Origin of the sequence: Phreatobacter sp., from assembly GCF_052440005.1 — a bacterium.
Taxonomy (GTDB): domain Bacteria; phylum Pseudomonadota; class Alphaproteobacteria; order Rhizobiales; family Phreatobacteraceae; genus Phreatobacter.
On sequence record NZ_JBQVQL010000026.1, the window covers coordinates 1 to 47,823 of the forward strand.

Here is a 47,823-nt window from a genome sequence, read left to right on the forward strand (position 1 = left end):
GCCGAACGATCTCCGGGGCTTCGGCGAAGGTGCCGTGGCGGATGAGGTCGGTCCACCCGGTGGCGCTCATCGTGAAGACGCGCACGCCCAGCCCCGAGATGATGCGGCGATGTTCGGCATTGCGCACGTCGAGCGCGCCGACGCGCTGGCGGTCCCAGGCGACGGTGGAGGAGACCGCCAGGGCCCGGTCGTCGGACTGCACGAAGAGCGAGATGCGCGAGGGACGCGAGATGCGCGCCATCTGCTGGCGGAACACCTCGACGTCGAGGTCGGGCGCCGCCAGGATCACCTCGCCGAGGCGGCCGCCCAGCTCGCCGTTGCCGGCGATGGACACCTGCCGCAGCGCCTCCATGGTGAGGAAGCCCCCCATGGAATGGGCGAGGATGTGGATCCGGCCGACGCCCGGCGTGCGGCCGAGATCGGTGAGCAGCCTGTCGAGTGCGTCGCGCGAAGCGGTGGCGACCTCGCGGTCGCCGCCATAGGCGAGGACCCGCCGGTAGCTCGGCCAGGTGAAGAGCACGTGGGTGCCGCGGAAGCCGCCGTCGGCGGCAACCTGCACGACGCGGAAGGCCGCCTCGTCGTAATCGGTGTTGAAGCCGTGGACATAGACCAGCACGTCGCGCCCGTCATAGGGCTTGGCGTTCACCGCTGCCGCCACCTGCTGGCGGAAGGCGTCCGGGGTCAGAGCCGCCCGGTCGGACAGCATGGCATGGCGGCTGGGGCTCTCGGGCGTGATCTGTGGACGGGGAATGGTCCCTGTGGCGCGGCCCGGCGGCATGGTGACCACCTGCCGGTAGAAGCGCGCCCGCTCGGCCGAAGGCGCGCCGAGCCGGTCGCCGGCGAAGGCGGGGCGGGTGGAGGCGACGAAGACCGGCGTTGCCGTGGGCGCCGCCGCGGGGGCGGTGAGCGCGCCGATCGACCCGGTGACGGTCGAAAGCCCCGTGCCGAAACAGCCGCCGAGCGTCAACGCCGCGAGCGTCACGGCGGCGAGGCGAAAGGCGGAGGCGGGGACGGCGACGGGGGTGGTCGACGGCTCGGGCATGCGGTTCGGGGCTCGGAAATGGTCGGAATGGCGGGGCACGGCGCCTCGTGTCCCTGCCGCCTAGCGGGCGGGCATGGCCGCAATGGGGCGGGAGGAAGGCGTCGCCATCGCCCCGAATCGCTCGCCTCCGGGGCGTGGCTTTGATACCACGCCGCCATGCGTGCCCTTCCCGATCCCGCCGAGCTTGCCGAGGCCGTCCGCGCCGGTGACCGCGCCGTGCTCGCCCGCGCCATCACCCTGGTGGAGTCGACGAGGCCCGAGCACCAGGCTGTGGCGCGCCGGCTCGTGCAGATCCTGCTGCCCCACACGGGCGGGTCCATCCGCATCGGCATCACCGGCGTGCCCGGCGCCGGCAAGTCCACCACCATCGATACGTTCGGCGCCAACCTGACCGCGGCCGGGCACCGGGTGGCCGTGCTCGCGGTCGACCCCTCGTCCTCGCGCACCGGCGGGTCGATCCTTGGCGACAAGACCCGCATGGCCCGCCTCGTCAACGACGCGAACGCCTATGTGAGGCCCTCGCCCTCGTCGGGAACGCTGGGCGGCGTCGCCGCCAAGACCCGCGAGACCATGCTGCTCTGCGAGGCCGCCGGCTTCGACGTGATCCTCGTCGAGACGGTCGGCGTCGGCCAGTCGGAGACGGCGGTGGCCGACATGACCGACCTCTTCCTCGTGCTGATGCTGCCCGGCGCCGGCGACGAGCTGCAGGGCATCAAGAAGGGCATCCTCGAACTCGCCGACATAATCGCCGTCAACAAGGCCGACGGTGACGGGGCGCTGCGCGCCAAGGCGGCGGCGGCGGAATACCGGGCGGCGCTGCACATCATGGCGCCGAAATCGCGCGTCTGGTCGCCGCCCGTGCTGATGATCTCCGGCCTCGCCAACCAGGGGCTCGACGCACTGTGGGAGCAGATCGGCGCCTTCCGTGCGAAGACCGAGGCCTCCGGCGACTTCGCCGCCAAGCGCCGCGCCCAGGGCGTCAAGTGGATGTGGACCATGCTGCACGAGCGCCTCGCCGAGCGGCTGAAGCGCGATCCCGTCCTGAAGGCGCGCCTGCCGGCGCTGGAGGCCGACGTGGCGAGCGGCCGCCTCGCCCCGATGGTGGCAGTGGAGGAGATCGCCGCGGTGCTGGGGATCTGAGCGCATAGCGGTCCAGGGACCCTCTGTTCGCCACCTCCGGCGAGGCCGAAGGCCGAAGGAAGGGGTTCCAGGGGCTAGGTCTGCGCATGACGCACGCCCATTGACGGCACTTCCCCTGCCGGAAAACCTTGCGCACCATCCCGGCCTCATCACGAGGGGGACGGCACAGTGGCGAAGGCACCGATCTGGCAATGGGGAGCGGTCGAGACCGCGCGGGCGATCAAGTCTGGCAAGGTCTCGTCGGAGGAGGTGGTGAAGGCGACCATCGATCGCATGAAGGCGGTGAACCCCAAGCTCAATGCCGTCGTCGTCGACCTGTCGAAGGATGCGCTGAAGGCCGCGAAGGCCGCCGACAAGGCGCTGGCCAAGGGCGAGGCGGTCGGCCCGCTGCACGGCGTGCCCGTCACCATCAAGATCAACCTCGACGTCAAGGGCCAGGCCAATTCCAACGGCGTCGTCGCCTTCAAGGACAACATCGCCCCCGACGATTCCGCCGTCACCGCCAACCTTCGCAAGGCCGGCGCGATCATCGTCGGCCTCACCAACACCCCCGAATTCTCCATGCGCGGCTTCACCGAGAACCCGCTGCACGGCCTCACCCTCAACCCCTGGGACCCCGCCATCACCTGCGGCGGCTCGTCGGGCGGCGCGGGCTCGGCGGTCGCCGCCGGCATCGGCGCCATCGCCCACGGCAACGACATCGGCGGCTCGCTGCGCTGGCCGGCCTTCTGCAACGGCGTCGCCACCATCAAGCCGACCCAGGGGCGCATCCCCGCCTTCAACCCCACCCAGATGAAGGGCGACGAGCGCCCGCTCATGGCCCAGTTCATGTCGGCGCAGGGGCCGATCGCCCGCTCCGTCGCCGACGTGCGCCTCGGCCTCGAGGTGATGGCGATGCGCGACCCGCGCGATCCCTGGTGGGTGCCGGCGCCGCTCAAGGGCCCGAAGCTGAAGGGGCCGATCAAGGTCGCCTTCGCCAGGATCCCGCGCGACATGAAGACCGACACGAAAGTGATCTCGCTCGTCCGCAAGGCGGCCGATCACCTCGCCGATTCCGGCTACGACGTGAACGAGGTCGAGCTGCCCGATCTCGACGGCACCTGGAAGCTCTGGTCGGACCTGATCTTCACCGAACTGACGGTGCTGCAGGAGGCGACCATGCGCCAGCACGGCAGCCCCGACTTCATCACCGCCATCGAGGCGATGAAGGGCACCAGCACCGTGCTCGACCGCGAGGGCTACATGAAGGCCATCGCCCGCCGCTCACGCGTGCTGCGCGACTGGCTCATGTTCCTCGAGGACTATCCGGTGATCCTGTCGCCGCTCTCGGTGCAGCAGACGCCGTCCTACAACGCCGACCTCGAAAGCCCCGAGCGCGGCCGCGAACTGTTCTGGAACGACCTTCGCTTCATGTCGGCGGTCAACGTGCTCGGCCTGCCGGCAGCCGTCGTGCCGGTCGGCCTCGTCGACGGCAAGCCGATCGGCGTGCAGCTCATCACGTCGCGCTACCGCGAGGACGTCTGCCTCGACGCGGCCGCCGCCATCGAGAAGAAGGCGGGGACCTTCGTGCGGGAGCTCTGGGCGCGCGGCTGAGTCGCGCCCGGCCGGCGGGCGCCGCGGCTGCGGCGCCTCATTCGGCCGGGCCGGGAACCGGCGGGCGCACGTCCTTGCCCGTATAGTCGACCCAGGCGAGCGTGGCGCCGAAGCCGCAGAACACGACCAGCACGAGCGCGAGGAACAGCGTTTCCGTCATGGTGACCTCCTCCGGAATGTCGGCGGGAGATTGCGCGCACCGGGCCCGCCCCGACCTTGATCCACGTCAAGATGCCCCAGGGTGAGCGCGGCCCTTCATCGCGCTTGGCGATCGGCCGGCGGCGTTGCTAGAACGGACGGACCACAGCGCTGCAGCTTCAGGATCAGATCATGGCCGACGACGCCCTCCTCCTCGGCAAGAGCACCAAGCAGGAATGGCTTGCGCTGAGGTTCGGCAACCGCCACGGGCTGATCACCGGCGCGACCGGCACCGGCAAGACCGTGTCGCTCCAGGTCCTCGCCGAGGGGTTCTCCGCCGCCGGCGTCCCGGTCTTCGCTGCCGACATCAAGGGTGACCTCTCCGGCGTCGCGGCCATGGGCGAGGAGAAACCCTTCATCCTCGAGCGTGCCAAGACGGTCGGCCTCGACTGGCACCCCGACCAGTTCCCGGTGGTCTTCTGGGACCTCTTCGGCGAGCAGGGCCATCCGATCCGCGCCACCGTGGCCGAGATGGGGCCGCTGCTGCTCTCCCGCCTGATGGACCTCAACGAGACCCAGGAAGGCGTCGTCAACATCCTCTTCCACTATGCCGACCAGCACGGCCTGGCGCTCCTCGACCTGAAGGACCTGCGCGCCATGCTGCAGGAGCTTGGGTCCAACAAGGAGCTGCAGAACGAACTGCGCGCCGCCTACGGCAACGTTTCCCCGGCCTCCGTCGGCGCCATTCAGCGCCAGCTCCTGACGCTGGAGAATCAGGGCGGCTCGAAGTTCTTCGGCGAGCCGGCCCTGGCGCTGAAGGACCTGATGCGCACCGACAGGGAAGGGCGCGGCCACATCAACCTGCTCGCCGCCGACAAGCTGATGGCGAGCCCGCAGCTCTATGCCACCTTCCTTCTCTGGCTGCTGTCCGAGCTCTTCGAGGAGCTGCCCGAGGTCGGCGACGTCGACAAGCCGAAGCTCGTGTTCTTCTTCGACGAGGCCCACCTCCTGTTCAAGGATGCGCCGAAGGCCCTGGTGGAGAAGATCGAGCAGGTGGTCCGCCTCATCCGCTCCAAGGGTGTCGGCGTCTATTTCGTCACCCAGAACCCGCTCGACGTGCCGGAGACCGTCCTCGCCCAGCTCGGCAACCGCGTGCAGCATGCGCTGCGCGCCTTCACGCCGCGCGACCAGCGTGCGGTCAAGGCGGCAGCCACCACCTTCCGGCAGAACCCGAAGCTCAACACGGAAGAGGTCATCACCCAGCTCGGCAAGGGCGAGGCGCTGGTCTCCACCCTCGAAGGCAATGGCGTGCCCTCCATCGTCGAGCGCACCCTCGTCTCGCCGCCGCTGGCCCGCATCGGCCCGGTCTCCGAGCAGGAGCGCCGGCAGATCATCGCGAAGAGCCCCTTCCGCGGGAAGTACGACGAGACCATCGACTCCGAGTCCGCCTACGAGATCCTGCAAAAGCGCGCCCGGCAGAAGATCGAGGAGGCCGAGCGGGCCGAACAGGCCCAGCAGGCCGACAGTGGCGGCCTCGGCGGCCTTCTCGGCTCCATCCTCGGCGGTGGCTCCGCGCCGGCCGGCAAGGGCCGTGGCCGGGCGCCGATGTCGACGACCGAGATCATCATCAAGAACGCTTCCGGTTCGCTCGCCCGCACCGTCGGCACGCAGATCGGCCGGGCCATCATGCGCGGCGTCCTCGGCGGCCTCGGCCGCCGCTGACCGGTTTGCTCGCCGATCCCGTCAATTGCAGCGAAATTCGTAGATAGTCCTCAAGACGGTATCATTATCCCATCGCCCGGGAGCCGAAGACCGAGCCCGGACGGTCGTCGCCACGTTGTTTCAACAGGCTGCGAAGTCCTGCCGGTCCCGGCTGGTGTCGGGAATGATGCGAATGGCAGGAACGAAACAGATTCACGGCGCGCGGGTCGTCGTGCTGCGCCTCGACGGGGTCGATCCCTCCGCCGCGGCAGAGGGTCTCAGAAGCCTGGGCATGGTGCATGCCGTGGGGCTGTCGGACCCCGGCGAACTGTCCTTTCACGTCGAGGCCGGCCGGGTCGATGTGGTCGTCGTCTCCGCTCCGCGCCCTGTGCCGGATCCGGTCGTTCCGGCCGGCGCCTTGCCGCGGCCGCCGGATGCGGCGGTGCGCAGCGGCATCCCCTGCCTCCTGCTCGTTCCCGCCTTCTCCCGCGCCGTCGCCCGGGCGGCCATGGCTCTCGGCTATGCCGCCGCCATGTCGGCGGACGCCGCGCCCCGCCTCGTCTACCGCCGGGTCGGCGCACTGATGCAGCGCGTCCGTCGCTCCGGCCGCGCCCGCGGCCTGGTGGACGAGATCGTCTGACGCGTTGCGGGGGCGGGGGGCAGTTCCGCTTCCCGCCGCGTTTGCAATCGCCGGCGGGGTTGCTAGCGTCCGCGCCTCGCTTTCACATCGGACGCATCCGCCATGACATCCCGACCCGTCGACAAGGTCCTCGCCGCCGTCGATTCCGGCCTCGACCAGAGCCTCGAGCGCCTCTTCGCCCTCCTGCGCATCCCCTCCGTCTCCACCGACAGCGCCTATGCGGCCCATTGCGCCGCCGCCGCCGACTGGCTGGTGCAGGACCTCGCCTCCATCGGCTTCGCCGCCGAGGCACGGGCGACCGGAGGGCACCCCGCGGTCGTGGCGAAGAGCCCGGGCGGTTCTGGACCGCATGCGCTCTTCTATGGGCACTACGATGTGCAGCCCGTCGATCCGCTGGACATGTGGGAGACGCCGCCCTTCGAGCCGCGGATCGCCACGGCGCCCGACGGCACGAAGCAGATCCTCGCCCGCGGCGCCTCCGACGACAAGGGCCAGGTCATGACCTTCGTCGAGGCCTGCCGCGCCTGGAAGGCGGTGACCGGCTCGCTGCCCGTCGGCGTCACGCTGCTGATCGAGGGCGAGGAGGAGAGCGGGTCGAAGCATCTCTTCGACTTCGTCCGCGCCAACAAGGCCGATCTCGCTGCCGACGTCGCCCTCGTCTGCGACACCGGCATGTGGGACCGCGCGACACCGGCCATCACCACCTCGCTGCGTGGCATCGTGGCCGAGGAGTTCAAGGTGGTCGCGGCAAACCGCGACCTGCATTCGGGCGTCTATGGCGGCGCCGCCGCCAACCCGATCCACATGCTCTCGAAGGTCATCGCCTCGATCCATGGGCCGGACGGCCGTATCGCCGTTCCCGGCTTCTACGAGGGGGTCGAGGACCTGCCGGCAGACATTCTCGCGGACTGGAAGGGTCTCTGCCTGACGGCGGAGGAGTTCCTCGGTGCCGTCGGCCTGAAGCACCCGATCGGCGAGAAGGACCGCCTGCTCGTCGAGATGATCTCCTCGCGGCCGACCTGCGACATCAACGGCATCTGGGGCGGTTATACCGGGGAGGGGTCGAAGACCGTCATTCCGTCGGAGGCCTGGGCCAAGGTGACCATGCGCCTCGTCGGCAAGCAGGACCCGGTGAAGGTGCGCGACGCCTTCCGCGCCCATGTCCAGGCCCAGCTGCCGGCCGATTGCCGCGCCGAGTTCTTCGGCTCGCGCGGCAGTGAGGCTCTGGCGCTGCCCTGGGACATGCCGGTGCTCGCCAAGGCCCGCGCGGCGCTGACGGACGAATGGGGCCGCAAGGCCGTGACCATCGGCTCGGGCGGCTCCATTCCGATCGTCGGCGCCTTCAAGGCCGATCTCGGCCTCGATTCGCTCCTCGTCGGCTTCGCGCTCGAGGACGACCGGGTGCATTCGCCCAACGAGAAATACGACCTCATGAGCTTCCACAAGGGCATCCGCTCCTGGGTGCGCATCCTCGACGCCCTCGCCGCCTGACGCCTCAGCCGGGCGCCCGCCAGGTGCGGATGCCCGGCGCGCGGGCAGGCCCCCTCGCCGTATCCGCGAGCCCATAGGCACGGGCGAGCGACGCGAGGGCGAGTTTCAGCACGATCTTGCCGGCGCGCAGCGGCCAGCCGCGCGCCCTTTCCGCGTCCTCCAGGCCCTTGAGGAACCCGCAGACGTCGAGGAGCAGGGAGGCGAAGTCAGGGCCAACCGCGTCCATGGCCCGGTCGAGCCGCTGCTTCGCCGCGATGATGACGTCGGCATAGTCCGGCCCCGCGCCCGCCGCCCGCCCGCCCGAGACGGGGGCCGCCCAGGCCGCGCCGAGCCTCGGCGACAGGCCGGCGAGGGTGAAGTCGCGGCGAAACCGTTCGCCCGCCTCGACTTCGGTCGCCGACAGGAACGGCCGGCCAGCCGCGTCCCTGCGGCTGGCGAGCCAGCGCAGGGGGCTCTCGGTAAGGTCGATCTCCACCGGCCCCTCCGGCGTCTCGAGGATGCCCCGCTCCTGGTGGGCCCTGCGGAAGCGGTCGTCGTCACGCGCAGTCTTCGACGCCCTGGTCATCGCGGCTGCCCTCCAGCCGCGTCCCGCTCTCCCCTCAACGGCAGCAGGATGGCCTCCAGTCCGGTCAGCTGGCGGTCGAAGGCGGGGTCGTCGCGCTCGTCCTCGATTCTGCGCAGGGCATGGCGCAGTGTCGCGCGGTCACGGCCGAAGGCGGCGGCGAGGCGCGTCAGGTCGTGCCCCAGCACGACGTGGGCGAGATAGATCGCGAGCTGCCGCGCCGCTGCCACCTGGGCGCCGCCACGGCTCTGGCCGAACAATGCATGGCGTTCGACCCCGGCAACCCAGGCGGCGAGAGCGGCTGCAACGGTGATCCCGGCCTCTGAGGGCCGCGCCGGCCCGGAAGGCGGCGGAAGGTGAGGGGACATCAGCATGGCGGCCTCCGTATGAAGGACTTCAATCCTTATGAGCGGCGCCGGCAAGAGTAATAAGTTTTTATTCCTTCTCATGTCAGCAGGCTGACGGCGCCGCCAGAAAGGCTGCACCGTCAGGCACTTGGCCGCCTGCTGCAACCGCGCGTCGGCACATTGCGCGGAAAAGTTGTCCCCATCATTCTCCCGGTCGCCATCGTCTGAAGCGGGCGAGGAGAACCGCGATGGCGAAGATGGGACGACAGCGCTGCCGAATCCGGAGCTGGCGCGCCGCGGGCGTCGGCGCTCATGCCGAAACGGTCTGTCGCCCGGGGGGGATGGACGGCCTGTTCGGCCGGCCCGAGAGCGGCGGCGATATGCTCCGCCGGCTTGAGCGCCAGCTCAGGCGCGAGCGGGCGCGCTGCCGGTCGGCCGGATCAGGATACGATCTCGCGCGGCATGCGGCACTGGCGCGGGCCGTCGCGCGGCTGAAGATGGGCGATGAAACGACGACGGCGCCGCCCGGATGTCCGGACGGCGCCGTCGCAAAGGCGTCGGTTGGGCTCAGCGGCCCTTGCGGCGGCGCTGCTGCCCGAGACCCATCTGCTTGGCGAGCTGCGAGCGGGCAGCGGCATAGTTCGGGGCCACCATCGGATAGTCGGCCGGCAGGCCCCACTTCTCGCGGTAATCCTCGGGAGAGAGATTGTACTGGGTGCGCAGGTGGCGCTTCAGCGACTTGAACTTCTTGCCGTCCTCGAGGCAGACGATGTAGTCCGGCGTGATCGACTTCTTGATCGGGATCACCGGCTTCAGCGGCTCGGCGGGCACCTCCACCTTGCCGGCCGTGACGTTGACCAGGGCATTGTGAACGTTGTTGATGAGGCTCGGAAGGTCGGCGGCGGAAACGGAATTGTTGCTCACGTAGGCCGACACGATATCGGCGGCGAGCTCGATATAGTTGTTGGCAGTCGACGAGTCGGCCATGGTCACGGAATCCTCTGACAGGCGACGCTGAAGAACACCGTCGCGGCCTGGAGCGTTGCGCTCGTTTGCTTGCAGGGCGTCGTCCGGTTCAGCATCCGTGTCCGGGACAGCGTCCACAATGGGCAGATACTGCCGCTGAGCTTGCGTGGCAAGGCCTGAATCGCCGCATTCAAGTAAAAATGTGAATGTTAGGGGCGTTGGCTTTCAGCAAAATCAACACCGGTGACGATATACGGTCTCAAAACGAGTAGTCTCCTTCACCATGCAACCGGCCGAAGGGGCCGAATCGCGGCCCTTCGCGCACGCTGTGTCGCGCCCCGATACATGATGTTACCCGCGCCACAGGTCTGCCATACCAATGAACCACGCGTTAATACTGCCGTGCCGCAGAGTGATTCCGCGGTGCCTCCCGCTCCCACCTGAATGGATGACACCATGACGCTCGACGCCAAGGCCGCCGCCGCCCCGGAGGCCGACCGCCAGCGCACCCTGCGAACGGTCCACGGAACGGAACTCGTCGACGACTACGCCTGGCTGCGCGCCGCCAACTGGCAGGACGCCCTGCGCGATCCCTCGGTGCTGCCGGCGCCGATCCGCGACCATCTGGTGGCCGAGAACACCTATGCCGAGACGGTGCTGGCGCCGGTGAAACCGTTGATCGAGGCCATGGTCAGGGAGATGCGGGGACGGATCAAGGAGGACGATTCCGGCGTGCCCTCGCCGGACGGCCCCTTCGACTACTACGACCGCTACCGCGAGGGCGGCCAGCATCCCATCGTCTGCCGCCGGCCGCGTGGCAGCGTGGCGGATGAGCAGATCATGCTCGACGGCGACGCGCTCGCCGCGGGCCGCGCCTTCTTCGACCTCGGCGGCGCCACCCACAGCCCCGACCACCGGCTGCTCGCCTGGAGCTACGACGACAAGGGCTCGGAGTTCTTCACGCTCCGGGTGCGCGACCTCGCGACGGGTGAGGATCACGCCGACCTCATCGAGGAGACCGGCGGCGACGCCGTCTGGTGTCAGGACGGCTCGGCGCTCTACTACATCCGCCTCGACGACAACCACCGCCCGCTGAGGATCTTCCGCCACGTGCTCGGCGAGGATCAGGCGGCCGATCGCCTCGTCTTCGAGGAGCAGGACACCACGGTGTTCGTCGGCATGGGCGAGGCGACGGCGGGGGGCCTCGCGCTCATCGCCTGCTCGCAGAGCGATTCGACCGAGACCTATGCCCTCGACCTCACCCGCACCGACGCCGCGCCCCGGCTCGTCCTGCCGCGGCGGGAGGAGGTGAAGGCCTATCCGGACTACCACCCGGACTGGCTGGGTCAGAAGACGCTGTTCATCCGCACCAACGACGAGGCCGAGGACTACCGGATCGTCGCCGCGCCCCTCGCCACGCCCGAGCGCGAGCACTGGACCGAGATCGTGCCCCATCGGCCGGGCGTGCTCATCCTCTCGGCCCATGTGCTGAAGGACTGGCTCATCCGCCTCGAGCGCGAGAACGCCCTGCCGCGCATCGTCATCCGCAACCTGACGACATCAGAGGAACACGCCATCGCCTTCGACGAGGAGGCCTATTCCCTGGGCGTGCTGCCCGGCTACGAGTTCGACACCGACACCCTGCGCTTCGTCTATTCGTCGATGACGACGCCGAACGAGACCTGGGACTACGACATGCGCACCCGCAGTCGGGTGCTGCGCAAGCGCCAGGAGGTGCCATGCGGCCATGACGCCGCGGATTACGTCACCCGCCGCCTGCTGGCGCCTGCCGCCGACGGCGAGACCGTCCCGGTGTCGCTGGTCTACCGGAAGGACACGCCGCTCGACGGCACCGCCCCGGTCCTGCTCTACGGCTACGGCTCCTACGGCGCCTCGATGCCCGCCTCCTTCTCCACCGCGCGGCTGTCGCTGGTCGACCGCGGCTTCGTCTACGCCATCGCCCATGTGCGCGGCGGCATGGAGAAGGGCTACCGCTGGTACCGGACGGGAAAGCGCGAGTTCAAGACCAACACCTTCACCGACTTCATCGCCTGCGCCGAGCACCTGATCGCCGAAGGCTTCACCGCCAAGGGCCGCATCGTCGCCCAGGGCGGCTCGGCCGGCGGCATGCTGATGGGGGCGGTCGCCAACATGCGCCCGGACCTCTTCGCCGGCATCCTGGCCGAGGTGCCCTTCGTCGACGTGGTCGCCACCATGCTCGACGACACCCTGCCGCTCACCCCGCCGGAATGGCGCGAATGGGGCAATCCCCTGGCCGACCCGGAAGCCTTCCGGCGAATGCTGGCCTACTCGCCCTATGACAACGTCACGGCGCAGGCCTATCCGCCGATCCTGGCGCTGGCCGGTGTTTCCGACCCCCGCGTCACCTACTGGGAGCCGGCGAAATGGGTGGCGCGGCTGCGCGCCACCAAGACCGACGCCAATCCCGTGCTCCTCGTCACCAACATGGATGCGGGCCATGGCGGCGCCGCCGGCCGCTTCGACCGGCTTGCGGAGGTGGCACGCTCCTATGCCTTCGCCGTGGCGGTGACCGGCGCGCCGGAGGCGCCGGCTCAGTAGTCCCGCCGGCCGCCGAGCTTCAGGGACAGGGCGAGATGGGCGAGGCCGACGAGGCCGAGCCCGACCGCCGCGACGCCGAGGCCGGGCGTCCCGCCGAGGCTCTTGGCGACGCCGGCGAGGCTCGAGCCCAGCGCCGCGCCGCCATAGATGCAGGCCGCGTTGAGCGACAGCAGCACCTGCATGCGCGCCGGGTCGAGGGCCACCAGCCGCGCCTGTTGCGACACGCCGATGGTCCAGCCCAGCATGCCCCACAGAAAGAGGATGACGCCGCCGAGCCAGGGACCCCAGGCGACGAAGGTCACCGCCGCCATCAGCGGGAGAGGCCCCGAGGCGGCGATCAGCAGCGTCCGGTTGGCGCCGATCCGGTCCACCAGGAACCCGCCCAGCGCGTTGCCGGCGACCGAGCCACAGCCGTAGACGACCAGCAGAATGGCGACGAGGCCCGGGCCGCCGCCGGTCTTCTCCTCGATGATCGGCGACAGGAAGGTGTAGGGGATCCAGGCAGCGCCCATCACGGTCACCGTCACCAGCACGGCGAGCGCGAGGCGCGGATCGGTCATCGCCCGGGCGAGGTCGCCGAGGGTCGCCGGCGCGATGGAAATCCTGGCCGGCACCCGCATCCACAGCGCTGCCGCCATCAGCACGGCGACCGCCGCGATGGCGATGAAGAGCCAGGGCCAGCCGATGGTGAAGCCGATATAGCCCGCGGCGGGAATGCCGATCACCTGCGACACGGTCAGGCCCGAATAGACGGTGGCGAGCGCCCGGCCGCGCTGTGCGGTCGGCACGGCCATCATGGCGACGCCGGCCGCGGCGGGCGAATAGAGCCCGGCCCCCACCGCCAGCACGATGCGGCCGGCATAGAGGACCGGCGGATGGGCGGCGACCGCGGTGACGAGCGCCCCGGCGGCGATCAGCCCCATGCCGATGACGAGGACGGCGCGCCGGTCGAGGCGGCCGGTGATGGAGGCGCCGAGCGGCGAGCCGATCGCATAGGCCACCGCATAGGCGCTGACGATCCAGCCGGCGCCGACCGGCGTCAGCGCCAGGTCGCGGCTGATCGGCGTGATGACGCCGATCACCCCGAAGGCGCCGAAGCCGACGATGAGCATGCCGACGGACAGGAGGACGAGAAGGGCCAATCGGGTCTCGGGGCTGGGGAGGGCAGGGGCCCTCGCGGGACGCGCACCCTATACGAAGCGGCCTCCGGTCACGATGATGTGGATGGTCATGGCGGCTGCCGCGCTGGAACATGGCAGCATGGCCCGAGCAGAGGGAAGGACCCATGGCGATGTGGCGGTGGAACACGATGTCCCGGCGCACGGCGCTGGGTCTCGCGGCGGCAGCCGCCGCGCCCCGGATGGCCTCGGCCCAGCGCCCGATTCCGGTAGACGTCGTCCTCGCGCTCGCCGCCGACGGCTCCGGCTCCATCGACGACGACGAACTCAGGCTGCAGCGCGACGGCTACGGCAAGGCCCTGTCCTCGCCGGAGGTGCTTTCGGTCATCGGCAAGGGCATCCACGGCGCCATCGCCGTGATCTACACCGAATGGGGCGGCCCCACCTCGCAGCACGTGATCGTCGACTGGACGCTGATCCGCGACGCGGCGAGCGCGCAGGGCTTCGCCGCCGAGCTCCTGGCGAGACCGCGGGCGGCGCGCGGCTACAACTCCATCTCCGCCGCCATCGACTTCTGCGTCCGCCACATCGAGACAGGGCCCTATCGCGGCCTCAGGCGCGTCATCGACGTCTCCGGCGACGGGCCGAACATCGGCGGCCGCGCCGTCGAGGCGGCCCGCGACGACGCGGTGGCCAAGGGCATCACGGTCAATGCGCTGGCGATCCTCAGGCCGGGCGGATCGGTGCCGGCACGCATCGGCCAGCCGCTGCCGGACTATTATCGCGAGGCGGTGATCGGGGGCCCCGGCGCCTTTGTCGAGGTGGCGGACGCGGACCGCTCGTTTGCGGATGCGGTCAGGCGGAAGATCGTCACCGAGATCGCCTGAGGCGATGGACCGGGAGCGGGTGGTGGCCCCGCCAACGACGACCGACGTTCCCTGCTGCACCGTGCCGCCCGTCACCCCCGGCGAGGCCGAAGGCGTGCTGCCGCGACGGTACAGCCGTCACCGCCGCTGCGGGCGGGCGTTGGGCTCAGTCTGGATCGAGGTCAGATAGGCGACGATGGCCGCGGCACGCTCGGCCGAGAAGGTGAATTCCGGCATGGCCGGATGGCCCGAGGTGAAGCCCTCGGCGAGCGCCTCCTCCAGCACGTCGACGGGATAGCGCTTCGACAGCTCGCGGAACAGCGGCGCATTGGGATAGGGGCTGGCATCGGTCCGCCCCACCGCATGGCAGAGGGCACAGTGCTGGCGCACCAGCGTCTCGCCGCGCTGGATGAGCACACGCTGGCTCTGGGCGAGGACGTCGCCGGCACCCCCCGCCATGAGGGCGAGGGCGAGGAGAGCGGGCAGCAGGTGGCGGGACGACATGAGGCCTCCGGGCATTCCATGAGGCATGGTCCCATGCCCGCACCCCCCGGACCTTGCGGTCGATCAACCTGCCAGCGCAACCAGTTCCCGCGTCAGGGCCGAAGAGGGATCGGCAAAGGGGCCAATGACGGTGAAATGGTTGGCGCCGGGCACGACGATCTCCCGCGTGACGGCGCCGAGCGCGCGCCAGCATTCGCAGAGCGTGCGGGTCTGGCGGTGATATTCGGCGGATTCCTCGCCCCCCACCACGGCTGTCACCCTCAACCCCTTCGGCGGCGTCCACACCAGCGGCGAGAGCGATGCCGCCTCTCCCGCATCCATGCCCATGGCGCGGTTCACGAAGGTTGGCACGAGCGGCGCGAGGTGAAACAGCCCGGAGATGGGCATGGCTGCGGCGAGGATGTCGGCCGGTTCGCCGATCTGCGGCCAGCTGGCCGCGGCCATGCAGGCGGTGAGGTGACCGCCGGCGGAATGGCCGAAAGGCAGGAGACGGCGGCCGGTGCGCTCACGCAGCGCGCGCATGCAGGCGATGACATCGTCGACGATCTTCGCGAGCTTCACCTGCGGACAGAGGTCGTAGCTCATCACCACGACGTCCAGCCCATGGGCGTTGGCGCCCGCCGCCATGTGACTGAACGAGGTCTTGTCGAGCGCCTGCCAGTAGCCGCCATGGATGAAGAGAGCGAGCGGCGCATCGGTCCGCGGCGCTGCGGCGGGGAAGAGGTCGTAGCGGTGGCGCTCGCCAGTTCCGTAGGCCTGGTCGAGGGCGGCGTCCGGCCGCGCGGACCGGAAGGCGGCGGCATCGCGCGCCCAGCCGGACATGATCGCAGGATGGTCCGGGACCATGGCGCGGTTGTTGTACTGGGCGTCGAGGTCGATGGGCGTCATGGCATGTCCGCGAACGAGGATCGGCGGCAGCGGAGCCCGGAGCCGCGCGAGCGTCAAGCCCGCCGGCACCGGGCAGCCCGGCGCGGGGCGGGCGGTGGGCACCCCGCGGTTGACCGGCGGCGGGCCAGGGACTAGGCCTCGCGCTCGCAAGACGAGGGTCCGGCCATGGTCTCCATCAAGCAAAAGGCTGCGCTGGCCTCGATCCTGGTCACAGTGCTCCTCACGGCGGCCAAGGCCGCAGTCGGCCTCGCCAGCGGCTCCATCGCCATCCTCGCCGAGGCAGCCCACGGCCTCGTCGACACCGCCGCCACCGTGCTGACCTTCTACGCCGTGCGCCTCGCCGACAAGCCGCCGGACGAGGATCACCAGTACGGCCATGGCAAGGTCGAATCGATCGCCGCCCTCGCCGAGACGGCCTTCCTCTTCCTCGTTTCCGGCATCGTCGTCACCGAGGCGGTGCGGCGGCTGACGGGCGGCGGCCATTCCGTCGAGGTGACGCCGATCATGGCGGGCCTGATGGTCGGCGTCATCGCCGTGGACTACTGGCGCGTGCGCATCATGCGCCGCGTCGCGAAGGAGACGGGCAGCCACGCCCTCGAATCCGGTGCGCTGCACTTCGCCGCCGACATGGCGAGCTCAGCGGTGGTGCTGGCCGGCCTGTTCTTCGTCTGGATAGGCTATCCCATTGCCGATGCGGTCGCCGCCATCGCGGTGGCGATCATCATCTGCGTGATGAGCTGGAACCTCGGCCGCCGCACCATCGACACGCTGATGGACCGTGCTCCGAAGGGGGCGACAGAGGCGGTCATGGAGGCGGTCGGCGCCGTGCCGGGGGTCGTCGGGGTGGACAGCGTCCGCCTGCGCGAGGTCGGCACCGATACGCTGGCCGAGATCACCGTGAAGGTGAACCGCACCCTGCCGCTGGAGCGGGTCGCCGAGATCAAGGCCGCCATCGGGGCGGCGGCCGCCGGCGCCCATGCCGGCACCCTGCCGACGGTGACGACAGAGCCCGTGGCCCTCGACGACGAGACGGTGATGGAGCGCGTCCACCTGACCGCGCGGCGCCATGCGCTCGCCGTCCACCACGTCACGGTGCAGCATCTCGGCGAACGGCTCTGCATCGGCCTCGACCTGGAGGTGGACGGGGCTCTGACGCTCGGCGAGGCGCACGACATCGCCAGCCGGCTGGAAGCGGCGATCGGCGGCGAACTCGGCACAGACGTGGAGGTCGAGACCCATATCGAGCCTCTGCAGGTCGAGATGCTGATCGGCAGCGACGCGCCGCCCGATCAGATCGCGAGGATCGGTGCAGCTCTCGCCGAGCTTGCCGCCGCCACCGGGCACATCACCGACGTCCACAGCGTCCGCGTCCGCGATACCACGCAGGGCCTGGTCGTGACCTACCATTGCCGCGCCGACCCCGCCCTGACCGTCGAGGCGGTGCATGAGGCGGTGGACGCCATCGAGCGCGGCTTCCGCCGCAGCCAGCCGCGGGTCATCCGCGTGGTCGGCCATACCGAGCCGGTCCGCGCCCTTCCATCCCCTGCCCCGTGACCTTAAAGGTCGCGAGGGACCAGCAGACGGCATCGAGGATCAGGTCATGCGCAGCGAACAGGCGAAGCCCGTGAAGCTCTCCGACTACAGGGTTGCCGACCCTGTGGTGAAGACCGTCCACCTCGACATCGTGCTGCACCCGACGGCGACCCGCGTCATCGCGGCCCTCGACGTGGCGCCGCATCCGCAGGGCCTTCCCGGTGCGCCGCTGGTCTTCGACGGCGACGGGCTGACCCTGGCCGCCATCGCCATCGACGGGCGCACACCCGCGCCGGAGGCATTCGAGGCGACGGCCGACCGGCTCGTCATCCACAATCCGCCTGCCGGCCCCTTCCGCCTCACCCTGGAGACGGTGGTCGATCCGCAGGCCAACACGCAGCTCATGGGCCTCTACCGCTCGTCCGGCACCTGGTGCACCCAGTGCGAGGCGGAGGGCTTCCGCCGCATCACCTACTTCCCCGACCGTCCGGACGTGCTCGCCGTCTACACGACGCGGATCGAGGCGGAGAAGAAGGCCGCGCCCGTCCTCCTCGGCAACGGCAACCTCGTCGAGGCCGGGGACCTGCCGGGCGGACGGCACTATGCCGTCTGGCACGACCCGCATCCGAAGCCGAGCTACCTCTTCGCGTTGGTCGGCGGCGACCTCGCGGAGGTCTCCGACACCTTCACCACGCGCTCCGGGCGAGTGGTGAAGCTCGGCATCTTCGTCGAGCACGGCAAGGAGGACCGCTGCGCCTATGCCATGGATGCGCTGAAGCGCTCCATGCGCTGGGACGAGGAGGCCTTCGGCTGCGAGTACGACCTCGACGTCTTCAACATCGTCGCCGTGTCGGACTTCAACATGGGGGCGATGGAGAACAAGGGCCTCAACATCTTCAACGACAAATACGTGCTCGCCCTGCCCGACACCGCGACCGACCAGGACTACGCGGCGATCGAGGCGATCATCGCCCACGAGTATTTCCACAACTGGACGGGCAACCGCATCACCTGCCGCGACTGGTTCCAGCTCTGCCTGAAGGAGGGCCTCACCGTCTTCCGCGACCAGGAATTCTCCGGCGACATGCGCTCGCGGGCGGTGAAGCGCATCGCCGACGTGCGTCTCCTGAAGAGCCACCAGTTCGCAGAGGACGCGGGACCTTTGTCGCATCCCGTCCGGCCGGAAACCTATCACGAGATCAACAACTTCTACACGGCGACAGTCTACGAGAAAGGGGCGGAGATCATCCGCGCCCTGAAAGTGCTGATCGGCCCCGAGGCCTTCCGGCGCGGCATGGACCTCTATCTCGCGCGCCACGACGGCGACGCGGCGACCGTGGAGGATTTCATCGCCTGCTTCGCCGAGGCGAGCGGGCGTGACCTCACCCAGTTCTTCCTCTGGTACCGGCAGTCCGGGACGCCGCAGGTCGCGGTTGCCACCCGCCATGATCCCGTCGCCGGCACCTTCACCGTCGACCTGAAGCAGACCCATCTGCCAACGCCTGGCCAGGATGTGAAGCAGCCGATGGTCATCCCGCTGGCCTTCGGGCTGATCGGGCCGGACGGCGCCGAGCGCTCCCTGTTCACCGAGGACGGCAAGGCGGTGCCCGGAGTCATCGCCCTCGACGCGGCACAGAAGAGCGTCACCTTCTCGGGTCACCCGACGCGGCCGGTTCTCTCCATCAACCGCGGCTTCTCGGCACCGGTCGTGCTGAAGACCGACCTGACCGCCGCCGATCTCGGCTTCCTCGCACGCCACGACGGCGACGCCTACAACCGCTGGCAGGCGATCCAGACACTGGCGACCAACCATCTCGTCACAGCGAGCCGCAAGGACGGCACCCATGCGGATGGTGGTGCGGAGATCCTGGGCGAAGCCCTCGCCGCGGTCCTCGCCGACGCCGACCGCGACCCGGCCTTCGCGGCGCAGGCTCTCACGCTCCCCTCCGAATCCGACATCGCCCGCGAGCTCGGCGCCGACGTCGACCCCGACGCCGTCCTCGCCGCCCGCCGGGCCCTCAGGCTCGCCGTCCGCTCCCGCCTCGACACGGCGCTGTCCGACGCGCTGACGCGCTTCGCAACGCCCGGCCCCTACGCCCCCGACGCCGCCTCTGCCGGGCGCCGGGCGCTGTGCAACGTCGCGCTCGACCTGTGGGCCTCGGGCGGCGAGGCGGAGCGCCTCGCAACCGTCGCCGCCCGCCACCGCGACGCCGACAACATGACCGACCGCTTTGCCGCGCTGGCGGTGCTGGCCCAGCACCCCGGCGCCGACCGCGAGGCGGCGCTCGCCGCCTTCCGCGAGCACTACCGGGCCGATGCCCTGATCCTCGACAAGTGGCTCGCCCTCCAGGCGGCGATCCCAGAGGCGGGCACGCTCGACCGCGTGAAGGCGCTGCTTGCCGACCCCGCCTTCGCCATGACCAATCCGAACCGCCTGCGCGCGCTCGTCGGCAGCTTCGCCAGCGGCAACCAGACCCAGTTCAACCGGGCGGACGGGGCCGGCTACGGCTTCCTCGCCGAGGTGGTCGTGGCCACCGATCCGCGGAACCCGCAGGTGGCGGCCCGCCTGCTCTCGGCCTTCCGCAGCTGGCGGGCCCTCGAGCCGGGACGGCGCGCCCGCGCCCGCGAGGCGCTGGAGCGCGTCGCCGCGACCGCGACGCTGTCGGCCGACGTGCGCGACATCGTCGCCCGGTCGCTGGGGTGAGCCCAAGCAAATCTTCCTAGCGCGTTAACCAAAAATTTCCGGACGTGTGATTCGGCGACTCTAGACAGCCCTCCGCCAAATCGATTCTTATGGCCGCGATTCGGAGGGGCTGGGGCTCGATCTCCGAACGCCAATTCAGAGATTCGACGGGGGTACCGGCGATGGAGCGCAGTTCTGCGCCCAGCGCGGACGCGCTGATTCATGCCTTGAGACTGAACGGGTTCGCCCGCTCGGTCGATGCCTCCTTCGAGTCCTGGCTGGCCCCTTACGAGCCCGCCCTGCGCCGCCTCGTGCCCACGCTGATCGTCGCCTTCCTCGTGGTGATGGGGGCCGGTGCGCTCCAGCAGATTCTCAACAGCCGCACCGAGGCCCTCGCCGCCGTCAAGGCCGACCTCGACACTGCCGCGGCCGCGGTCGAGATCGACCTCAACCAGCGCATCGCCACAACGGCCGGCAACGCCGCCGCCGCCGTGCAGGCCGCGTTCGACTACACCGCGCCGCGGATCGGCGCCCAGTCGGGCCGGATCATGCTGGCGACGGATCCGGCCGGTACCATCGTCGCCGCCGCGCCGGCCGGTGCCCGCGCCCGCTGGCTCGGCCGCCCCCTGCGCGAGGTCTTCGGCGCCGTCCCGCCGACGACCAGCGGCCTTTCCCCCGTCCGCCTGTCCACAGCCGAGGACGCGGTCGTCATCGTCCGCCCGCTGGCGGCGCCCCTCGCGCAGTTCCTCGTCCTGCGCGACACCGACGAGGCGCTCGGCATGTGGGCGCGCAACTCTCTGCTCACCGGCACGCTCTTCGCCACCACCGGCCTGCTGCTGCTCGTCATCGGCCTCGCCTTCCACATCCAGACGATGCGGGCGGCCACCGCCGACATGATCAACCACAATGCCCGCGCCACCATCGACGCGGCGCTGGAGAGCGGCGGCTGCGGCCTGTGGGACTGGGAGATCGGCACGAGCCAGATGTACTGGTCCGCCTCGATGTTCGAGATCCTTGGCATCAAGGGCCGCGAGGGCCTGGTCACCTTCGACGAGCTGTTCCCCATCCTCCATCCGGAGGACGGCTATCTCGGCGGCATCGCCGAGCTCACCGACCTCGATCCCCGCAACGCCGTCGACTTCCAGTTCCGCATGCGCCATGCCGACGGCCGCTGGATCTGGCTGCGGGCTCGCGGCCGCGGACTGACGCTCGCCGGCGTCGCCCATCCCCGCTTCGTCGGCATCGTCGTCGACATCACCGAACAGCTCGAACTCGCCGCCCGCAACGCCGCCGCCGACCATCGCATCCGCGAGGCGATCGAGACGATCTCGGAGGCCTTCGTCGTCTGCGACGACCAGAACCGCATCGTCGTCTGCAACTCGAAGTTCCGCGAGCTCAACGGCCTCGCCGACGACGAGGCCCGGCCGGGCGCCAGCTACAGCGACGTGCTCGCCGCCGCCGGCGGCGGCGCCAAGATCAAGCAGGGCCATATCCTGCCCACCCACGACCCCGACGGCTCGCGCAACTTCGAGGTCGAACTCGCCGACGGGCGGTGGCTGCAGATCAGCGAGCGGCGCACCCATTGCGGCGGCTTCGTCTCGGTCGGCACCGACATCACCGCGCTGAAGCGCCACGAGTCCCACGTCACCGCCAGCGAGCAGCGGCTGAGGGCGAGCGTCACAGACCTGCAGAAGAGCCAGTACGCGCTGGAAATGCAGACCCAGCAGCTGGCGGAACTCGCCGAGAAATATTCCGAGCAGAAGACCCAGGCCGAGGAGGCGAGCCGCGCCAAGTCGGAATTCCTCGCCCACATGAGCCACGAACTGCGCACGCCGCTCAATGCCATCATCGGCTTCTCGGAGGTGATGCGCGACGGCCATTTCGGCCCGCTGGGCGCCAAGAAGTACCTCGAATACGTCCGCGACATCCACGCCAGCGGCCACTTTCTCCTCTCGGTCATCGACGACATCCTCGACATGGCGCGCATCGAGGCCGGAAGGCTGTCGCTGGAGCTCGCACAGACCTGTCTCGAGGAGACTCTGGAGGACACCATGCGCGTCGTCTCCAAGATGGCGGCGGACAAGGAGATCCTGATGGAGGCGGAGGTGCCGGTCGGCATGGACCTCGTGGCCGACCGCCGCGCCATCAAGCAGATCATGCTGAACCTCCTGTCCAACGCGGTGAAGTTCACCCCGCGCGGCGGCATGATCTCGGTGCGCGCCCGCAAGGCCCGCGGCATCATCGCCATCGCCATCGAGGACACCGGCATCGGCATTCCGCGCCACGCCATCAACAAGCTCGGCAAGCCCTTCGAGCAGGTCGAGAGCCAGTTCTCGCGCAACCACCAGGGCTCTGGCCTCGGCCTCGCCATCGCCAAGTCCCTGGCCGAGATGCACGGCGGGTCGCTGCGCATCCGCTCCACCGTCGGTCGCGGCACGACGGTGGTGGTGCGCCTGCCGGTCGTCGGCCCGCGGGCCGAAGCCGCCGCCTGAGGCGGGGGCGGTCTGCACGGCGCAAGTGCGTCCTTCGAGGCTCACCCCCGTGCGACGCTGACGCATCGCCGCTGGGCTCGCACCTCAGGATGAGGGAGGTCTTGCGCTGCATCGGCGGGACGATGGCCGCCCCGCTCCTGTTCCTGATGCAGAACGCAACGCCCCTCATCCTGAGGTGCGAGCCCAAGGCGAGATGCGGATGCTGGCGTCCGCTCGCTGCCAGGGCGAGCCTCGAAGGACGCACTTGGCTGATGCAGGGCGCCTGAAAACCTCTCAAAGCGGCCCGACGACGGCGACGAAGGCCTTGCGCACCTGGCGCTGCACCTCCGCCAGATGGGCATCCACCGTCGCGAAGTCCGGCAGTTCCCCGGCGCGCGCCAGCAGACGCTTCAGGCCGGGCGCGGCGGTCTGGGGGTCAAAGCCCTCGACGAGGCAGAGCCGCAGGATTTGGGTCAGCCGCTGGTAGAAGCGGCAGGCCGAGCGCAGGACGTCGCCCTCGGTCGGCTTGAGAAGGCCAGCCGCGGCCGCCTTGTCGAGCACGCGCACGGTATTGGTGTCCAGGATCTCCGGATGGCGATGGCCGTGGACGAGTTGAAGCGCCTGGGCGATGAACTCGATGTCGATGAGGCCGCCGCGGGCATATTTCAGGTCCCAGCGGTTGTCGTCGCCCTTGTCCTCGGCGATCGCGCTGCGCATGTCGACGATGTCGGCGAGCGTCGCCTTCGCCGGCCTCCTGGTGGTGAGGACGCGGCGGATGGCCTCGGTCACTTCGGTCTCGAAGCCGGGAGTCGCCGCAATGACGCGGGCGCGGGTCAGCGCCATGTGCTCCCAGGTCCAGGCCTCCTTCACCTGGTAGCTGCGGAAACCGTCGATGTGGGTCGCCACCGGCCCCGAGCGACCGGAGGGGCGGAGCCTGAGGTCGACGTCGAAGAGGACGCCCTCGCTGGTCGGCGCCGAGAGCGCGCTGATAAGCCGCTGGGTCAGCCGCGCGAAATAGTGCCCGCCGCTGAGCGGCCGGGGCCCGTCGGAGGCGCTCTCCTTCGGGTCGTGGTCGTAGAGGAGGATGAGGTCGAGGTCGGAGCCTGCGGTCATCTCGCGGCCGCCGAGCTTGCCCATGGCGACCACGGCCGTGCGCATCCCCCGGATGGCGCCGTGCGAGGCGACGATCCAGTCGGTGACCGCCTTGTGCAGCGCCTTGATGAGCTGTTCGGCGAGGCGCGCGAAGGCCTGGCCGGCCGCCTCGGCGGAGACGGTGCCGGCGAGCACCCTGACGCCGGTGAGGAACAGCTGCTCCTGTCCGAAGATGCGGGCGCGGTCGAGCACGTCCTCGGCGTCGCGCGCCATCGCGAGGGTGGCGGCGAGGCGCTCGGCGAGGTCGGCGTCGGAGGGCAGTTCGCCGAAGAAGGCCGGCTCCAGCAGCGCGTCGAGCACATGGGCGCGGCGGCCGAGGAGATCGGCGAGGCGCGGCGCCGAACCCAGGATCTGCGAGATGAGCTCCAGCAGGTCCGGATGGCTGCGCAGGATGGCGAGAAGCTCGATCGGCTGGGAATGGCGGGTGAGCAGCCGGTCGAAGGCGCGCAGGCCGAGATCGGCATCGCCGGTGCGCGAGAGGGCGTCGAGCAAGGCAGGCGCGAGCTCAGCCACCCGGTCGCGGGCGTCGCGCGCACGAAGCCCGCCGGATTTCGGCTGCTGCCAGGCCTGGACGGTGGCAACGGCCGCTGCGGGATCGGCGAAACCGAGATCGGAGAGCGCCGACAGCGTCGTCCCCCGCGGCGGATCGGTGGTCAGGTCCAGCGTGCCCTTGACCTCGGCGAGCGGCGGCAGCGCCTCGAAGAGCTTGGCATAGGCGGCCTCGACCGGGCGCAGCTCCGCCGTCAGCGCCGCGGCGAAGGCGGCATGATCGCGATAGCCGAGGAACTGGGCGATGCCGGTCACCGCTTCTGTCGTCTCGGGCAGGCTGTGGGTCTGCTCGTCCGCCACCATCTGCAGGCGGTGCTCCACCCGCCGCAGAAAGCGATAGGCGCGCTCCAGTGCCTCGCGCGTTTCCTCGGTGACCCAGCCCGCCTCGCGCAGGCGGTGCAACCCGGTGACGGTGTCCCGCACCCGCAGCGCCGGGTTGCGTCCGCCGGCGATGAGCTGCTGGGTCTGGACGAAGAACTCGATCTCGCGAATGCCGCCGCGGCCGAGCTTGATGTTGTGCCCCTCGACGGCCAGCGCGTCGTGGCCGCGGAAGGCGTGGATCTGCCGCTTCATGGCGTGGACGTCGGCCACCGCCGCATAGTCGAGGTACTTGCGCCAGATGAAGGGCTGCATCTCCTTCAGGAAGGCCTCGCCAGCGGCGATGTCGCCGGCACATGGCCGTGCCTTGATGAAGGCCGAGCGCTCCCAGGTCTGGCCGATCGTCTCGTAGTAGTGGAAGGCGGCGGGGGTCGAGATCGCCACTGCCGTGGCGCCGGGGTCGGGACGCAGGCGCAGGTCGGTGCGGAAGACGTAGCCGTCGGCCGTGCGCTCCTGGAGGATCTTCACCAGCCGCTGGGTGAGCCGCACATAGGCGGGCTGGGCGTCCTTGCCCTCCGCCATCGGCGCGACGGCAGGGTCGAAGAAGACGATGAGGTCGATGTCGCTGGAATAGTTGAGCTCGAAGGCGCCATGCTTGCCCATGGCCAGCACGATGTAGCCGGAGCCGGCCTCGGCCTGCTTCGGGTCGGCGGGGGCGAGGATGCCCTGGTCGGCGAGGTCGCGCATCAGGTGGGCCACGGCCTCGCAGACGGCGAGATCCGCCGTCTCGGTGAGGGCGCGCGTCACCTGTTCCAGCGGCCAGACGTCGCCGATGTCGGCGACGGCCACCAGAAGCGCCACCTGGGCGCGGAAACGCCGGAGCGCCCGCCCCACTCCCTCGTCGCTGCGCGCCTTGCGGCAGGCGGCGACCGCCTCGGCCTTGAGCCGCGTGAAGGCGGCCTCCGGCGGCTCGGTCAGGACGGCCAGGAGATGGGCGGGGTCGTGGGTGGCGATGCCGGCGAGGAACGGCGAATGGGCGAGGACGCCGGCCACCAGCGCGCGGGGCTTCGGCGCCTTCAGCATCTGGTCGAGGGCGGCGCGCAGCACCGGGTCGTCGACGCCCTCCAGGAAGCCGGCGATGCGCCTTGCCGCCGTCGCCCCTTTCGGCAGGACCGGGGCGGCCGCCAGCCGCGTGGCGAGGCCTGTGGACGAATCAGACGGGTCGGGCGGGGGCGCTCGGGTCATCGGCCGATCGTGGCAGACGCAGCGCGACCTTTAAACCCGGCCGGTTGTCGTCGAGCACGAGCCGCCCGCCGTGCAGGCGCGCCACGGCCGCAGCGAGGCTGAGGCCGAGGCCGGACCCGGGCCGGGAGCGGCTCGTCTCCAGCCGCACGAAGCGGTCGAGCACACGGCCCCGGTCAGCATCGGCGATGCCGGGTCCGCGGTCGGCGATGGTGACGACGGCCTCGCCGTCCTCGGCGGCGACGGTGACGGCGATCTCCCCGCCGGAGCCCGACGCCCCATACTTCAGCGCATTGTCGAGGAGGTTGGCGACGACCTGGCCGAGGAGCTCGCGGTTGCCGGTGACGGTTACGGGCGCGGCCGTGACGGTCAGGGTCACGTGGGCCTCCTCCGCCACGGGCTCGTAGAGCTCGGCGACGCCACGGGCGATCTCGGCGAGGTCGAGCGGCACCATGCCTTCGCGCTGGTTGCCGGCCTCGGCGCGGGCGATCATCAGCAGCGCATTGAAGGTGCGGATGAGGCCGTCGGATTCCTCGATGATGCCGGTGAGGGCGGCGCGGTAGGCTGAATCAGAGCCGCCGATCCGGAGGGCTTCCTCCGCCTTGTTGCGCAGCCGCGTCAGCGGCGTCTTGAGGTCGTGGGCGATGTTGTCGGAGACCTCCTTCATGCCGGCCATCAGCGCCTCGATGCGGGCGAGCATGTCGTTGACGGAGCCGGCGAGCCGGTCGAGTTCGTCGCGTGAGCCGGCCGTCGGGAGGCGTCCCGTCAGGTCGCCCTCCATGATCCGCCGCGACATCTCGGTCATGGCATCGACGCGCTTGAGCACACGCCGCGTGACGAAATAGGCGCCGAGCAGGCCAAGGACGAGCGCCACGATCAGCGACAGGCGGAAGCCGCGGCCGAAGATGTCGCGCATGCGGTCGCGCTCCTCGAGGTCGCGGCCGACGAGCAGGCGGAAGTTGCCGGGAAGGCCGTAGACCTGGGCGATGGCGCGGTGCGGCCGGTCGGCGGTGTCCTCGCCGGCGCGGCGGTAATCGGTCTCGATCCAGCCCTGGCGGGCGAGGGTTCCGGCGGGCAGTTCGCCGATGTTGCCGGTCAGCGGCACGCCGGCGAAGGTGGTGACGAGGTAGAGAGAGGCGCCGGGGCGGTTGCCGCGCTCGTCCACCACCTCGACGAGGCGGCGGATGCCGCCGATGGCATATTGCTCGGCCAGCCCGCGCACCTCCGCCGTGATGGTCTCGGTGAGCTGGTCGGTGAGCTGGCGCTGGGTGGCAAAGCCCAGCCAGCCGATGACGAAGCCGGCGAAGAGCACGAAGATGAACAGATAGGCCGCGATGATCTTGAACGCGGTCGTCGACAGGAGCGAGCGGAAGCCGGAGATGCGGCGCACGGTCCTTGCCGCGGCGGCGCCGGGCGGCGCGGGAGCGGCGGTCACGGGCGCACCGTATATCCCGCGCCACGGATCGTGTGGATCAGCGGCTTGTCGAAGCCCTTGTCGATCTTGGCGCGGAGCCGCGAGACGTGGACATCGATGACGTTGGTCTGCGGATCGAAGTGGTAGTCCCAGACGTGCTCCAGCAGCATGGTGCGGGTGACGACCTGGCCGGCGTTCTTCATCAGGAATTCGAGCAGGCGGAACTCGCGCGGCTGCAGGATGATCTCCTCGCCCCCGCGGCTGACGCGATGCGACAGCCGGTCGAGCTCGAGGTCGCCGACGCGGTAGACGGTCTCCGGCGCTCCGGAGGTGCGCCGGCGGGAGAGCACCTCGATGCGGGCGAGGAGCTCGGAGAAGGAATAGGGCTTGGGCAGGTAGTCGTCGCCGCCGGCGCGCAGGCCCTTCACCCGGTCGTCCACCTGGCCGAGGGCGGAGAGGATGAGCGCCGGCGTGTCGCGGCCGGCGGCCCTGAGGTCGGCGATGACGGAGAGGCCGTCCTTCTTGGGCAGCATGCGGTCGACGATCAGCACGTCGTAGGGGCCGTCCGAGGCCATCGCGAGCCCGTCCTCGCCGTCGGCGGCGTGGTCGGCCACGTGGCCCGCCTCCTTGAAGGCCTTGACGAGATAGGACGCCGCCTCGCGGTCGTCCTCGATGATCAGAATCCGCATGGAGGGCATGTTACACGGGCTCTCGGGCGCTGTGCGAGACGGGGCCGGCGAAACGACGGAAAAACGGGGCGGCCGGACATGGAGATCCGACCGCCCCGCTCGAGTGGATCCAGGCCGGCGGGGGGCGACTGGGGATGCCGCGCCGGGATCACTCGTGAGTGGTGGCCGGCGTCGAAAAGGTTCGACGCCGGATGGCCTCGCCTCAGCTCGGGTTGAGCGGGATGGCGACGAAGCGCTGGCCTTCGCCGGAGCGCAGCCGGATGAGGGCCGAGCGGCGGCCGTCGGCGCGGGCGGCGGTGAGCGCCTCCCGCACGTCGCGGAGCGAGGAGACCGAGCGGCCCGCAACGTCGAGGATGACGTCGCCGGGACGGATGCCGCGCTGGGCGGCAGGCCCGGACGGGTCGACCTCGGTGACGACCATGCCCTCGCCGCGGCCGGCCGGTTCCACCGACATGCCGAGGCGCGGTGCGGCCGGCGCCGTCTCGGGCGCCATTTCGCCACGGGGGGCGCGACGGCCGGGCTGCTGGGCCGAGGCCTGGTCGCCCGGCAGGCGGCCGAGGGTCAGCGGGAAGGCGCGCTCTGCGCCGTCACGGATGACGGTGAGCCGAACCGTGGTGCCGGGGCGGACCGCGGCGATGCGGCGGCTGAGCTCACGGGCGTCCTTCACCGGCTGGCCGTCCACCGCCACGATGACGTCGGAAGGCTTCAGCTCGCTGCTGGCGGCCGGGCTTCCCGCCTGGACGCCGGCGACGAGGGCGCCCTCGGGCTTGGGCAGCTTCAGGCCCTCGGCGATCTCCGGGGTGATCGCCTGGATCTGCACGCCGATCCAGCCGCGCTCGACCGTGCCGCCCTCGCGCAGCGCCGCGATGACCGTCTTGGTCGTCTCGGAGGGTATGGCGAAGGCGATGCCGACATTGCCGCCGGAGGGCGAGAAGATGGCGGTGTTGACGCCGATCACCTCGCCGTTGGCGTTGAAGGTCGGGCCGCCGGAATTGCCGCGGTTCACCGCCGCGTCGATCTGGATGAAGTCGTCATAGGGACCCGAGCCGATGTCGCGGCCGCGCGCGGAGACGATGCCGGCGGTGACCGTGCCGCCGAGGCCGAAGGGGTTGCCGACGGCGAGCACCCAGTCGCCGATGCGCGGGGCGGAGGCGGCGAAGCGCACGAAGGGGAAGTCCGTGCCCTCGGCCTTCAGCAGGGCGAGGTCGGTGCGCGGGTCGGTGCCCACCACCTTGGCCTTCACGGTGCGGCCGCTGTCGAGGACGATGTCGGCCTCGGTCGCGCCGCGCACCACGGGGTTGTTGGTCACGATGAAGCCGTCGGCGGAGTTGAAGAAGCCGGAGCCCTGCGACATGCCGCGCTGGCCGCCGGGGCCGCGGGGACCGCCGGGCATGCCGGGGCCGCCGGGGCCGCCGAAACGGGGATCGTTGCGGAACTGCTCGCCGAAGCGGCGCATGAAGCGCTCCATCTGGCCGTTCTCGTCCTCGTCCATGCCCGGCAGTTCGCGGTAGTTCATGGCCTGCGGGGCGGCCTGGGTGACGCGGACGGAGACGACGGCGGGCTTCACCCGCTCGACGACGTCGGCGAAGGAATTGGGGGCGGTGATCGCGCCCTGGGCGGTGGCGCTGGCGACGAAGGGCGCGCGGGCGGGCTCGAAGGCCAGGACGCCGGCGCCGACGGCAGCGACTGCGACGGTGCCGAGAAGCGCGGCGCGAATGCGGGACGTCATGGGGGAATCTCCACGAATGAGGGGACACGGGGTCTGCGCCGTGTGTGAGGGGACCATGGCGGAGAGCGGATTACGCGATCCTGTCGGGGACATTACATCTTCGTAAGGTGACCGTCCGGCCCGGCCACAGGGCTCCGGGTTCGTTGACGCAGCGCAAGGCTGAGGGCCGCCGCGCTCCTATCCTTCGATCCGTTCCCCCCGGATTCCGAGGAGACGACCCATGAAATCCGCCCAGCATGCCGCTCTCGCTTCCCTGTTTGCGGCCGCCAGCCTCGCAGCGACGGTGGTCGTGGCTCTGGCGCAACCTTCGGCAAGCGTGAGCCACGCGAGCGTCCAGAGCTATTCGGGACGGTGTCCGGCCGGATATTCGCCGACCCGCGCCACCGGCGGAACGGTCTGTGCCCGGTGTGCGAGCGGAACCATGGTCACCCACGCGACCGGCGGCAATCCCGTCTGCGTGTCCTGCCGCAGCGGTACGCCGGGCTGGAACGGGCAAGGCTATGTCTGCCGCTGAGGTCCGCGGCCCGCCCGGGTTTCCGAACCCGGCGGCGCGATGATCAGGTCCTGCCCGGCTGGTCGGCCCCGACGATGACCGCGAGCTTGGCCTTTTCCTCGTCCGTCAGCGGGGCGGGACCTGCCGCCGGCGATGACCGTCGGCGGCGGGCGGCCATGAGCAGATAGCCGACGCCGCCGATAAGGAAGAGCGCCGGCGCGCCCCAGAGCACCGCCGTGTGCCAGCCGAAGCGCGGGCGCAGCAGCACGAACTCGCCGTAGCGGGAGACGAGAAAGTCGACGACCTGCCGGTCGCTGTCGCCGGCCGTCAGCCGCTCGCGCACGAGCACCCGGAGGTCGCGGGCGAGCGGCGCGTCGGAATCGTCGATCGACTGGTTCTGGCAGACCATGCAGCGCAGGTCCTGGCTGAGCGCGCGGGCGCGCTCCTCGAGGCGTGGATCGGCCAGGCGCTCGCCCGGCAGGACCGCGAAGGCGGGCGTCGCGGTGAGCAGCGTGAGGAGGAGGGCGATGACGCGCATCGCCTATTCCGCCGGCTGCATGGCGGCGGCGCGGCGGGCCGAGGGCTTCGGCGCGCCGACCCTGAGCCGCCGGTCGGACAGCGACAGGACGCCGCCGAGCATCATCACCAGCGTGCCGATCCAGATGAGCAGCACCATCGGCTTGTAGAAGAAGCGCAGGGCGATGGAGCCGTCCGTGCCGGCATCGCCCGGCGAGACGTAGAGCTGCGAGACGCCGCGGGTCTTCAGCGCCGCCTCGGTCGTGGGCATGGCGCGGGCCGTATAGACGCGCTTGGCGGGGGCGAGCGTGCCGGCGTCGACACCGCCCTCGCGCACCGTGAGCCGCGCCACCAGATCGCGGTAGTTGGGCCCCTGGACGGGCACGAGGCCCTGGAGCGTGATGTCGTAGCCGGCGACGGAGACGCTGTCGCCCGGCCGCATCTGCACGATGGTCTCCTGCTTGTAGGCGGTCTCGCCGACGATGCCGAGCAGCATGACCCCGACGCCGGCATGGGCGATGGCGGCGCCCCAGGCGGAGCGTGGCAGGCCGCGGGCACGGGCGAGGCTGGTGGCCGCCGGCGCGCGGAAGAGCTGGATGCGCTCGGCGATGTCGAGCAGCGCGCCGACGATGACATAGGCGGCGAGGCCGACGAAGAGCGGCGCCATGACCGGCCCGCCGGTCGTGACCGCATAGGCGACGAGGGTCGCGAGAATGGCGGCGGCGAAGGCCAGCGTCAGGCGCTGCGCCACCGCCAGCAGATCGCCGCGCTTCCAGGCGAGGAAGGGCCCGAAGACCATGGCGATCATCAGCGGCACCATCAGCGGCCCGAAGGTCCAGTTGAAGAAGGGCGGGCCGACCGAGATCTTGGCGCCGGTCAGGGTCTCCAGCGCCAGCGGATAGAGCGTGCCGACGAGGACGGCGGCGCAGGAGGCGGTGAGGAACAGGTTGTTGAGGACGAGCGCGCCCTCGCGCGAGACGGGGGCGAAGAGGCCGCCCTGCTTCAGCGTCGGCGCGCGCCACGCATAGAGCGCCAGCGAGCCGCCGATGAAGGCGACGAGGATGGCGAGGATGAAGACGCCGCGCTCGGGATCCACTGCGAAAGCATGAACCGAGGTCAGCACGCCGGAGCGGACGAGGAACGTTCCGAGGAGGGAGAGCGAGAAGGTGAGGATGGCGAGCAGCACCGTCCAGACCTTCAGCGCCTCGCGCTTCTCCATGACGATGGCGGAATGGAGCAGCGCCGTGCCGGCGAGCCAGGGCATCAGGGAGGCGTTCTCCACCGGGTCCCAGAACCACCAGCCGCCCCAGCCGAGCTCGTAATAGGCCCAGTAGGAGCCCATGGAGATGCCGGCGGTGAGGAAGATCCAGGCGACCAGGGTCCACGGGCGCACCCAGCGCGCCCAGGCGGCGTCGAGCTTGCCGTCGATCAGCGCCGCCACGGCGAAGGCGAAGGACATGGAGAAGCCGACATAGCCGAGGTAGAGCAGCGGCGGATGGATGGCGAGGCCGACGTCCTGCAGCAGCGGGTTGAGATCGCGGCCCTCCATCGGCGCCGGCGTGATGCGGGCGAAGGGGTTCGAGGTCTTCAGGATGAAGAGCAGGAAGGCGGCGGTGATCCAGCCCTGCACCGCCAGCACATTGGCCTTGAGGGTGAGCGGCAGGTTGCGGCCGAACAGGGCGACCAGCGCCGAGAACAGGGTGAGAATCAGCACCCAGAGGACCATCGAGCCCTCGTGGTTCCCCCAGACGCCGGAGATCTTGTAGATCAGCGGCTTGGTGGAATGGCTGTTCTGGAAGACGTTCTCGACCGAGAAGTCGGAGACGAGATAGGCGTAGGTCAGCGTCGCGAAGGCGAGCGCCACGAAGGCGAACTGGCCGAGGGCCACGGGCGGCGCCGTGCCCATGAGGGCGGCGTCGCCGCGGCGCGAGCCCCAGATGGGGACGATGGACTGGACCAGCGCCAGGGCGAGGCCGAGGACGAGGGCGAAATGGCCGATCTCGGGGGACATCAGGGCGACCTCGCCGGAGCATTCGGATTGGGGGCGGGATCGCCCGGCTTCCAGTGGCCCTGCCGCTTCAGGCTGTCGGCCACTTCCTTGGGCATGTAGTTCTCGTCGTGTCGGGCGAGCACGCTGTCGGCGCGGAACGACCGGTCAGGCCCCAGCACGCCCTCGGTGACGACGCCCTGCCCCTCGCGGAACAGGTCGGGGAGGATGCCGCGATAGGCGACGGGGATGGAGTTGCGGCCATCGGTGACGGTGAAGGCAACCTCCATGTTCTGGCCGCGGCGGACCGAGCCGGCCTCGACGAGCCCGCCGAGCCGCATGCGCGCGCCGGGCTGGAGGTTCTTCTCGACGATGTCGGTCGGCGACTGGAACAGGGTGATCGAGCCGGAGAGCGAATAGAGCACCAGACCCGCCGCGAGGCCGAGCACGGCCAACGCGATGCCGATCAGGGTGAGGCGGCGCTGCTTGCGGGTCATGCCGCCGCGGACGAAGACGGGCGTGCCGGTGGTGCTCATGTGCCGCCGATCCCCAGTTCGCTGACCAGCCCGTCGAGGCGGCCGATCTTGTCGGCCTCGCCGGCGAAGCGCTGGCGGGCATTGGCCGCGGCCTCGCGGGCCTTGGCGGCGTCGCCGAGGACGACATAGGAGCGCACGAGGCGCATCCAGCCCTCGAAATCCGACCCGTCGGCCGCGAGGCGCGCGGCGAGCCCTTCCACCATGGTGCGGATTTCGGGAGGGATGACGGGCGGGGCCGGCGCCGCGGCGGCCGGAGCGGGCGGCGGGGTGCCGCCGAGCCGGGCGATCTCGGCCTGCAGCAGGGAGACCCAGGGTGCGCCGGCCGGGGCCTCCGCCACGAGCCTGCCCCAGAGGGCGCGCGCCTCGTCCGGCTTGCCGTCCTGTTCGGCGGCGAGGCCGATGAAATAGCCCGCCTTGGGATGGCCGGGGCCGAGCGCCCGCGCCCGCTCGAAGCCCGCTTTGGCTTCCGCGGTGACGACGCCGCCGGCGGCGAGGGTCTGGGCCTCGGCGAGGTCGGCCTCTCGGTCGGCGGTGGCGCCGAGGATGCGCAGGGCGTTGCTCCGGGCGCGGACCGCATCGGGCACCCGGCCGAGCCTCAGATAGACGGGGGCGACCACTTCCCAGCCGCGACCGTCACCGGGATTGGCGGCGAGATGGGCCTCGATGCGGGCAATGAGGCCCGCCATGTCGGTGGCGGCGGGCTCGGCGCGCTGGCGTTCGGCCAGCGGCTGGCCGGAATAGCCGGGCTGGCCCTTGAGGCCATAGGCGACGGCGGCGATGGCGGGAATGACGAGGATGGCGCCGACCGCGACCATCCGGCGGCGGCGCGTCGCGCCCTCGCCGGCCGTTGCCGCAATGCGCTCGGAGGCGGCGATCAGCCGGCGCGAAACCTCAACGCGCGCGGCCTCCGCCTCGGCCGCGCCGATGAGGCCCGCCTCCGCGTCGCGGCCGATCTCCGCCAGCTGATCCTTGTAGACGGCGACGTCCATCTCGGCGGCAGCGGCGCGCGTCGGACGCGACAGGGGAATGAGAACGGCGAAGATCGCCGCGGCAGTCATGGCCGCGATTGCGAGCCAGATCGTCAGGGAGCCTTCCATGGCTTGGGGGAACGTCCCGTCATGCAGGGGCGCCGACGGGCACCCACCCTCGAATGATGCTAAATAAAGCACCCGCCCCCGGGGGACAACGCTCAGGTTGTCGCGCTCCGGAAGGTTTGATGTCGCGCAAAGTCGGCGAGGTCAGCGCCCGGAGGCCTTGGAGCTGTTGATGGCGACGTCGGCGGCCTTCTGCAGCAGCTGGGCATAGCTGGCGCCGAAGATGCGGGCGGAGAAGCGCACGGCGGCCTCGATCTGGCTGATCTTCAGGGCCCGGTCCACGTCGGGCGCCGAGCGGATGTTCTCCATCAGCTGCGTCAGGGTGGGGTCGAGATAGCCCTGGATTTCCGAGAAGACGCGGGTGGTCATCTCGTTCAGGGCGATCTCCGAGGCATGGCTGCGGCAGGTGTTGAGGAGGTCGAGGCGGGCCTCGACCTCGGCGACCACCTCCTCGGTGATCGGCTGCATGGGCTGGTCGCTGCGCTGGCGCGGGCGCAGGAGGCGCCTCACCTCGCCCGGCACCCCCTCGATCTCGGCGGAAAGAAGGGCCGCGAGATCGGCCCGGAGCTTGGCGATGCGCCGCTGCCACGGACCGTCACCGGTCAGGCTCATGTCGGTGCGCAGCGAGCGGACGGAATCGTGGAATTCCTTGATCCCGGCGGCGGCCCGGTCGCCGCGCCCCTCCTTGATCGCCCGCGACACACGCTGGGTCGCCCGTTCGATGTCGGCGATGACGAGCTCGACGGCGGCGCGGTAGGGGTTGGCGGAGATCTTGCTCGGCTCGTCGCTGTCGGCGGCCGAGACGGCGAGGCGGACGAGCTGGGCGCGATGGACCAGCCGCGCCTGCATGAGAGCGAGGCTGAAGGGCAGCAGGCCGGGGCGCGAGGCGGCCAGCGGGTCGAGCATGCTGCGGGCGTTGGCCAGCCCCTCGTCGGCGAGGTTCTTGATCGAGTTCGGCGCCTTGGCGACGACCGCGGCGATCACCGTGGAATCGTTGAGCACCGCCAGCACGTCGGCGAGGTCCTCGCGCACCCGCTCGTCGCCGAGCCGCACGTTGAGGCGCTTGCGCTCGAGTTCACCGGAGGAGGCGACTTCGAGAGCCGCATAGGCCGCCGTGCTGAACTTCGGCAGGAAATCGGCGATGGCGGCGGCGACCGGAATCTCGTCGCCGTCGACCTCCGCCTTGCGGCAGACCTGCTCGAGGGCCGCCGACGCGTCCGGCTGCAGGTCGCGCTTGAGGAAGGTCCAGATCGCCGGCAGCGACGCGCGCATGATGCGGCCGCGGACCTTGGTCTCCAGCCGTTCGTCGATGAGGAAGGGGTCGAGGGGACGGAAGAGCAGGCGAGGCGCCGCGTCTTCCCGCGGCGCCTCGTCGGCGGGTGCCGTCTTGCCCGGCGCCTTGGCCGGCGCGGCCGGAGCCGCAGCCAGGCCCAGGGCTGCAACGATGAGGTCGCCGCCCGGCACCTCCTCGCCGCGGGCCTTGGCCTTGGCGATCTCGGCGGAGAGCAGCTGCTTGGCCGAGTCGGGCAAAGCCGACAGATAGGCGCGCAACCGCTCCATGGACGAGGGAGCGGCAGCGCTGTCCTGTCTGGTGACGGCGGCTTCGGTCATCGTGCCCGAAAGTAACCCGCCGACGTTAAGAAGTGGTGGCTGCGGGAGCCTCAGCCCACCGGAGTCCAGCTTCCGTCGGGATTGCGGCAGGCGGTGCCGACGGCGGTCTGCGGCCGGCCGCCGACATAGATCGTGTGGGTGTACTCGCGGCAGTAGGCGGCGCCGCGGTAGTAGGTCCGGCCCGGCTCGACATAGCCGTAGGCCTTCTCCGAGCGCCACTCGGAGCGGCGGCCCTCGACCCAGACGACCCGCTCGGCCTCGTAGGCGCGCTGGCGATCCTGGGCGTCGAGATCGCGGCCGATGGCATTGCCGATGAGACCGCCGATGGCGGCGCCGGCGAGGCCCGCCGCCAGGCGCTCGCCCGGTCCGCCGCCGAACTGCGAGCCGATGAGCGCGCCGGCCACGGCGCCGACGGCGGTGCCGGACTGCTCGCGGGTTTCGCAGCCGGCCACGGTGAGGCCGATCAGGACGGTGGCGGCGACGAGACGGAGGCGCATGGATGGAACCCGGTTCGGGCCGGCTCTGGGCCGGCGTGATGTTGACCGGGCCAATGTCCAGCGGAATGCGGCAAAAAACGGGCGCGATACCGTCGGTGATGGGGAGGGGGACGGAAGCTGCGGCGTTCGGCTTACGCACTGCTCGTCATCCCCGGCCGAGCGCAGCGCGAAGGGGATCCAGGGGTTGCAGGGCGAAACGCCATCCGCGCCCGTCATCCGCACCGTCCGGTTGGACGTGTCCGCTCCGGGTATCCCCTTCCCTCGGCCTGCGGCCTCGCCGGGGGTGACGGACCGGAGGCCTGAGCGCGAGGGTGAGGCGAGCAAAGGCGCCGACCGGATCGGCGGGCCCGTCACACCGCCGGCAGGCGCAGCACGGCGCGCAAGCCGCCGAGGGGAGCGGCGTCGAGGCGCAGGCTCCCCTCGTAGAGGCCGGCGAGCTCGGCGACGATGGACAGGCCAAGGCCCGAGCCGGGCTTGGTCTCGTCGAGCCGGCGGCCGCGAAGGCCGACCGCCTCGCGCTCCTCGGGGGTGAGGCCGGGGCCGTCGTCGTCCACGATGACGCAGAAGAAGGCGCGATCGGCCGAGGTCGGGCTCTGCTCGCGCTCGGCGGAAACCACCACGCGGCCGGCGGCCCATTTGCAGGCGTTGTCGACGAGGTTGCCGACCATCTCCTCGAGGTCGTTGCGCTCGCCGCGGAACATCACCTCCTGCGGCACCGCCGCGGTGACGTCGAGGTCGCGGTCGCGGTGGACCTTCTGGAGGGTGCGGGCGAGGCTGTCGACGACCTCGGCGACCGGCACCACGGTGGTGGCGACGCGCGCCCGCGCCGCGGCGCGCGCCCGGTCGAGATGGTGGTTGACCTGGTCGCGCATCACCCGCGTCTGTTCGGCGACCTTGAGCGCAAGCGCGTCGTCGCGGCCCGACGCCTCGTTCTGGATGACGGAAAGCGGCGTCTTCAACGCATGGGCGAGATTGCCGACATGGGTACGCGAGCGCTCGACGATCTCGCGGTTCGAGTCGATCAGCGCGTTCACCTCGCGCGCCAGCGGCCCGATCTCGACGGGAAAGTCGCCCTCCAGGTGCTCCTGCTCGCCGGCGCGGATGGCGGTGAGCCCGCCCACCAGCCGCTGCAGCGGCGCGAGGCCCACGCGCACCTGCAGCAGCGCCGAGACGCCCATGCCGACGGCGAGCATCAGGAGCGTCGCCACCAGGATCAGGTTGAAGCCGCGGACGGTCGAGAGGATGTCGTCGGCGGGGCCGGCGACGACGATGGTGAAGTCGCCGTCCTCGCCAAGCTCGACGATGCGCTCGACGGCGCGCAGGCGCACCCCGTTCGGCGCCTCGATATAGCCCTCGCGCGAGCGCGTCGGCCCGTCGGCGGCGGCCTCCGGGCCGAGGGTCGCGAGGCGACCGTCGAAGAGCGAGCGCGAGGCGCGCACCTCGTTGCGGCCGGCGTCGGTGCGCACGATCTGCCAGTACCAGCCGGACTGCGGCAGCTCGAACAGCGGCTCGCCGAGATTGGCCCCGACGACGATGGTGGGGTCGTCCACCGCGCCGGCGATGTCGGCGATGAGGAGCTTCACATAGACCTGGATGCGGCGGTCGAAGCCGCGCTCCACGGCGGTGCGGTTGACCGCCGCGAGCACGATGCCGGTGACCGTCAGCAGCACGACCGCGAAGGTGAGGGCGAGCAGGAAGAGGCGCCGCGCCAGCGACGGCGCGCGGGGCGCGGCGGCCACGTCAGGGGCTCGCGGCGGGCTGCGTCGGCGGCTGGAGGATGTAGCCGAGGCCCCTCACCGTCTGGATGACCTCGACGCCGAGCTTCTTGCGCAGGCGCCCGATGAAGACCTCGATGGTGTTGGAATCACGGTCGAAATCCTGGTCGTAGATGTGCTCGACCAGTTCGGTCCGGGAGACCACCTTGCCCTGCTGGTGCATGAGATAGGCGAGCAGGCGGTATTCGTGGGAGGTCAGCTTGACCGGATTGCCGTCCACCGTGACGCGGCCGGCGCGGGCGTCGAGGCGCACCGGGCCGCAATTGAAGTCATTGGTGGCCTGGCCGGCGACACGGCGCAGCAGGGCGCGCAGCCGGGCCAGCACCTCCTCCATGTGGAAGGGCTTGGCGACATAGTCGTCGGCGCCGGCGTCGAAGCCCTGCACCTTGTCGGACCAGCGATCGCGGGCGGTGAGAATCAGCACGGGCATGGTGCGGCCGGAGCGGCGCCACTGCTCGAGCACGGAGATGCCGTCCATCTTGGGAAGGCCGATGTCGAGGACCACGGCGTCGTAGGGCTCGCTGTCGCCGAGATAGTAACCCTCCTCGCCGTCGAAGGCCCTGTCGACGACATAGCCGGCATCGGTCAAAGCGGTGGTGATCTGCCGGTTGAGATCCGGATCGTCCTCGACGACGAGCAGGCGCAAGGGAAGGTCTCCTGAGGTCTGGCCGAAAAGCTAGCGCACCTGGACGATCTGGCCGTTCGTCGCGTCGATGCGCACGCGCATGACCTTGCCATGCCGGGCGACCACTGTCAGCAGGTAGACGAGCTGGTTGCCAGCCCGGCAGAGCCGCGCATTGATGACCTCGCCGCGGTGCTCTGCCCTCAGCGCGCGCTGCGCCTGTGCCAGCGGAATGGCCTGCCCGTCGGTGATGGCGGCGCGCCGCTCGGCCGGCGACAGGCACGACATCTGCGCGAGCGCCGGCCCGGCGCAGACCGCCAGGGCGAAAGCGAGCGCAGATGTGCGGGCGAGGGTCATGGGGGATCGTGGCCGGAATGAAGGCGTCACGCTAGTGGCGCGGGCTGAACCCCGGATGAATGGCTGTTCAGATCCGCGTGAGCGCGTCACCGTGTCAGTTTCGTGCTGGCCAGCACCCGGAAGACGATGGCGCCCGCGAAGCTGACGCCGGTGGCGGCCTGGAGCAGCGCCTCGGTGAGCGCGCCCTGGTCGATGAGCTGGGTCTCGACGCCGAAGACCGAGGCGACGAGGCAGGCGAGGCCGACGAGGCTCGACCAGACGGTGCGGCTGGCGAGGATCGGCTTGAGGGTCGAGAGGTCGGACATGGTCTTGCTCCTTTGCACGGGACGGGGACGCCGGCTCAGAGGACGAGAACGGCGTCGAGGGCATGGCCCGGCCCGGCAACCGCCGAGACCTGGGCGATGGAGAGGCGCAGGGCCGCCTGCGGCGCGCCGAAGTCGGCAGCCTCATCGGCGGCGGGATAGAGATGGGCCGGTGCGGCGGTCTCCACGCTGCGCAGCGGCGCGCCGTCGGCGGCGCGGATGGTGAGGAGGTAGCGCTCGGCCGCCTCGCCGAGGCCGACCTCCGCCACGTCCCAGCCGTCGCCACCGAGGCGGGTGCGGCGGATCCATGAGATGCGGATCCCCTCCGCCTCGCGCCGCGCCCGGACGTGGACCGGCGCGAAGGGGGTGAGCGCCGTCATGTCGGCGGTCGCCTCTACCTCCGCCACGGCGGGATCGGCAGCGAGCAGCACGGACGAACCGATCCGGTAGCGGAAGGGCCGCCCCACGAGGTCGAGGCCGCTGCCGAGCGGAACGAGCGGGCCATCGAGCATGACGACGCTCGCCCCCGGCGGCACGGGGCCGGTGAGATGCTCCGTGCCACGCTGGCCGCGGATGAGTTGCGACAGCGCATAGGTGCGGGCCGCCAGCAGAACCGCGTCGCGGAACTGCAGCACCTCCCAGCCGCCGTCGGGATGGGCGAGCGCCAGTGCATTGGCGCCGCCCAGCACCGCCGCCTCCGGCTGGCCGGCCAGCGCGCCGCCGACGAGCTCGACCGTCAGCGACGCGCCGCGGTCCCACAGCCATGGGCGACCCGCGCCGAGGGGGGTGAGCGTGCGGCCCATCAGCGAGGGCCGCTCCAGCGTGCCGATCGCTTCGTCACCGAGCCCCTCGCCGCCACGCCAGACCGTAAAGGGTCCGCGCCAGGGGTCGGCGGCGGCGGCACACCAGGCGAGCGGCACGGGTTCGGCTTCGGAAAGCGGCGGCAAGGCGAGGATGGCGACCGCGGGCCTGCCCGTGCCGGCCGGGCCGCCATAGGCGCGCCGGTCGGGCCGCGGGCGTCGCGCCCGGACCTGTGGGGCGAGGCTCTCGGCCTCGGCGCGGCGCATCAGCCCGCCCTCCAGGGCGGCGAGGCGGAACGCCGCCGGGCCCTCCGCCCCGGCGACCGTCACGGCATCCCCGGGCTCGAGGCGCAGCGCCGAGGGCGGCAGGGCGAACACCGCCTTGTCGCGCGCGGCCCAGAGCCGGTGCAGCAACCCATCCCCCCGCAAGGTCATCTCGCCGGGATCGGCGGCGGCCGACAGCGAGAGGCCGGAGACGCGGCTCCCGCCGCCGGCGATGCGGCGGCTGGTGACGGCGGTGGCGCGGAAGTCGGCATCGGTCTCGGCGAAGGCAATGGAGAGCTCCGCCGGCAGGTCGGCCGTCTCACCGCGCGTCACCGAGAGCGGATGGCGCTCGTCCTCGTCGACGAGACCGTCGGTCGACAGGCTCGCCACCGGCGGGGCGGGGCGGCCGAGGAGCGTGAGCCCGTCGCCGCGTTCCACCGCCTCGACGCCGAAGGCGCGGGCGAGGCTCTCCAGCGCGTCGCGGGCGCTCATCGGCCGGTCGATGGAGAAGCCGTCGAGGACGCCCTCGACCGTGCCGGCGTCGACCGCTGAGACCCCGTACTCCGCCATCACGGCCTGCATCAGATCGCCGACCGGCGCCGAGCCGAGGCGGCCGTTGAGCCAGTGGCCGGTCTCCCAGTTGGCACCGTCCGCCCACACGTCCGTGGCGCGGGGAAAGGCCGGCCAGGGCCGGGCGTCGAAGGCCCAGAGCGCGATGCGGGCCGGGTCGACCATCGGCCCGCCATAGACCGGCGAGACGGGGTTCGCCTCTGCCGCGCCGCCGAAGGCGGGATCGAGCCGTGACAGCACCGCCTCCAGCGCCCGGCGCTGGATCAGGTCGTCGCGGTCGCCCGAGGAGAAGGGGGGCAGGCCGCTCTCGCTCGACTTGGGATCAGGGAAGACCGAGGGGCGGTTGGCGCCGCGGTCGACGGCGGGGAAGCCGAGTTCGGTGAGCCAGATCGGCTTCGACCGCGGCATCCAGGCGGTCGCCGCCGTCTCGACGCCGCCGACGCGCGGCCGGTGCTCCTCAGACCACCAGGAGACGAGGTCCTTCTGGCGGTGGACCCAGAGCTTGCCGAGACCGTCGGTGATCGGGGTTCGCAAGCCCGCGGCACGGTCGAGATCGGAGGCGTAATACCAGTCGAAGCCCTCGCCGGCCGCGAAACCTTCCGCCAGCGCCTCCGTGTCATAGGGCGAGCCGGGGCTGTCGTCGCGCCGGTCGGCGAGTGGTGCGTACCAGTCGATGCCGACGGCGCCGATCTCCGCATGGGCCCAAAGCGGGTCCAGGGGGAAGTCGAGGTCGGCGCCGCGGGCCTGGCCGCCATATTCGGTCCAGTCGGCGGCATAGGAGAGGATCGCGTCGGGAAGAAGCGCCCGCACCTGCCCCGCGAGATCCGCGAGCCCGTCGACGAAGGGATGGCCGGCGGCGCCGCGCACCCGCGTCAGCCCGACCATCTCGGAGCCGACGAGGAAGGCATCGACGCCGCCTGCGGCCTGCGCGAGGGCGGCCAGATGCAGGACGAAGCGGCGGTAGCGCCACTCCTCCGGGCCGGCATAGGTGACCACGTCACCCGCCACCGTGAAATCCGAGGCCGCGGCCGTGCCGAGGAAGCCCGCGATCTCGTCCGCCGCGGCGGCGCTGCCGTCGGGCGATCCGGGCCGCCCCGGCGCCGGGCTGCAGGTGATGCGGCCCCGCCAGGGATGGGGCGGCTGGCCGCTCGCGCCGCTCCAGGGGTCGGGCCGGTCGTTGTCCGCCGGCACGTCCATCATCACGAAGGGGATGAGCGTCACCTTCAGGCCGCGCGCCTTGAGGTCGCGGATGGCGCGGATGACCGTGGCGTCGGACGGGGAGCCGCCATAGGCGGGCCTGCCGTCCACCTCGCTGACGAGCCGGGCGGTGGCGCGGGTCTCGCCCGCCGCCTCCCAGACGAGGCCCGCCACCTCCTTCTCGCGCCGCTCCACGGCGGGGCGGATGGTGCACTGACCAGCCCGGAGATCGTCGCCGAACCAGGCGACCACCAGAGAGACGCTCGTGAGGTTCGGGCAGAGCGCCTGCGCTTCCTCCATCGCCACGCTGAAGTCCGACCCGTCGCGGGTGGTGTGGCGCGTCTCCGGCGCCGAGCGACCGAGGCCGAAATCGCGGCTGTGGACGGCAGGCTCGTAACCGAACTCGGTGGCGCCGGGGATGACCACGAGGGCGCGTATCATCTCTTCCAGCCGGCCAACGGGCCTCACCACCTCGCAGGTGATCTGCGGGATGCGGCTGCCGAAATCGTCCAGCGGCAGGTTCTCGAAGACGACATAGGCGAGGCCGCGATAGGCCGGCGTGTCGCCGGCCCCCTCCTTGGCGACGATCAGCGGATCGGCCGGCTGGTCCTCGGTGCCGCGGTGGACGCGGATGGTGAGGCCGGCCTGGTCGAGCTCCTTGCCGTCGGCCCAGATGCGGCCCACGCCGGCGATCGGCCCCTCGCAGAGCCCGACGGCGAGATTGGCGGTGTAGCTGTAGCTGCGCCCGCGCGGGCTCCCCTTGCCGCCGCCGGAGGCCTGTTCGGTGAGCTTCGTCGCCCAGATCACCTGGCCGGCGATGCGCATGCGGCCATAGACGCGCGGGATCGGGGCGCCCTCGGTGGAGGAGAGGACGTCGAGGTCCTTCAGCCGCGGCCCGTCGGGCGGACGGGCGCCGAACAGCGCCCGGTCGATCACCGCGCCCGCCAGCGCCCCGGCGAGGCGGCCGGCGACCACCCCCGCGGCGCCGAAGCTCCCGCCGAGCGCCGCGCCGGCGAGGGAGAGGACGAGGGCGGCCATCAGGGCGTCTCCGGGTCGAGATGGGGATAAGCGAAGGCGTGGGCGAGGCGGCGGCGCCACCAGGGCGCGAAGGCGACTTCGGCCACCGCGGCGCCGTCGTGGGCGTGGATCAGCGTCGCCGGGCCGGTGAGGATGGCGCAGTGCTTGGCGGGAAAGCCCTCGCGCCAGCGGAAGAGGACGACGTCGCCGGGCAGCGCCTCCCGCGGATCGAGCTCCACGAGGTGGCGGCGCGCCGCCTCGGCCAGGGTCTCGCGGCCGTGGGCCTCGGCCCAGTCGGGCGTATAGGGCGGCACGAAGACCGGCTCCGGGCCGATCACCTGCCGCCAGACGCCGCGGACGAGGCCGAGGCAGTCGCAGCCGATCCCCTGGAGCGAGGCCTGGTGGCGGTAGGGCGTGCCGCGCCACGAACGGGCGGCGGCGACGATGGCGGCGCGTGTCGGCATGGGGGATCCGGATGGGTTCAGGCGGCGGGGATGCGGGGGTGCGAGAGGACCCTCGCCTCTGCCCTTTGACCGCGTTTGTGCGGGCGCAGGCGTCGCCGCTTCACCTCTCCCCGGCGGGGAGAGGTCGCCGAGCGTGTGCGAGGCGGGTGAGGGGGAGAGTACTTTATGGAGGGCGATAGCCCCCTCACCCGGCCTTCGGCCGACCTCTCCCCGCCGGGGAGAGGTGAAACGGCGCCTGCCCGGCAAGGGGGAGAATCGGCCGAGGCGTCGGCTGACGCCGACCGGACAACGGGGCGGCGGCAGACCGATGGGGCTAGCGCCCCGCCACCGACCCGTCGTGTCCGCCTTCCCCCGGCAGCGCCACCGAGAGAATGCGGTCGATGCCGGGCATGTGCGGGAAGCCACGGAAGTTCGCGGCATTGGCGAAGCGGTCGCGACAGGTGGCAAAGGCCTTGTCGCAGCCGATGGTCACGAGGACCGCGTCGCCCGTCGCCAGGGGGTCCGGCGATGTCTGCCAGAGCGTCAGCTTCACCCCGTCCGTGACCGGCGTCGCGGCGGCGATCTCGACGGTGAAGCCCGCCGCGAGCCCGCTCTCGACAGTAAGGCGGCCGCCGACCAGGTCGTCCCCGGCGAGGCTTGCGAGACCCGCCACGATCGGCGCGCCGTCCACCAGCGCCATGACGGTCCCCGCGGCGCGCCGGCCGGAACCCGCGAGATCGACGCCGCAGCGGGCGTCACCGAGATCGGCGCCGCAGCGCGGGGTGAAGAGCCGGCCGCGCTCGACGTCCAGCCCGGCGGAGAGCGAGCGCAGCTCTGCCCGGAAGGCCGGCCCCTCGCGGGTGACGGCGCCGAGCGTCATCCCGCGCGGCAGCACCGAGAGCGCGGGATCGGTCCAGTCGACCAGGTGGACCTCGACCCTGGCGCCGTCGTAGCGGCCGGCGCGGATGTCGGCGGCCGCGATCGCCTCGTCCACCAGCGCACCGGCGATCTCGGCGGTTCCGGCTGCGAAGCCGAGCTTCTCGGCGGCGGCGGTGGCGTCGAAGCCGCTTGCCGCGCGGCAGGTGACGCCGGCGACGACGAGATCGCGGTCATGGTCGGTGAAGCCGAGCACGGCGCCGTCGGCGCGGCGGACGATCCAGCAGGTGGCGAGCGTGGTGCAGCCGCCGTCGAGACGGGCCTGCAGGGCGGGAGGAATGGCGCGCATGGTTCACACCCTGATCTCGACCAGCGGGATCGAGGGGATTTCCCCCGCCGCGAAGGAGGTGAGGTTGACGTCGAGCCGGTCGGTATCGAAGCGCACGGGCACGTCGAAGAGGAAGCCGGCCGTCACCGCCGCGCCGTCGGGAGGGGGGGTCGCAAGCGTCACCGTCCCTGTCGTCGCGTCGAGCGTGAAGTCCACCGTCTCGATGCCCGCCACCGCCATCCGCACCGAGCCGGCCACCGGCTTGGCGACGGGCCTGACATAGGCGCCGGGGCCGAGGCCGTAGGTCTTGGCGAGCGTGAAGACCGAGGTCTCGCCGTCGCCCGTGCCGATCGGCTGATCGGTGGGCGACGGCGCCGCGCCAGGCTGGGAGGAGGCGTGGTCCAGCCGGTCGCGGAAGCGGAAACCGTGGAGACGGCCACGCCGCTCCTCGAAGAAGGCGACGACCGCCTGCAGCCCGGCGAGACTCTTCACCCCGTAGCCGGCATCGTAGCGGCGGCGCGAATGGGCCCAGCGGGCGTTGCGCTCCTCGCGCCCCGAGCCGAGCAGCACGACGTCGGTGCGCCGCTCCGGGCCGCCTGAGGCGCCGAGCGCCACGTCGAGCGGAAAGGTCACCTCGTGAAAGGCCTGCATCGCGGGTCTCCGCTTGATCCTGAACAAGGCCGGCGGCGTGGCGCCGGGCGATGGTGCGGCCATCCCAACAGGAGACCCGAAGCGTGAGCCACACCCCGCACGAACTCGCCGCCGAATTCCCCGAGAAGGCGGCGCTGATCTCGAAGCTGAAGCAGTCCGACGCCCATTTCGCCCGGCTCGCCGAGCGCTACCATCAGGTCAACCGCGAGATTCACCGCATCGACTCCCAGGTGGCGCCGGCCTCCGACGACACGGCGGAGGAGCTGAAGAAGGAGCGCCTGCACCTGCTCGACGAGATCGTCGCGCTGATGGAGAAGGCCGCCTGACGGCCTCTCACAGGCCGCGCCGCCCGCGCGCCACGGCGCGGGCGAGCATGGCGGTCACCTCGGCCTCGGAGCGGCGGAAGCTCGCCGCGTCCGTGGCCGTGACGTTGATGACGACGGCGGGCCGCCCGCCGCCGCCGCCACCTGCGGCGACGCCGAGCCGCCCGTCCGCTGTTCGGGCGAGCGGCATGACCGCCTCGGCGCCGCTCTCCCCCATCAGGCCGGTGCGTCCGCCGGGCAGCGGAAAGTAGGTCGGCGCCGCGATGACGCCGCCGCGCGCCATGGGCACGAGGCCGGAGAGCGCGCCCGCTTCCGCCTGGACGCCCGCGCCGAGGCCGCGAAAGCCCATCATCAGATCCTGGAACGAGGTGAAAAGCCCGTCGGCGACGGGCCGGATCGCCGCGCGCAGCGCCATGGCGGAGAGCTGCTGGCCGAGGGTGGAGATCACCGAGCCCAGGTCCTGGCCCTTCACCACGGCATTGGCGAAGGCGCGGCTCATCGATGTGCCGAAGCCGCGCGCCAGCTTGTCGGCCTCGCCGATCTCGCGGCGGAAGGCGGAGGTGTCGGCGGTGATCTCGACGGAGAGGGTGTCGACGGCGGTCATGGATGGGTCCTCAGTCGGGATAGGCCTTCATCAGGCGGTCGAGGGTCGGGCGGTCCGCGGCGCCACCCGAGCGCCCGAACCGGCCCTCGATGGCGGCGGCGAGTTCGCGCGGCGTCGCCCGCCAGAACGTGTCCGGCGGCCAGCCGAGCCGGCCGAGGGCGAGGCGCATCACGTCGTCCCAAGGGAAGGGCTCGGCGGCGCGGCGAAAGGGCCGGCGGACGATCCCGCCTGCCTCCCCTCCCCGTCGAAGGCCGCCGTATCAGCCCCACCGCCGAAGGTTGCGGCGAGCAGGTCGGAGACGATGCGGGCATAGCCGGCGGCACCGCCGGTCACGGCGAGGGCCGCCACCTCGCGGTCGCTGACGGTCTCGCCCGCACCGCGCAGGCCGGCGCCGATGACCGCGACGAGGTCGCGCGCCGCCAGCCGCCCGGAGCCGAAGCGCTCGGCGAGTTCGACGAGGTCGCCGGCCTCGAAATGCGCCTCGAGATCGGCCAGGGCGCCGAGGGTGAGGACCAGTCGGCGGCGGGTGCCGCCGAGCTCGGCCTCGATCTCGCCGCGTCGGACGTTGGGCATGGGGCTCTCCTCGCGAAAAGGGCGTCAGGCGGCGGCGAAGGCGAGCGGGCCGGCGCTCTCCAGCGCCATGTCCCAGGTCACCTCGCCGTTGTGGTTGCCGGCGAATTCGAGGGCCGTGATCTGGAAGGCGCCCTCGACGGTGCCGAAGTCGGGCAGGATCACCTGGAAATCGCGGATCGCGCCGTCGAAGAAGACCTGGCGCATCAGCGCGTCCGAGGCCTCGTCGCGGAAGATGCCGGAGCCGGAGACGGCGGCGCGCTTGATGCCGGCGCCGCCGAGCAGTTCGCGCCAGCGGCCGGCACTCTCGGCGTGGGTGACGTCGACGGTCTCGGCGTTGAAGCGCAGCTGGCGCGAGCGCAGGCCGGCGACGGTGACGAAGCCGTCGCCGTCGGCGATCTTGACGAGCAGGTCCTTACCCTTCTGGGCGGCCATGGGGGTCTCCTTGTGGGGTTGATCGGGGGTGGCGGGGAGAGCCTCGCTGCGAGCGGTGAGCCGTGATGAGCGAGGCGCGGACCGGGTTGCAGGCCGCCCCTTCACCTCTCCCCGGCGGGGAGAGGTGATCGCTACAGCTCCGCGGCCCTCACGCCGGCTCGGTCACGGCCCGGAACCGCACCACGCCGTGGAAGGTGCGGCCATCGTCTTCGCGGCGGATGTCGGCCGTGGCGAAGCGCAGGTTGACCAGGCGCTGGCCCACGGGCTCGATCGGCACCTGCTCGAGGGCGGCGATGATCTCGCCCGCCACCACCTGAGCCTCGGTCTGGCCGCCCTGCCGCGACCAGACATGCAGGGTCAGTGCATGTTCGTGGCCGGAGGAGGAGCCGGTCGACCAGTCGGTGACGCGGGCCTCGCCGAGCGTCACATAGGGAAAGGCGGCGTCGCGCGGCGGCTCGTCCCAGATCTTCGGCCCGCCGAGGACCTCGACCAGGGGCGCATGGCCAACGAGGCCGTCGCGCAGCGCCCGGCGGAGCGCGAGAGAGGCGGGCGCCATCACGCGCCTCCCGCCCTGACGCGATCGGCGGCCGGGCCCATCC

Annotated in this window: 41 protein-coding genes and 2 pseudogenes; 12 read left to right on the plus strand and 31 right to left on the minus strand. The window is 71.2% G+C overall.

Annotated features, from left to right (window positions below; genetic code table 11):
- The coding region (locus ACT6XY_RS08645) for an alpha/beta hydrolase (protein ID WP_444747931.1) at positions 1-1,042 on the minus strand (1,042 nt) is incomplete at its 3' end.
- A 156-nt stretch (positions 1,043-1,198) separates the two neighbouring features.
- Here ACT6XY_RS08645 and meaB point away from each other — a divergent pair.
- Together meaB and ACT6XY_RS08655 are read left to right on the plus strand one after the other, a co-directional pair.
- Positions 1,199-2,182, plus strand: coding sequence for a methylmalonyl Co-A mutase-associated GTPase MeaB (meaB, locus tag ACT6XY_RS08650; RefSeq protein ID WP_444747932.1), 984 nt, complete (start codon positions 1,199-1,201; stop codon positions 2,180-2,182).
- A gap of 117 nt (positions 2,183-2,299) precedes the next feature.
- Positions 2,300-3,775 (plus strand): annotated as a pseudogene (locus tag ACT6XY_RS08655) (amidase family protein); the annotation flags it as partial.
- 37 nt (positions 3,776-3,812) lie between these two features.
- Here the strand turns inward: ACT6XY_RS08655 and ACT6XY_RS08660 are convergent.
- Positions 3,813-3,935, minus strand: a complete 123-nt coding sequence (locus ACT6XY_RS08660) for a hypothetical protein (protein WP_444747933.1) — start codon at positions 3,933-3,935, stop codon at positions 3,813-3,815.
- Between the two features lie 170 nt (positions 3,936-4,105).
- Here ACT6XY_RS08660 and ACT6XY_RS08665 point away from each other — a divergent pair, with 170 nt between their 5' ends.
- The 3 genes from ACT6XY_RS08665 to ACT6XY_RS08675 all read left to right on the plus strand — a co-directional run bounded on the left by ACT6XY_RS08665 (position 4,106) and on the right by ACT6XY_RS08675 (position 7,745).
- Positions 4,106-5,635, plus strand: a complete 1,530-nt coding sequence (locus ACT6XY_RS08665) for a helicase HerA-like C-terminal domain-containing protein (RefSeq protein ID WP_444747934.1) — start codon at positions 4,106-4,108, stop codon at positions 5,633-5,635.
- Positions 5,636-5,807: 172 nt separating this feature from the next.
- On the plus strand, positions 5,808-6,254 hold the full coding sequence (locus ACT6XY_RS08670) for a hypothetical protein (RefSeq protein ID WP_444747935.1): 447 nt from the start codon (positions 5,808-5,810) through the stop codon (positions 6,252-6,254).
- 102 nt (positions 6,255-6,356) lie between these two features.
- Entirely contained in the window at positions 6,357-7,745 is a 1,389-nt protein-coding gene (locus ACT6XY_RS08675; RefSeq protein WP_444747936.1) for a M20/M25/M40 family metallo-hydrolase, read from the plus strand.
- A gap of 4 nt (positions 7,746-7,749) precedes the next feature.
- Here the strand turns inward: ACT6XY_RS08675 and ACT6XY_RS08680 are convergent, their stop codons facing one another.
- From ACT6XY_RS08680 to ACT6XY_RS08690, 3 genes are all read right to left on the minus strand, one after another.
- Positions 7,750-8,310 carry a DUF6456 domain-containing protein gene (locus tag ACT6XY_RS08680; RefSeq protein WP_444747937.1) on the minus strand — a complete coding sequence of 187 codons (561 nt, stop codon included), beginning with the start codon at positions 8,308-8,310 and terminating at the stop codon, positions 7,750-7,752.
- The gene (locus tag ACT6XY_RS08685; protein WP_444747938.1) at positions 8,307-8,681 is read right to left on the minus strand and encodes a helix-turn-helix domain-containing protein; all 375 of its coding nucleotides are present in this window, start codon (positions 8,679-8,681) and stop codon (positions 8,307-8,309) included. The genes ACT6XY_RS08680 and ACT6XY_RS08685 overlap by 4 nt, the downstream gene beginning before the upstream one ends.
- Positions 8,682-9,221: 540 nt before the next feature.
- On the minus strand, positions 9,222-9,641 hold the full coding sequence (locus ACT6XY_RS08690; RefSeq protein WP_444747939.1) for a MucR family transcriptional regulator: 420 nt from the start codon (positions 9,639-9,641) through the stop codon (positions 9,222-9,224).
- 435 nt (positions 9,642-10,076) lie between these two features.
- On the opposite strand from ACT6XY_RS08690, the gene ACT6XY_RS08695 reads away from it, so the two are divergent.
- Entirely contained in the window at positions 10,077-12,200 is a 2,124-nt protein-coding gene (locus ACT6XY_RS08695; protein ID WP_444747940.1) for a S9 family peptidase, read from the plus strand.
- On the opposite strand, the gene ACT6XY_RS08700 is transcribed toward ACT6XY_RS08695, so the two are convergent.
- Positions 12,194-13,342, minus strand: a complete 1,149-nt coding sequence (locus ACT6XY_RS08700; RefSeq protein WP_444747941.1) for an MFS transporter — start codon at positions 13,340-13,342, stop codon at positions 12,194-12,196. The two genes, ACT6XY_RS08695 and ACT6XY_RS08700, sit on opposite strands and share 7 nt — an antisense overlap.
- A gap of 143 nt (positions 13,343-13,485) precedes the next feature.
- On the opposite strand from ACT6XY_RS08700, the gene ACT6XY_RS08705 reads away from it, so the two are divergent.
- Complete coding sequence (locus ACT6XY_RS08705) at positions 13,486-14,205, plus strand: DUF1194 domain-containing protein (RefSeq protein WP_444747942.1); 720 nt, start codon at positions 13,486-13,488, stop codon at positions 14,203-14,205.
- 117 nt (positions 14,206-14,322) lie between these two features.
- Here ACT6XY_RS08705 and ACT6XY_RS08710 read toward each other — a convergent pair whose 3' ends face one another.
- Both ACT6XY_RS08710 and ACT6XY_RS08715 read right to left on the minus strand, forming a co-directional pair.
- Positions 14,323-14,688 carry a c-type cytochrome gene (locus tag ACT6XY_RS08710; RefSeq protein ID WP_444747943.1) on the minus strand — a complete coding sequence of 122 codons (366 nt, stop codon included), beginning with the start codon at positions 14,686-14,688 and terminating at the stop codon, positions 14,323-14,325.
- Positions 14,689-14,751: 63 nt separating this feature from the next.
- Entirely contained in the window at positions 14,752-15,576 is an 825-nt protein-coding gene (locus tag ACT6XY_RS08715) for an alpha/beta hydrolase (RefSeq protein ID WP_444747944.1), read from the minus strand.
- Between the two features lie 165 nt (positions 15,577-15,741).
- Here ACT6XY_RS08715 and ACT6XY_RS08720 point away from each other — a divergent pair, with 165 nt between their 5' ends.
- From ACT6XY_RS08720 to ACT6XY_RS08730, 3 genes are all read left to right on the plus strand, one after another.
- The gene (locus ACT6XY_RS08720; protein ID WP_444747945.1) at positions 15,742-17,130 is read left to right on the plus strand and encodes a cation diffusion facilitator family transporter; all 1,389 of its coding nucleotides are present in this window, start codon (positions 15,742-15,744) and stop codon (positions 17,128-17,130) included.
- A gap of 46 nt (positions 17,131-17,176) precedes the next feature.
- On the plus strand, positions 17,177-19,813 hold the full coding sequence (pepN, locus tag ACT6XY_RS08725) for an aminopeptidase N (RefSeq protein WP_444747946.1): 2,637 nt from the start codon (positions 17,177-17,179) through the stop codon (positions 19,811-19,813).
- Positions 19,814-20,019: 206 nt separating this feature from the next.
- The gene (locus tag ACT6XY_RS08730; protein WP_444747947.1) at positions 20,020-22,284 is read left to right on the plus strand and encodes a PAS domain-containing sensor histidine kinase; all 2,265 of its coding nucleotides are present in this window, start codon (positions 20,020-20,022) and stop codon (positions 22,282-22,284) included.
- 273 nt (positions 22,285-22,557) lie between these two features.
- Here the strand turns inward: ACT6XY_RS08730 and ACT6XY_RS08735 are convergent, their stop codons facing one another.
- From ACT6XY_RS08735 to ACT6XY_RS08750, 4 genes are all read right to left on the minus strand, one after another.
- Entirely contained in the window at positions 22,558-25,527 is a 2,970-nt protein-coding gene (locus ACT6XY_RS08735; RefSeq protein WP_444747948.1) for a bifunctional [glutamine synthetase] adenylyltransferase/[glutamine synthetase]-adenylyl-L-tyrosine phosphorylase, read from the minus strand.
- Positions 25,496-26,959: an ATP-binding protein gene (locus ACT6XY_RS08740; RefSeq protein WP_444747949.1), complete on the minus strand. Its 1,464-nt coding sequence runs from the start codon at positions 26,957-26,959 to the stop codon at positions 25,496-25,498. Before ACT6XY_RS08740 ends, ACT6XY_RS08735 begins: the two co-directional genes overlap by 32 nt.
- Positions 26,956-27,627: a winged helix-turn-helix domain-containing protein gene (locus ACT6XY_RS08745; RefSeq protein ID WP_444747950.1), complete on the minus strand. Its 672-nt coding sequence runs from the start codon at positions 27,625-27,627 to the stop codon at positions 26,956-26,958. The genes ACT6XY_RS08740 and ACT6XY_RS08745 overlap by 4 nt, the downstream gene beginning before the upstream one ends.
- 202 nt (positions 27,628-27,829) lie before the next feature.
- Complete coding sequence (locus ACT6XY_RS08750; RefSeq protein WP_444747951.1) at positions 27,830-29,356, minus strand: Do family serine endopeptidase; 1,527 nt, start codon at positions 29,354-29,356, stop codon at positions 27,830-27,832.
- A 220-nt stretch (positions 29,357-29,576) separates the two neighbouring features.
- Here ACT6XY_RS08750 and ACT6XY_RS08755 point away from each other — a divergent pair, with 220 nt between their 5' ends.
- Complete coding sequence (locus tag ACT6XY_RS08755) at positions 29,577-29,870, plus strand: hypothetical protein (protein WP_444747952.1); 294 nt, start codon at positions 29,577-29,579, stop codon at positions 29,868-29,870.
- A 43-nt stretch (positions 29,871-29,913) separates the two neighbouring features.
- On the opposite strand, the gene ACT6XY_RS08760 is transcribed toward ACT6XY_RS08755, so the two are convergent.
- From ACT6XY_RS08760 to ACT6XY_RS08825, 14 genes are all read right to left on the minus strand, one after another.
- Positions 29,914-30,387 carry a cytochrome c-type biogenesis protein gene (locus ACT6XY_RS08760; RefSeq protein WP_444747953.1) on the minus strand — a complete coding sequence of 158 codons (474 nt, stop codon included), beginning with the start codon at positions 30,385-30,387 and terminating at the stop codon, positions 29,914-29,916.
- Between the two features lie 3 nt (positions 30,388-30,390).
- Positions 30,391-32,376, minus strand: coding sequence for a heme lyase CcmF/NrfE family subunit (locus ACT6XY_RS08765; RefSeq protein ID WP_444747954.1), 1,986 nt, complete (start codon positions 32,374-32,376; stop codon positions 30,391-30,393).
- The gene (gene ccmE / locus ACT6XY_RS08770; RefSeq protein WP_444747969.1) at positions 32,376-32,849 is read right to left on the minus strand and encodes a cytochrome c maturation protein CcmE; all 474 of its coding nucleotides are present in this window, start codon (positions 32,847-32,849) and stop codon (positions 32,376-32,378) included. Before ccmE ends, ACT6XY_RS08765 begins: the two co-directional genes overlap by 1 nt.
- A gap of 35 nt (positions 32,850-32,884) precedes the next feature.
- On the minus strand, positions 32,885-33,985 hold the full coding sequence (ccmI, locus tag ACT6XY_RS08775) for a c-type cytochrome biogenesis protein CcmI (RefSeq protein WP_444747955.1): 1,101 nt from the start codon (positions 33,983-33,985) through the stop codon (positions 32,885-32,887).
- A gap of 141 nt (positions 33,986-34,126) precedes the next feature.
- Positions 34,127-35,593, minus strand: a complete 1,467-nt coding sequence (locus tag ACT6XY_RS08780; protein WP_444747956.1) for a hypothetical protein — start codon at positions 35,591-35,593, stop codon at positions 34,127-34,129.
- Positions 35,594-35,643: 50 nt separating this feature from the next.
- Positions 35,644-36,090 carry a glycine zipper 2TM domain-containing protein gene (locus ACT6XY_RS08785; RefSeq protein WP_106747409.1) on the minus strand — a complete coding sequence of 149 codons (447 nt, stop codon included), beginning with the start codon at positions 36,088-36,090 and terminating at the stop codon, positions 35,644-35,646.
- 350 nt (positions 36,091-36,440) lie between these two features.
- Entirely contained in the window at positions 36,441-37,829 is a 1,389-nt protein-coding gene (locus ACT6XY_RS08790; protein ID WP_444747957.1) for an ATP-binding protein, read from the minus strand.
- 1 nt (position 37,830) lies between these two features.
- Positions 37,831-38,511, minus strand: coding sequence for a response regulator transcription factor (locus ACT6XY_RS08795; protein WP_106747407.1), 681 nt, complete (start codon positions 38,509-38,511; stop codon positions 37,831-37,833).
- Between the two features lie 30 nt (positions 38,512-38,541).
- The gene (locus ACT6XY_RS08800; protein WP_444747958.1) at positions 38,542-38,844 is read right to left on the minus strand and encodes a PepSY domain-containing protein; all 303 of its coding nucleotides are present in this window, start codon (positions 38,842-38,844) and stop codon (positions 38,542-38,544) included.
- Positions 38,845-38,930: 86 nt separating this feature from the next.
- On the minus strand, positions 38,931-39,149 hold the full coding sequence (locus ACT6XY_RS08805) for a hypothetical protein (protein WP_444747959.1): 219 nt from the start codon (positions 39,147-39,149) through the stop codon (positions 38,931-38,933).
- A gap of 35 nt (positions 39,150-39,184) precedes the next feature.
- Positions 39,185-43,015 carry a baseplate multidomain protein megatron gene (locus ACT6XY_RS08810; RefSeq protein WP_444747960.1) on the minus strand — a complete coding sequence of 1,277 codons (3,831 nt, stop codon included), beginning with the start codon at positions 43,013-43,015 and terminating at the stop codon, positions 39,185-39,187.
- Complete coding sequence (locus ACT6XY_RS08815; RefSeq protein ID WP_444747961.1) at positions 43,015-43,458, minus strand: DUF6950 family protein; 444 nt, start codon at positions 43,456-43,458, stop codon at positions 43,015-43,017. The genes ACT6XY_RS08810 and ACT6XY_RS08815 overlap by 1 nt, the downstream gene beginning before the upstream one ends.
- Positions 43,459-43,771: 313 nt before the next feature.
- Positions 43,772-44,662 carry a DUF2163 domain-containing protein gene (locus ACT6XY_RS08820; protein ID WP_444747962.1) on the minus strand — a complete coding sequence of 297 codons (891 nt, stop codon included), beginning with the start codon at positions 44,660-44,662 and terminating at the stop codon, positions 43,772-43,774.
- A gap of 3 nt (positions 44,663-44,665) precedes the next feature.
- On the minus strand, positions 44,666-45,292 hold the full coding sequence (locus tag ACT6XY_RS08825; protein ID WP_444747963.1) for a phage distal tail protein, Rcc01695 family: 627 nt from the start codon (positions 45,290-45,292) through the stop codon (positions 44,666-44,668).
- An 83-nt stretch (positions 45,293-45,375) separates the two neighbouring features.
- Here ACT6XY_RS08825 and ACT6XY_RS08830 point away from each other — a divergent pair, with 83 nt between their 5' ends.
- Positions 45,376-45,618: a YdcH family protein gene (locus ACT6XY_RS08830; protein WP_444747964.1), complete on the plus strand. Its 243-nt coding sequence runs from the start codon at positions 45,376-45,378 to the stop codon at positions 45,616-45,618.
- Positions 45,619-45,625: 7 nt separating this feature from the next.
- Here ACT6XY_RS08830 and ACT6XY_RS08835 read toward each other — a convergent pair whose 3' ends face one another.
- From ACT6XY_RS08835 to ACT6XY_RS08855, 5 genes and pseudogenes are all read right to left on the minus strand, one after another.
- Entirely contained in the window at positions 45,626-46,219 is a 594-nt protein-coding gene (locus ACT6XY_RS08835; protein WP_444747965.1) for a phage tail tape measure protein, read from the minus strand.
- Positions 46,220-46,229: 10 nt separating this feature from the next.
- Positions 46,230-46,388: a phage tail assembly chaperone gene (locus ACT6XY_RS08840; protein ID WP_444747966.1), complete on the minus strand. Its 159-nt coding sequence runs from the start codon at positions 46,386-46,388 to the stop codon at positions 46,230-46,232.
- A gap of 95 nt (positions 46,389-46,483) precedes the next feature.
- A pseudogene (locus ACT6XY_RS08845) lies at positions 46,484-46,792 on the minus strand (gene transfer agent family protein); the annotation flags it as partial.
- A gap of 24 nt (positions 46,793-46,816) precedes the next feature.
- Entirely contained in the window at positions 46,817-47,224 is a 408-nt protein-coding gene (locus ACT6XY_RS08850) for a phage major tail protein, TP901-1 family (protein ID WP_444747967.1), read from the minus strand.
- A gap of 148 nt (positions 47,225-47,372) precedes the next feature.
- On the minus strand, positions 47,373-47,780 hold the full coding sequence (locus ACT6XY_RS08855) for a DUF3168 domain-containing protein (protein WP_444747968.1): 408 nt from the start codon (positions 47,778-47,780) through the stop codon (positions 47,373-47,375).
- Between the last annotated feature and the right edge of the window lie 43 nt (positions 47,781-47,823).

Coding starts and splice junctions, on each gene's coding strand:
- meaB (WP_444747932.1), top strand. CDS start 1,199: ATGCGTGCCCTTCCCGATCCCGCCGAGCTTGCCGAGGCCGTCCGCGCC.
- ACT6XY_RS08660 (WP_444747933.1), bottom strand. CDS start 3,935: ATGACGGAAACGCTGTTCCTCGCGCTCGTGCTGGTCGTGTTCTGCGGC.
- ACT6XY_RS08665 (WP_444747934.1), top strand. CDS start 4,106: ATGGCCGACGACGCCCTCCTCCTCGGCAAGAGCACCAAGCAGGAATGG.
- ACT6XY_RS08670 (WP_444747935.1), top strand. CDS start 5,808: ATGGCAGGAACGAAACAGATTCACGGCGCGCGGGTCGTCGTGCTGCGC.
- ACT6XY_RS08675 (WP_444747936.1), top strand. CDS start 6,357: ATGACATCCCGACCCGTCGACAAGGTCCTCGCCGCCGTCGATTCCGGC.
- ACT6XY_RS08680 (WP_444747937.1), bottom strand. CDS start 8,310: ATGACCAGGGCGTCGAAGACTGCGCGTGACGACGACCGCTTCCGCAGG.
- ACT6XY_RS08685 (WP_444747938.1), bottom strand. CDS start 8,681: ATGCTGATGTCCCCTCACCTTCCGCCGCCTTCCGGGCCGGCGCGGCCC.
- ACT6XY_RS08690 (WP_444747939.1), bottom strand. CDS start 9,641: ATGGCCGACTCGTCGACTGCCAACAACTATATCGAGCTCGCCGCCGAT.
- ACT6XY_RS08695 (WP_444747940.1), top strand. CDS start 10,077: ATGACGCTCGACGCCAAGGCCGCCGCCGCCCCGGAGGCCGACCGCCAG.
- ACT6XY_RS08705 (WP_444747942.1), top strand. CDS start 13,486: ATGGCGATGTGGCGGTGGAACACGATGTCCCGGCGCACGGCGCTGGGT.
- ACT6XY_RS08710 (WP_444747943.1), bottom strand. CDS start 14,688: ATGTCGTCCCGCCACCTGCTGCCCGCTCTCCTCGCCCTCGCCCTCATG.
- ACT6XY_RS08715 (WP_444747944.1), bottom strand. CDS start 15,576: ATGACGCCCATCGACCTCGACGCCCAGTACAACAACCGCGCCATGGTC.
- ACT6XY_RS08720 (WP_444747945.1), top strand. CDS start 15,742: ATGGTCTCCATCAAGCAAAAGGCTGCGCTGGCCTCGATCCTGGTCACA.
- pepN (WP_444747946.1), top strand. CDS start 17,177: ATGCGCAGCGAACAGGCGAAGCCCGTGAAGCTCTCCGACTACAGGGTT.
- ACT6XY_RS08735 (WP_444747948.1), bottom strand. CDS start 25,527: ATGACCCGAGCGCCCCCGCCCGACCCGTCTGATTCGTCCACAGGCCTC.
- ACT6XY_RS08745 (WP_444747950.1), bottom strand. CDS start 27,627: ATGCGGATTCTGATCATCGAGGACGACCGCGAGGCGGCGTCCTATCTC.
- ACT6XY_RS08750 (WP_444747951.1), bottom strand. CDS start 29,356: ATGACGTCCCGCATTCGCGCCGCGCTTCTCGGCACCGTCGCAGTCGCT.
- ACT6XY_RS08755 (WP_444747952.1), top strand. CDS start 29,577: ATGAAATCCGCCCAGCATGCCGCTCTCGCTTCCCTGTTTGCGGCCGCC.
- ACT6XY_RS08760 (WP_444747953.1), bottom strand. CDS start 30,387: ATGCGCGTCATCGCCCTCCTCCTCACGCTGCTCACCGCGACGCCCGCC.
- ACT6XY_RS08765 (WP_444747954.1), bottom strand. CDS start 32,376: ATGTCCCCCGAGATCGGCCATTTCGCCCTCGTCCTCGGCCTCGCCCTG.
- ccmE (WP_444747969.1), bottom strand. CDS start 32,849: ATGACCCGCAAGCAGCGCCGCCTCACCCTGATCGGCATCGCGTTGGCC.
- ccmI (WP_444747955.1), bottom strand. CDS start 33,985: ATGGAAGGCTCCCTGACGATCTGGCTCGCAATCGCGGCCATGACTGCC.
- ACT6XY_RS08780 (WP_444747956.1), bottom strand. CDS start 35,593: ATGACCGAAGCCGCCGTCACCAGACAGGACAGCGCTGCCGCTCCCTCG.
- ACT6XY_RS08785 (WP_106747409.1), bottom strand. CDS start 36,090: ATGCGCCTCCGTCTCGTCGCCGCCACCGTCCTGATCGGCCTCACCGTG.
- ACT6XY_RS08800 (WP_444747958.1), bottom strand. CDS start 38,844: ATGACCCTCGCCCGCACATCTGCGCTCGCTTTCGCCCTGGCGGTCTGC.
- ACT6XY_RS08805 (WP_444747959.1), bottom strand. CDS start 39,149: ATGTCCGACCTCTCGACCCTCAAGCCGATCCTCGCCAGCCGCACCGTC.
- ACT6XY_RS08810 (WP_444747960.1), bottom strand. CDS start 43,015: ATGGCCGCCCTCGTCCTCTCCCTCGCCGGCGCGGCGCTCGGCGGGAGC.
- ACT6XY_RS08815 (WP_444747961.1), bottom strand. CDS start 43,458: ATGCCGACACGCGCCGCCATCGTCGCCGCCGCCCGTTCGTGGCGCGGC.
- ACT6XY_RS08820 (WP_444747962.1), bottom strand. CDS start 44,662: ATGCGCGCCATTCCTCCCGCCCTGCAGGCCCGTCTCGACGGCGGCTGC.
- ACT6XY_RS08825 (WP_444747963.1), bottom strand. CDS start 45,292: ATGCAGGCCTTTCACGAGGTGACCTTTCCGCTCGACGTGGCGCTCGGC.
- ACT6XY_RS08835 (WP_444747965.1), bottom strand. CDS start 46,219: ATGACCGCCGTCGACACCCTCTCCGTCGAGATCACCGCCGACACCTCC.
- ACT6XY_RS08840 (WP_444747966.1), bottom strand. CDS start 46,388: ATGCGCCTCGCCCTCGGCCGGCTCGGCTGGCCGCCGGACACGTTCTGG.
- ACT6XY_RS08850 (WP_444747967.1), bottom strand. CDS start 47,224: ATGGCCGCCCAGAAGGGTAAGGACCTGCTCGTCAAGATCGCCGACGGC.
- ACT6XY_RS08855 (WP_444747968.1), bottom strand. CDS start 47,780: ATGGCGCCCGCCTCTCTCGCGCTCCGCCGGGCGCTGCGCGACGGCCTC.